This window comes from Citrobacter sp. Cf087 (assembly GCF_030334285.1).
Lineage (GTDB): Bacteria > Pseudomonadota > Gammaproteobacteria > Enterobacterales > Enterobacteriaceae > Citrobacter > Citrobacter freundii.
In genome coordinates, this window is record NZ_JAOWED010000031.1 from 663,872 (window position 1) to 718,865 (window position 54,994).

Below are 54,994 nucleotides of genomic sequence, written 5' to 3' on the forward strand. Positions count from 1 at the left end.
GACATCAATGGCGATATATCTTTCCGTCCAGCGTATTCATCGGGTGGCTGAGCGTCTGATTGAAGGCGGCTATCCGGCGACCACGCCCGTAGCGGTGATCTATAAAGCGACCTGGCCGGAAAGCCAGACCGTGCGCGGGACCCTGGCGGATATTGGCGACAAGGTTCGCGATGCTGGCATCCGTAAAACGGCCCTTATTCTGGTCGGTAATTTCCTGGGCTCGGAGTATCACTACTCCAAACTCTATGCGGCGGACTTTAGCCATGAATACCGTAAAGCCTGAGTCAATTGCGCTTTTTTGCCTGACTCCTGGCGGCGTTGTGCTGGCGAAACGTCTGGCAGCTATGCTGCCGGTTACCTGTTTTACCAGTGAAAAGCTGCTGGAGGAGGGGTTTATTCCCTTCGAAAACGGCTTTGCGAATACCGCTCGCGAAGCGTTTACGAATTATTCGGCGCTGATTTTTATCGGGGCGACTGGCATTGCGGTGCGCGTACTGGCCCCGCTGGTCAACGACAAGTTTTGCGATCCGGCGGTGGTGGTCATTGATGAACGTGCCCAGCATGTCATCAGCCTGCTCTCCGGTCACGCGGGCGGTGCTAATGCGTTGGCACGTTATCTGGCGGGCATGTTGGGTGCCGACCCGGTTATCACCACCGCGACGGATGTGAACGATATGGCGGCACTGGATACGCTGGCATTTCAACTGAATGCCCGAATGAGTGATTTCCGTTCGGCGGTGAAGATCGTCAATCAGATGTTGGTCAGCAATAAGCGGGTTGGGCTGTGGTGGGATGACGAACTGACGCAGGATGTCAGCCATTGCGACCGGCGCGGATTTATTACGGTCACCGATCTCAACCAGCTCCCTGAACTGGATGCTTTGGTGTGCATCACCTTACGCACCAATTTACCTGAGCTGCCTGTTCCGCACTGGAAGCTGGTGCCGCAGCGGGTTGTGGCCGGAATTGGTTGTCGCCGTGATACGCCGTTCCCGCTGCTGGCTGCGCTGCTTGCCCGCCAACTCGAAGCCCAACAGCTCGATCCGCTGGCGCTAAAAGCGATTGGCAGCATCACGCTGAAAAAAGATGAACAGGGACTTATCCAACTGGCTTCATGCTGCCGCGTTCCTTTCGAAACCTTTACTGCTGACGCGCTGCGTGAGCATGAGCACCGTTTTCCGGCCTCATCGTTTGTTCGCAAAACGGTGGGTACAGGAAGCGTTTCTGGTCCTGCAGCCTGGCTGTTGAGCCACGGACAACTGTTAGGCGAGACCCTGCGAGAACAGGGCGTCACTATCACTTTGGGAGTTTCACACTGATGTTAAGCGTAATTGGAATTGGCCCTGGCTCGCAGGCAATGATGACCATGGAAGCCGTTGAAGCACTGCAGGCAGCGGAAATCATCGTGGGCTATAAAACCTACACCCATCTGGTAAAAGCGTTCACTGGCGACAAGCAGGTGATCAAAACCGGGATGTGCAAAGAGATTGAACGCTGTCAGGCGGCGATCGAACTGGCGCAGGCGGGGCACAACGTGGCGCTGATCAGCAGCGGTGATGCGGGGATTTACGGTATGGCCGGGCTGGTGCTCGAGCTGGTCAGTAAGCAAAAGCTGGACGTTGAGGTCAGGCTAATCCCAGGGATGACCGCCAGCATTGCCGCCGCCTCTTTGCTGGGTGCGCCGTTGATGCACGATTTCTGCCACATCAGCTTAAGCGATCTGTTAACGCCGTGGCCGGTTATCGAAAAACGCATCGTTGCCGCCGGTGAGGCCGATTTTGTTATCTGTTTCTACAACCCACGCAGTCGGGGTCGCGAAGGACATCTGGCGCGCGCATTTGAGCTGTTATCTGCCAGCAAGAGCGCACAAACGCCGGTTGGTATTGTGAAGTCAGCCGGACGTAAAAAGCAGGAAAAATGGCTGACCACGCTGGGTGAAATGGACTTTGAGCCGGTTGATATGACCAGTCTTGTGATCGTGGGCAATAAAACAACCTATGTTCAGGACGGCCTGATGATCACGCCACGAGGTTATGTGCTGTGAATTATGGTGATGTGCTGGTCATGGGCGGCACCAGCGACGCGCGCATGCTGTGCCAGCAACTGGATGCGGCAAACGTGGCCTACACCCTGTCCGTTGCGACCCCGACGGGAAAGCAGCTGGCGGGAGACATCAAAGGCCAGGTGCGCTGCGGGCGTCTGGAACGTGAACAAATGATTGCCTGGCTACAGGAAAATCAGACGCGCTGGGTGATCGATGCCTCGCATCCGTACGCCGAGGTGGTGAGTCGCAACATCATGAATGCCTGCGAAGCGGCGGGCGTACTGCTGAGCCGCTACCAGCGCCCTGAGCAGTTGAGCGGATTAACTCACCCGCAGCTTTATACCGTACAAAGTATTCCGCAAGCCTGTGAGGTGGCGCGACGCTTCGGCGATCGCGTGCTGTTGACGACTGGCAGTAAAGATCTGTCCATCTGGCGCGAAGGGTTGCCTGAAAAAACGCTGCTGGCGCGCGTTCTGCCTGTACCTGAGGTCATTCAGCAATGCGCGGATCTGGGATTTGGCGTCGGTGAAATCTTCGCACTGTGTGGGCCGTTTAGCGCCGAGTTCAACGCCGCGTTTTATCGCCAGTGTCAGGCTGATGTGGTGATCACTAAGGCTTCAGGCGCTGAAGGTGGTTATCAGGAAAAAGTTCAACCCTGTCTGGATGCCGGTATCCCCTGCATCGTGATTACACGTCCGGCACCGTTGGTGACGGGAGACGAGTTACTGGAAAGTCAGGCCGCCTTTGCGGCGCGTTTAACGCGCTGGCTGGCCGCGGCTTAAGGAGTTAGAGATGAAAAAGGCGCTTCTGGTGGTCAGCTTTGGCACCAGCTATCACGACACCTGTGAGAAAAATATTGTGGCTTGTGAACGCGATCTTGCAGCCAGTTGCCCTGACCGCGACCTGTTCCGGGCGTTTACCTCCGGGATGATTATCCGCAAGCTCAAGCAGCGTGACGGCATTGAAATCGACACACCGCTGCAGGCGCTGCAAAAACTGGCGGAGCAGGGGTATCAGGATGTGGCTATTCAGTCGCTGCACATTATCAATGGCGACGAATACGAAAAAATTGTCCGCGAAGTGCAAAGTATGCGTCCGCTGTTTTCACGCCTGACGCTGGGTGTACCGCTACTGAGCAGCCATGAAGATTACGCCCAGCTGATGCTGGCGCTGCAACAGCAAATGCCGACGCTTAGAGAAAATGAAAAAGTGGTGTTTATGGGACACGGCGCCAGCCATCATGCCTTTGCCGCCTATGCCTGTCTCGACCATATGATGACGGCGCAGCGCTTTCCGGCGCGGGTTGGGGCGGTGGAAAGCTATCCGGAAGTGGATGTGCTGATTGAAAGTTTATCTCAGGAAGGGGTGGCGGCGGTGCATCTGATGCCGCTGATGTTAGTTGCTGGTGACCATGCCATCAATGATATGGCCTCTGACGAAGATGATTCGTGGAAAACATTGTTCAATGCGGCCGGGATAAAGGCTACGCCATGGCTCAGTGGACTGGGTGAGAATCCGGCGGTTCGCGCCATGTTCGTGGCACATTTACAGCAGGCGCTTAATGTGGCGCTGGAGGAAGCAGCATGAGCGGGAAACTGTACGCATTAAGCACCGGACCTGGCGCTTCCGATCTGATCACCGTACGTGCTGCACGTACGCTGGGCATGCTGGATATTCTCTATGCGCCTGCCGGGCGTAAAGGCGGCGATAGCCTGGCGCTGTCGATTGTACGGGAGTATATCGGCGAGCAGACCGAGGTCCGCTGCTGCCATTTTCCCATGAGTGCCGACAGCGCGGAAAAAGAGGCCGTCTGGGATGAGGTTGCAACCGCGCTGGTTCAGGAAGTCGAAGCTGGAAAAAAAGTAGGTTTTATTACGCTCGGCGACGCCATGCTGTTCAGTACCTGGGTCTTTTTACTGCAGCGCATTGGTTCGCCTGACTGGTTAGAAATCGTCCCGGGCGTGACTTCTTTCGCTGCGATTGCCGCGCGTTCGAAAACCCCGCTCGCCATGGAGCAACAATCGCTGGCAGTGGTCTCCTGTACCGCGCCGGAAGCTGAAATTCAGCAGGCGTTAAAGCAGCATGACAGTCTGGTGTTGATGAAAGTGTACGGTCGTTTTGCGCGTATCAAAGCGCTGCTGCAACAAGAAGGTTTGTTGGGCTGCGCATTAATGATGTCTGAAGCCACGCTGCCAGGTGAACAGCGCTGGCGTCATCTCGATGAGGTGAGCGACGATCAGCCGCTGCCTTATTTCTCGACCATTCTGGTCAACAAACAGTGGGAGTATGCACAATGAAGCTTGAACAACAGCTAAAACAGCTGTCTTTCAGCGGGTTGGCTGCGGCGCTATTACTGATGATTGTTCCTGAGCAAGCGTTCGCCATGCACATTATGGAAGGCTTCTTGCCGCCGATGTGGGCGCTGGCATGGTGGCTGCTGTTTTTACCCTGCCTGTGGTACGGGCTGGTGCGCTTGCGCCAAATCGTGCAGGAAGATAACCACCAGAAAGTTTTACTGGCACTGTGCGGCGCCTTTATTTTTGTGCTGTCGGCGCTGAAAATTCCTTCCGTTACCGGAAGTTGTTCACACCCTACCGGCGTAGGCCTGGCAGTTATCCTGTTTGGACCTGGCGTAGTGGCCATCCTCGGGGCGATCGTTCTGCTGTTCCAGGCACTGCTGCTGGCACACGGTGGTTTAACGACGCTTGGCGCGAACGGCATGTCGATGGCGGTAATTGGCCCGGTAGTGGGTTACATGGTGTGGAAAATGGCCTGCCGTGCAGGGCTGCGTCGTGATGTTTGCGTCTTCTTGTGCGCGATGCTGGCGGATCTCGTCACCTATTTCGTGACGTCGGTACAGCTGGGCGTGGCGTTCCCGGATCCCTCTGCTGGCGCTACCGGTTCAATCATTAAGTTCATGGGGATTTTCTGTCTGACGCAGATCCCAATCGCGATTGCGGAAGGGTTACTCACCGTGCTGATTTACGATCAGCTAACCAAACGCCAGTTAATAACCGCACAAGGACATTAACGATGAAAAAGACGCTGATTATATTGGGCATGGTAGTGGCGCTGGTGATCCTGCCGTTCTTTATCAACCACGGTGGAGAGTACGGCGGTTCAGACGGTGAGGCGGAGAGTCAGATTCAGGCTATTGCCCCGCATTATGAACCCTGGTTCCAGCCGCTGTATGAACCGGCAAGCGGTGAAATTGAAAGTCTGCTGTTTACACTTCAGGGATCGCTGGGCGCAGCCGTGATTTTCTATATTCTGGGTTATACCAAGGGCAGGCAACGCCGTGATGACCGGGCTTGACAGGCTTAGCTATCAAAGCCGTTGGGTTCATGTCTCGCCAGTGCGGAAATTTCTGCTCTGGCTGGTGATGATGATTCTGGCGTTTACTCTGCCCCCGTTGGGGCAGGGTATTGAGCTGTTATTGATTGCCGCGCTGAGCTGCTGGCTGCTGCGTATTTCCTTCTGGCGCTGGTGCCGTTGGATGGCATTACCGTTTGGTTTTCTGGCGGTTGGCGTAGTGACCATCCTGTTTAGCATCAGCCGCGATCCACAGACGCTGTTGGCCAGCATACCTGTGGGAAGTTACTGGTTGGGGATCAGCGCACCAGGTCTGGTGACAGCGAATGAAACATTCTGGCGCAGCCTTGCTGCGCTGGCGGCAACCTTCTGGCTGGTACTGAATCTGCCGTTTCCGCAATTAATTATCCTACTCAAACGCGCGCACGTTCCTCGCCTGCTAACTGAGCAGATCCTGCTGACCTGGCGGTTTATTTTTATTCTGTTAGACGAGGCGCTGGCTATTCACCGCGCACAAACGCTGCGTTTTGGTTATCGTAGCTTGCCGTTGGGCTACCGCTCTCTGGCAATGCTGGTGGGATTGCTGTTCACTCGCGTGTTGATCCGCTACCAGCAAATGACCACCACACTGGATATCAAACTTTATCAGGGTGATTTTCACCTGTAAGGAAAAGTATGCTTGCCACCTCAGCGCTTTGGTTTCGCTATCAGGATGACCCGATCCTCAAAGGGCTAACGCTGGATTTTTCTACGCATGCCGTCACCGGGTTGGTAGGCGCTAATGGTTGCGGGAAATCCACGCTGTTTATGAACCTGAGTGGCTTATTGCGCCCACAGCAAGGCGCGGTGATGTGGCAGGGCAAACCGCTGGATTACAGTAAACGCGGCCTGCTGGCGCTGCGTCAACAGGTGGCAACGGTATTTCAGGACCCCGATCAGCAAATTTTTTATACCGATATCGACAGCGATATCGCCTTTAGCCTGCGCAATCTCGGGGTGGATGAGGCTGAAATCGCCCGACGCGTGGAAGATGCGCTTACGCTGGTCGACGCCCAGCATTTTCGCCATCAGCCCATTCAGTGTTTAAGCCATGGGCAAAAAAAACGCGTAGCGATAGCCGGGGCGTTGGTGTTGCAGGCGCAGTATCTGCTGCTGGATGAACCTACTGCGGGCCTCGACCCGTCAGGCCGCACGCAGATGATTGAGATTATCAAACGCATCGTAGCGCAAGGAAACCATGTCGTAATTTCAAGCCATGATATCGATCTTATCTATGAAGTCAGCGATGCGGTGTACGTTTTACGCCGGGGCGAAGTACTCACGCACGGCACGCCAGGTGACGTTTTCGCCCGTACGGATCTTATTGAACAAGCGGGATTAACTCAGCCCTGGCTGGTGAAGCTGCATACCGAGTTGGGCTTCCCGCTGTGTAAAACAGAGGCTGAATTTTTTAGCTGTATGCGAGAGAACGCACTGAAGGAGGCGTCATGACGCAGGCAATAATGTTGCAGGGAACGGCATCTGATGTGGGTAAAAGCGTATTGGTCGCCGGGCTGTGTCGTATTTTTTATCAGGATGGACTGCATACCGCACCGTTCAAATCGCAGAACATGGCGCTGAACTCTGGCATTACGCCAGAGGGAAAAGAAATGGGCCGCGCGCAAATTTTTCAGGCTGAAGCCGCAGGTATTACGCCAGATGTGCGTATGAACCCGGTTCTGCTTAAACCGACCAGCGATCGCAAAGCGCAGGTAGTGCTGATGGGCAAAGTAGCGACTGATATGGACGCGGTGAGTTACCACGAGTACAAACCACGTCTGCGGGAACAGATCCTGTCAGTTTATAACAGCCTGGCGCAGGAGTTCGATGTGCTGGTGCTGGAAGGTGCGGGGAGCCCGGCAGAGATTAACCTGCGCGATCGCGATATCGTCAATATGGGCATGGCAGAAATGGCGCAGTGCCCTGTCGTTTTAGTGGCGGATATCGATCGTGGTGGGGTATTCGCCTCCATTTACGGCACGCTGGCGCTGTTGCACGATCACGAACGCGCACGCGTAAAAGGGGTGATCATCAATAAGTTTCGCGGCGATGTGACGCTGCTGCACTCCGGTATCGAGCAAATTGAAGCGCTGACCGGTGTTCCGGTGCTGGGCGTGATGCCATGGCTGGATGTTGATCTGGAAGATGAAGATGGCGTTGCGCTGCAAAAGGGCAAGTATTTGCGCACTGATAAACGCGACATCGACATCGCTGTTGTGCAAATACCGCACATTTCTAACTTTACGGATTTCAATGCGCTTGCTGCGCAGCCGGATGTGCGTGTGCGCTATGTTCGCCAGCCTGAAGAGCTGGCGGGGGCCGATCTGGTGATTTTGCCCGGCAGCAAAAATACCCTTGGCGATCTGGTGTGGCTGCGTGAAAGCGGCATGGCGCATGGCGTCGTGCAATTGCATCGTAATAACGTACCGGTGGTGGGGATTTGCGGCGGTTATCAAATGCTCGGCGATACCATCATTGATGAAGTGGAGTCAGGACTCGGTACGCTGCCGGGGCTGGGCTTGCTCAATACCGTAACCCATTTTGCCCAGCACAAAACCACGACCCTGGTTGAGGGGCAAATGTCCTCATCGCTGCCTGACTGGCTGGCGGGCACGGCGGGGTTATCCGTTCGCGGTTATGAAATTCATATGGGCGAAACAGCATTAACCGATGAATGTCAGTCGGTGATGACGTTGCACAAAGACGGCTGCAACGTTGTTGACGGCGCGGTCACTGCGGATGGTCTGGCGTTCGGCACCTATCTTCACGGTCTTTTCGACAGCGATGATTTCACCCGTGCGTTGGTCAATGGCCTGCGAGAACGTAAAGGGTTAGCTCCGCTGGATTCCACCTTCCATTACGCGCAATATAAATCGCAGCAGTTTGATCTGCTGGCGGATGCGATGCGGCAACACATCGATATTGAGAAAATTTATACCATCATGCAGCAACACCGGGAGCCAGTATGATGATTCTGGTTACTGGCGGCGCGCGAAGCGGTAAGAGTCGGCATGCGGAAGCGCTGATCGCTGATTCCCCAAACGTTTTGTATATTGCGACTTCGCAGATTTTTGATGAGGAGATGGCTGCGCGAATTCAGCATCATCGCGATGGACGTCCTGCGCACTGGCGTACAGCCGAACGTTGGCAACATCTTGATGAACTGATCACGGCAGCGAACGATCCTCAGGAAGCCATTCTGCTTGAATGCATCACTACGATGGTGACCAACCTGCTGTTTGCTCTGGGCGGTGACAGCGATCCGGACAGCTGGGATTACGCGGCGATGGAGCAGTCTATCGAAGGTGAAATCCGTTCGCTGATTGCAGCCTGTCAGCGCTGCCCGGCAAAGATCGTGTTGGTCACTAACGAAGTGGGAATGGGGATTGTGCCGGAGAACCGTCTGGCGCGGCATTTTCGTGATATTGCAGGACGCGTGAACCAGCGACTGGCGGCGGCGGCTGATGAGGTCTGGCTGGTGGTATCAGGAATTGGAGTCAAAATTAAATGAGTAAGTTGTTCTGGGCAATGCTCTCTTTTATCAGTCGCTTGCCCGTTCCTGCTCGCTGGTCGCAAGGACTGGATTTCGAGCACTATTCCCGCGGTATTGTGATGTTCCCCCTGATTGGCGTCGTGTTGGGTGGGTTGACGGGGCTGGTCTTCATGGCGCTCCAGACCTGGTGCGGTATACCGTTGGCCGCCCTTTTTGCGGTGCTGACGCTGGCGTTATTGACCGGGGGATTTCATCTGGATGGTCTGGCGGATACCTGTGACGGCATTTTTTCGGCGCGTCGACGCGAGCGGATGCTGGAAATCATGCGCGACAGTCGTCTGGGAACCCACGGTGGACTGGCGCTAATTTTCGTTTTACTGGCGAAGGTGCTGGTGGTGAGCGAACTGGCTTTGCGTGGCACGCCGATGCTGGCTGCGCTGGCGGCGGCATGTGTCGCCGGGCGAGGAACGGCGGTGTTGCTGATGTATCGGCATCGCTATGCCCGCGAAGAAGGGCTGGGTAACGTTTTTATTGGTAAAGTCACCGGGCGTCAAACCTGCGTTACGTTGGGATTGGCGGCGATCCTTGCTGCCGTGCTGCTTCCCGGCATGCGCGGCGTGGCAGCGCTGGTTGTCACAATGGTGGCGATTTTTATTCTTGGGCAGTTATTAAAACGCACGTTGGGTGGGCAAACCGGCGATACGCTGGGCGCTGCCATTGAACTTGGCGAGTTGATTTTCTTGCTGGCTCTGCTCTGAGCCAGCCCACATACTGGAACCCTTATGCAGACTTTAACCTCTTTACTCCGCGCGATCCCATTACCTGACAGTGCCGCGATGCTGCGCGCGCAGCAGCATATCGACGGCTTGCTTAAGCCGCCGGGAAGCTTGGGGCGACTCGAATCTCTCGCCGTGCAATTGGCCGGGATGCCTGGCCTGAAGGGTGTGCCGCATGTGAATGGCAAAGCGATGCTGGTGATGTGCGCCGATCACGGCGTGTGGGATGAAGGGGTTGCCGTTTCACCTAAAGTTGTCACGGCTATACAGGCTGCCAATATGACGCGTGGAACGACCGGCGTCTGCGTCCTCGCCGCTCAGGCGGGGGCGAAGGTCCATGTGATAGATGTGGGGATTGATGCTGAACCTATTCCCGGCGTGGTGAATATGCGCGTGGCACGCGGCTGCGGCAATATAGCCGAAGGCCCGGCAATGAGCCATTCGCAGGCCGAGGAGCTGTTGCTGGAAGTCATTCGCTATACCCATGAACTGGCCAAAGACGGCGTAACGCTGTTTGGTGTCGGTGAGCTTGGTATGGCAAATACTACACCTGCGGCGGCCATTGTTAGCGTGCTTACCGGCAGTGATGCTGAGGAAGTCGTGGGTATTGGCGCTAACCTTCCTCTTTCTCGGGTGGGGAATAAGGTAGAAGTTGTGCGTCGGGCAATTGCCGTCAATCAGCCAGATCGCCATGACGGTGTCGATGTGCTGGCTAAAGTTGGTGGGTTCGATCTTGTCGGCATGGCAGGGGTAATGTTGGGGGCGGCCTCCTGCGGCCTGCCGGTCGTGCTGGATGGTTTTCTTTCTTATTCCGCTGCGCTGGCGGCCTGCCAGATTGCACCACAAATTAAACCCTACCTAATCCCGTCACATTTCTCCGCTGAGAAGGGCGCCCGTACCGCGCTGGCGCATCTTGAATTGGATCCATATCTGAATATGGGGATGCGTTTGGGCGAAGGCAGTGGGGCCGCGTTGGCGATGCCTATTGTTGAGGCTGCTTGTGCGATGTACAACAATATGGGGCAGTTAGCCGCCAGTAACATCGAGCTTCCGGATGGTAAGGAAGCGTAGTTACCGCTCAACCTGAACCTCGCCTGTTGGCGAGGTTTTTTTATGCGCAAATATGTCGTAACCCACTAAAACAGATAATAAAAGCTATAATTAACGGATATCTGCTGCGACGAAGGAAAGGAAAAAGATGCGTCGTGTAAAACTGCTTTGTTCACTCATTATGCTGCTTGCGAGTCAGGGCGCGCAGGCGGTGAGTTATCCACTGCCGCCAGAGGGCAGTCGCCTGGTGGGTAGCCCTTTGACTATTACGATTCCACCAGGTAATACCAAGCCGCTGGAGGCATTTGCCGCTCAGTACGGGCAGGGGTTGAGCAATATGCTTGAAGCCAATCCGGGCGTCGATGTTTTTCTGCCTAAATCGGGTTCAACGCTGGTTGTGCCGCAGCAACTGATATTACCGGATACCGTACGCGAGGGGATTGTCATCAACGTCGCCGAGATGCGGCTTTACTATTATCCTGCTGGCAGCAATACGGTTGAGGTTTTACCCATTGGCATTGGTCAGGCGGGTAGAGAAACGCCGCGCAACTGGGTGACGGCGGTAGAGCGTAAGCAGGAAGCACCAAGCTGGACACCGACGCCAAATACCCGACGCGAATACGCCGCTCGCGGGGAAAGCTTGCCAGCATTTGTTCCTGCCGGGCCAGAAAATCCGATGGGCCTGTATGCAATTTATATCGGCAGGCTTTATGCCATTCACGGGACAAATGCCAATTTCGGTATTGGTCTGCGGGTAAGCCAGGGGTGTATCCGTTTGCGGAATGACGACATCAAGTACCTGTTTGATACGGTGCCTGTAGGGACCCGTGTACAATTAATTGACCGACCGGTGAAATACAGCGAAGAGCCGGACGGTAGTCGTTGGGTGGAAGTGCATGAGCCGCTGTCGCGAAATCGTTCGGAATACGAGTCTGACAGAAAGGTACCTTTGCCAGTCACTCCCGCTCTGCGTACCTTTATCAGCGGGAATGACGTGGATGTGAGCCGTGGGAACCAGGCACTGGAAAGACGTTCCGGTATGCCGGTGAACATCAGCCTGGTACAGAAACATTATTAATTTTCAGGGCGACTCTGGTGACCTTCAGGTCGGATGGGGCGCTTTTTTTATTTGATACTGCCCCATTTTTACCACGCCAATATGGTCTGCCATTAGTTGAGCTTCGTGTTCGCTGTGGGTAACCAACAGCGCCGTTTGCCCGGCGGCGCGCAAAATATCCCGTACCTCGTTGCCAAGACGTTCACGCGTGCGCTTATCAAGGCTGGAGAAGGGTTCATCGAGCAACAGGATTTCCGGATGTGGCGCCAACGCGCGCGCAAGGGCGATACGCTGTTGTTGCCCGCCGGAAAGCTCATGCGGATAGCGGTTGGCATGGCTGTGTAACTCCACCATTTTCAGCAGCTCAGTCACTCTGGCCTGTTGTTCCTCACACGGCATGCGACGCAATCCAAAGGCCACATTTTGCTGCGCGGTCAGATGGGGGAATAACGCATATTCCTGGAAGACCATGCCAACATGACGTTTTTCCGGTGGCAGATGAATGCCGGGACCGGCAACACGGCGCTGTGACACATAGATCTCTCCGTTTTGCAGGCGTTCAAATCCGGCAACTGCGCGTAGCACCGTGGTTTTCCCGCAGCCTGAAGCGCCCAGCAGACAGGCGATTTCACCTTTATGTACGGACATTGAAAATCCGCTCAGTACCGATTGCTGGCTGTTGCCATAAGTAACGTGTACATCCTGGAGTCGTAATGCAATTTCTGACATTGTTGCTCTCTTAACCACGGCGAGTCATTTGATGACGCACCAACAAAATAACCGGTAGCGTGCCAGCTAAAACAATCATTAGCGCGGCGATAGCACCTTCTTCATAGGTTCCACGGGCTGCTTCCGCATACAACAATGTTGCCAGCGTTTCGAAATTGACCGGGCGCAAAAGCAACGTTGTTGGCAGTTCTTTCATGGCATCGGCAAAAACCAGCAGGGCACTGCTGACTAACGCTGGGCGCAGCAGGGGAAAATGGACCCGTGCAAACGTCCCCGCGCCATTCTCACCCAACAGACGAGACGCCTGTTCCAGCGAGGGGGGGATACGGCCCAGACCAGAATCCAGTGCGCCAATGGCAATCGCCTGGAATCGCATGGCACAACAAATTACCAGCAGGATCCCGGCGGACATCAGCGGCAGACCACGAACATCCAGTAAATCGGCCAGCCAGCGGTCTACCGCCATGGCGGGGGTCAAAAAACCAATTGCCAGAATTGTGCCGGGAACCGCATAGCCTAAAGAAGCCAGACGCATCACGCCGCGACGAAATCCTGGCATGGCGTTGTCGGCGGCGCTATGACGCGCGCTCCAGGCCACTAACATACTGACGCAAACCACCACCAGCGTGGTTCCCGCCGCCAGCGATAGCGTATTTTGTAATGCTGATAGTAACGAAGAGGAAAGCGGATTCTCATCACCTATGCGTTTGGCGCTTTCCCACATTAAAAACAGAACCGGAGCCAGAAAACCCAGCAGGACAGGCAGTGAAATAACGCCACCAAGCAGCCAGCCACGCCAGCCCTGCACGCGCGTAGGTTGAATTTCCCGTAGGCTGCGACTGCTGAATCCTTGTTTTCTGCGACCATAAAATTCCAGCGTCAGAATAAGGAATATAAACATCAGCATCATGCAGGCAATTTGTGCCGCGGCAGATAAATCAGAACGCGAGATCCATGTGGTGTACACGGTAACGGTTAACGTCTGTACCCCGAGAAACTCCGATGCGCCAATATCGTTGAGCGTTTCCAGCAGTGCAAGGCTGATCCCAACGGCCAGTGCCGGACGGGCCATGGGCAATGCAACACGAAAGAAGGTTCCGGTTGCGCTGCATCCCAGCGTGCGTGCGGCTTCCAGTAAATGGGCCGGTTGGCTAATAAACATGGCACGGGTTGTCAGATACACGTATGGGTAAAGCACCAATCCGAGTAGGATGATTGCGCCGGAAAGTGAGCGTAAATCTGGCAGACGGAACTGTCTTGGGCTGTCAAAACCCAGTAAAAAACGGATAAAGGTTTGCAGGGGGCCAATCGGATGCAGCAGATCAAGCCACGCAAAGGCCACAATGTAGGTCGGCATCGCCAGCGGCAACAGTAACGCCCAGCTAAGTATTTTACGTCCGGGGAAATCCCATGCCGTTACCGCCCATGCGCTGCCTACGCCAATCACGCCGACCATCACCGCGACACCGGCTAATAACAGCACGGTATTTTTTAGTGCGGCAGGTAGTACATACGTCAGGAGATTATCCCAGTGAGATAAATCGGCCTGGGTAGCCTGCCAAATCAGCGCAATGATCGGTGTCAGAACGCCAAGCGCTACGCACAGTGCGCCAAGATGTAGCGGCGTTAATAATGACTGCGGCCCGGAAACCAGGCCGCGTAACGTCGGAAACTGCAGAGGTTTATTGATCGAATCCAACTTTATCTACCAGCAGACTAGCTTGTTTACGATATTTAACGATTTCGGTTAATGGTGTTTTATCGACGTCGATTTCGCCAATAGTTGCGTTGATAACCGGGTCAAGCGTCACGCCTTTCAGTACCGGGTATTCGAAGTTCGCTTTCGCATACTGCTGCTGGGCAGGTGCTGAAACCAGATATTCCATCAGCTTAACGGCATCGGCTTTATTTGGCGCATAGCGGGCTACAGCTGCACCACTGATGTTGACGTGTGTACCGCCATTTTCAAAGGTAGGTTTAACGACTTTAATCGCATCGCCCCATTGACGCGCATCGCTGCCTTCTTTGGCATTTTTCATATGGCCGACGTAATAGGAGTTGGCGAGACCAATATCGCAAATGCCGCCGAGGATATCGCGAGCAACATCGCGATCGCCACCAGTAGCTTTACGCGCCAGGTTAGCTTTCACACCGCGCAGCCATTCTTCGGTCTTTGCTTCGCCGTGATGAGCAATCATTGCGGCGATCAGCGCCGTGTTATACGGGTGCTGTCCGGAACGAATACAGACTTTACCTTTGTACTCAGGGCTGGCGAGTTTTTCGTAATGCCAGTTATCGATTGGCAGTGACTTCTCGGCATACAGCACGCGGGCACGCATCGATAGCGCAAACCACTGATTATCTGCACCGCGCAGATTAGCCGGAATAGCGGTTTTCAGTGCTTCTGACTCTACTGGCTGAGTTACACCCGCTTCCACTAAATCAATGAGATTACCGGCATCGACGGTCATCAGCAGGTCGGCAGGTGAATTTTTACCTTCAGCTTTAACGCGCTCAAGCATACCGTCCTTGATATAGACCGTACTGACTTTGATGCCGCTGGTTTTGGTCCAGCTATCAAGCAAAGGCTGGATCAGACCCGGTTCACGGGTTGTATAGAGCGTTAACGTTTCCTGAGCGAAAGCCGGTAGGCTAACTGAGAAGACCAGGGAAGAGGCAAGAGTGATACGGCGCAGTCCGGCGCGAGGCAGAGAATTCATCGTTTATATCCCAGAGTAATTGGAACGTACAGTGAACCGAGCGAGGGCTCGTTCCTTTGGCTCGCGTACAATAAATGATAATCACTAGCACTTACAATAATTGCAAAGTTTAAACGATTTACATTTACATAACTTTAATCAACGTTGTGATGCGGCATGTAACGGGGTGCGGAGCAGGCAGGGTGCTTATCAGAGGGGATTTTATAGCGACCGAAAAAGCAAAAAGCCTGCTTAGTTTCCTAAGCAGGCTTCTTAAATTTGGCTCCTCTGACTGGACTCGAACCAGTGACATACGGATTAACAGTCCGCCGTTCTACCGACTGAACTACAGAGGAATCGTGTGAACGAGGCGCATATTACTGACCTCGCCATGAGGTGTCAACAGTAAAATTAGCGCGTCATTTCAATTGCTTAATTAATCTTCAAATTCAGCGTTAATGCACATTTGGTGAGCGATAATGACCATCTTAGCGGGTATCGCGTAACCGCTCCATGGGGTTCTGGCGGTAAAACTGAATAAAACGCTGCCATAAGGCCGGAAAACGTGGCGCAAATAATTCAGGAGCACTGAAGAAATACTCCGAAAGAACGGCAAAGCATTCGGCCGGGTCGGTTGCTGCGTAAGCATCTATACTGCACGCGGTTTCACCGACCAGATCAATTTCATCCTGAATGTTATTCATTGCGGCATACAGGTCGTGCTCCCAACCGGCAATATCTCGCAGAGGGATCGCCGGAATACCGCTGGCGCGGTCGCCATTACGCATATCAAGCTTATGTGCCACTTCATGGATGATCAGATTAAAGCCGGAGGCATCAAAAGAATCCTGAATGTCGAGCCAGTTAAGGATTATCGGACCTTGCTGCCAGCTCTGCCCGGACTGTACAACCCGTTGATTATGCACCAGCCCAATATCGTCTTCCCATTCATCGTCAACGACAAACGGGGCAGGGTAGATGAGAACTTCATGAAACCCGTCGAGCCACTCGATCCCTAATTCCAGGACAGGCAAACAGAAAAGCAGCGCAATGCGCGCACTTTTCAGTGGGTCAAGTTCAAACCCCTGAAGCGCTACCAATCTTTTTTGCTGTAAAAAGCGCTCGGCCAGGGCGATAAGTCTGGCTTGTTCTTGCTCGGTGAGATTCACCAGAAGAGGAATAGCCTGGGCGTCGTCCCACGGCCAGTCGTCACTCCGGGTTGTTTCTTGCTCTTTCCAGGGCCACTTAATCATCGTTTTGCTCGCAAACTCGTCACTTGAACGAAATTGACGGAACGGGGTCTGTTAAAATGCCAAATTACCTGGCATCATGGCAACCGCCAAAACGGAGAGATGCCAGAGCGGCTGAATGGACCGGTCTCGAAAACCGGAGTAGGGGCAACTCTACCGGGGGTTCAAATCCCCCTCTCTCCGCCACTATTCAAACACTTAGCTCAATTCCTTTCAACGACTCATGTCACACTTGGTATAGTGTCGGTATATTCGCTTAGTATAAAGCTCGCCATCATCATGTTCTGATTTGCCCAATACTGGAAGATCCAGTGTGGGGGAAATTTTCACTTTTCTGTCATAAACCGCAACCTGGCGTTCAGTTTTGTGATCTGAGAATAGTTGTTTGTCCTTTCTCGTTTCTATCAAGTTTTTTTCCTGCGGCTCAAAGTTAAACCAGGGGCAGGGTAGCTAACGTTATTTTGGCTTTTATGCTAGAAGAAGATAGCCCCAGAAACCAGGCCGTTAGAGAAATTAGCAACAAGCCTCGAGAATAAATCTGACAGTTATCTTTGAGCGATGAGCGGGCGCACAAGACGGTGACAAGATTGCAATATTTGTTGGGGTTATGCCCACGACTTGTTTTGGATAAACTCACTTAACCCTTTGTGATACGATAATTATCTTAGATTGTCACATGGGGCCAGATTTTGAATTCATACATTTTCCTTGCCGGGGCCATTGTAGCTGAAGTAATAGGTACAACCCTGATGAAGTTCTCTGACGGGTTTACACGTCTATGGCCATCTGTCGCAACCATTGTGTGCTACTGCACTGCTTTTTATCTTCTCGCTCAGACGCTTTCGACGATTCCAACGGGTATTGCGTACGCAATTTGGTCAGGTGCTGGAATCGTATTAATCAGCCTTTTGGGCTGGTTGGTAAGTGGGCAAAAGCTGGATTTCCCGGCGATCGCAGGCATGTTCCTGATTTGCGCTGGGGTTCTGGTTATCAATATTTTTTCAAAATCTTCCCCGCATTAATTCTAAAAGAGTGTCGGATATCTGGCGCTGTTAGCAGAGCTTATCCCTGTGCGGTGAAAAAGCCCGCTTGGTATGAAGCGGGCTTGCGTATTTTTGTCGTAATTAGAACTGGTAGACTAAACCAACGGCAACGATGTCGTCAGTTGCGATACCATTGCTTTCATAGAAGCTGTCGTCTTCGTCCAGCAGGTTGATTTTATAGTCAACGTAGGTGGACATGTTTTTGTTGAAGTAGTAAGTCATACCCACTTCAACATATTTGACCAGATCTTTGTCGGTGTAGCGTGGGGTGCCATTGCTATGGTGATCCCAGCCACCTAAGTCGACACCTTTAGATTGCAGGAATGCAACGGACGGGCGCAAACCAAAGTCAAACTGGTATTGTGCAACAACTTCGAAGTTCTGCGTTTTGTTGGCGATACCGCCTTTGTCATCACCATAAGCGGTCATATTGCGGGTTTCGGCATACATTGCAGCCAGGTATACGTTGTTAGCGTCATATTTCGCGCCAACAGTCCATGCATCTGCTGTTTCACCACCAGCATATTTACTGGTGTAGCTACGATCATTGCGACCTTCAGCAACTTGATTGTTAGAACGGTCAGAACTGGAGTATGCAGCGCCAAGACTTAAACCGAAGTCGAAGTCATAAGAGGTGGACATACCGAAACCGTCGCCGTTCTCACGTGTCAGGTCCCGACCTTTACCATTACCGGTACCTTCGCCTGAACCACCATCTTCATTATTGCCTTGATACTGCAAAGCAAAGTTCAGGCCATCAACCTGACCAAAGAAACCATTATTACGGTAAGTGGCCACGCCATTGGTACGACCGGTCATATACACGTCGGTCTGGGTGTAGGTGTCACCGCCAAATTCCGGCAGCATATCTGTCCAGGCTTCTACATCGTAGACGACGCCGTAGTTACGACCGTAGTCGAAGGTACCGTTCTGGCCAAAACCTAAACCGGCAAAGGCCAGACGAGTTGCAGCATTTGCGCCTTCACCTTCAGCAGTATTGGCCTTAATGTTGTATTCCCACTGACCATAACCGGTCAGCATGTCGTTGATCTGTGTTTCGCCCTTAAAACCCAGACGGGCATAGGTCTGATCGCCATCGTCGCCAGGGTTATCAGAGAAATAACGCAGACCATCGACTTTTCCATACAGATCCAGTTTATTGCCGTTTTTATTATAGATTTCAGCCGCATTTGCTGCGCCTGCAGCTAATAAAGCAGGGAGAAGCAGTGCCAATACTTTTCTTTTCATTATGTATTCCCTTTGCATGATAATTAAAATGAATATGTAGTACTATCCAAGCAACTACATTTGGATACTATCTATGAAGTTCATTTAATTTAAAACATAACATGTAACAAATGTATTTAAAATATTTCTAAATGTTTCATTGATGTGTTTTTATAACTAAAAATATATGTTTGATAAATTGTTATTTGTCACATAAATCATTTTTAATCAATATTTTATGTATATCTAGTTATTTATTTGAAACTTGAATTTTATTTGTGCGGAGTATTTGTTTTTGTTATTCATATAATATGGTTGTTGATATTGATATTATGGTTTCTATAAATTCATGTGGATTTTGTTTTTGGTGCGATAATAAAAGTTAATTATGTAATGGGGCAGGCAGTGGTTTGCAATGAAAATTGTTGCTAAGGTGATTTTCTTTCTACAAAGGGAGATAGCATGAAACTGCACGACTGGCAGTCGCAATTTGAAGCTTGGTTAGCTGATAACCATTCCGGACAAGATGCTGCGCATGACATCTTTCACTTTCGTCGTGTGTGGATGACGGCGCAAAAGCTGAGTACAGATGCTACTGTAGACTGGCTAGTGGTGTTGACCGCGTGCTACTTCCATGATCTCGTCAGCCTGCCAAAGAACCATCCTGAGCGTCATCGTTCGTCGGTACTGGCAGCTCTGGAAACGCGTCGCATTTTGATACGCGATTTTCCGGATTTTCCACAACAAAGAATACCTGCCGTGTGCCATGCCATTGAGGCGCACAGTTTTAGCGCCAAAATTGCACCAGAAACCCTTGAAGCGAAAATCGTGCAGGATGCGGACCGGCTTGAGGCGCTGGGGGCTATCGGTCTAGCGCGCGTATTTGCTGTGTCTGGTGCGTTAGGCGTGGCGCTATTTGATGCGGAAGATCCGTTTGCCCGCCAGCGTGGCCTTGATGACAAACAGTACGCGCTCGATCACTTCCAGACCAAGTTATTGACGTTGCCGTCGACGATGCAAACTGAACAAGGACGACATTTAGCGCAGCATAATGCTGACTTCTTACTGACGTATATGGCGAAGCTGAGTGCGGAGTTAAAAGGAGAGTATGAAATGCTGGATCTTGACGCGATTCAACCCTTTAAAGCACGTTAGTCGCCAGTACAGCCGCAACGTCAACCACACTATTTTATGTTAATCTGTCGGTTATCCATTTCGGCCGGTTAAATGTATGCAGGATAATTTTTCAGTAGCAGGCTCCATGAACCCGATGACAGATGATAACAAGGCCGCCGCGCAGGTGATTTTGGCTAAGTTGCTTGAAATATATGACGTGAAAACCCTGGTTGCTTATCTGAACGGTGTTGGCGAGAACCGCTGGAGTCCGGCCATCTTTAAGCGAGTGGTGGCGAACGAAACATGGCATCGCCTCAGCGACAATGAGTTTACTTATCTGAATTCCTTGCTGCCGACGCCACCTGCGCATCATCCGCATTATGCCTTTCGATTTATCGATCTGTTTGCCGGCATTGGCGGGATTCGTCGCGGCTTTGAGGCAATTGGTGGGCAGTGCGTGTTTACCAGCGAGTGGAACAAGCATGCGGTGCGTACCTACAAAGCGAACAACTATTGCGATCCCTTCCAGCATCACTTTAATGAAGATATTCGTGATGTCACGCTGAGCCATCAGGATGGGGTGAGCGACCAGCAGGCGGCAGAACATATTCGCCAGCACATTCCAGAACATGATGTACTGCTGGCGGGATTTCCTTGTCAGCCCTTCTCCCTGGCCGGGGTGTCAAAGAAAAATGCGTTAGGGCGGGCCCACGGTTTTGCCTGTGATACACAAGGCACACTCTTTTTTGACGTGGTGCGCATTATCGACGCTCGTCGACCTGCAATATTTGTGCTCGAAAACGTCAAAAACCTGAAGAGTCACGATCAAGGCAAAACGTTTCGCATCATTATGCAGACGCTGGACGAGCTGGGGTATGACGTGGCAGATGCGGCAGATAACGGTCCGGACGATCCGAAAATTATCGATGGGCAACATTTTTTGCCTCAACATCGCGAACGTATCGTGCTTGTCGGCTTCCGACGCGATCTGAATTTGAAATCAGACTTCACGCTGCGGGATATTGTCACGCGTTATCCGCAGCGGCGTACTACGCTGGCGGAACTGCTTGAGCCGACCGTCGATGCGAAATATGTGCTGACGCCGGTGCTGTGGAAATACCTCTACCGCTATGCGAAAAAGCATCAGGCGCGGGGAAATGGATTTGGCTATGGCATGGTGTATCCCGGTAACCCTGATAGCGTAACGCGCACATTATCTGCGCGTTATTATAAGGATGGGGCGGAGATTCTGATTGACCGTGGCTGGGATATGGCGCTGGGTGAAAAAGATTTTGACGATCCTCAGAATCAGAGACACCGCCCTCGCAGACTTACGCCCAGAGAGTGCGCGCGCCTGATGGGGTTTGAATCTCCGCAAGGCTATCAGTTCAGGATCCCCGTGTCAGATACTCAGGCTTATCGCCAGTTTGGTAATTCGGTGGTCGTTCCGGCATTTGCGGCGGTGGCCAGGCTGCTGGAGCCAAAAATCAGGCAGGCAGTTGCTATTCGCGAGAAAGAGAACCTGCATGGCAGACGTTCACGATAAAGCAACACGCAGTAAAAATATGCGGGCGATAGCCACCCGCGATACCGCAATTGAAAAACGCCTTGCCAGCGTGCTGACAGAGCAGGGGGTAACGTTTCGCGTGCAGGATGCGACGTTACCCGGTCGCCCCGATTTTGTGGTGGATGATTATCATTGTGTGATTTTTACTCACGGTTGTTTCTGGCACCACCACAATTGCTATTTGTTTAAAGTCCCCGCGACACGAACGGAATTCTGGCTGGAAAAAATAGGCAAAAATGTCCAACGCGATGCGCGGGATTGTGAAAAATTGCAGGCTCTTGGCTGGCGCGTACTGATTGTCTGGGAGTGCGCCCTGCGTGGTCGCGAAAAGCTGGATGATGAAGCGTTATCTGAACGTGTCAGCGAGTGGATCTGCGGCGGTGGCGACACCGCGCAGATCGACACTCTCGGTATTCATTTACTGTAATGTTTTTTCCGACGAACTCGCGACGGCATCCGCTTTAACAGGGAACAGGTATTTCCCCAATGTTACCAGCACCACAGCAAACACGATCACGCCGAGCGCCAGCCATTCGATAGGGGCCAGTCTTTCTCCCCCCAGACCGGTACCTAACAGCACCGCAACAACCGGATTGACGTAGGCGTAGCTGGTGGCTAGCGCCGGGCTGACATTGCGGATCAAGAACATATACGCATTAATGGCAATAATGGAGCCAAACAGGGCCAGGTAAGCCACCGCCATAAAGCCGGAAAATGTTGGCATGGTGGTCAGTTTTTCCCCGGAGAGTAACGATGCGCACATCAGCACAATACCGGCTGCTAACATTTCAATGGCTCCGGCCATCATGCCAACGGGCAGCGTAATGCGTGAACCGTACACCGAGCCAAACGCCCAGCTTATCGAACCGATCAGGATTAAAATAGCGCCCCACGGATTGCCACTTAAATTGCCTCCGCTGTTCAGCATGATGATCCCTGCGAGCCCAATCGCTATTCCCAACCATTCCAGTTTGCGCGTTTTGATGCCAAAAAAGTGGCTAAAACACAGCGTAAATAGCGGGACGGTGGCGACCACCACGGCGGCAATACCGGAAGGGACATTTTGATGTTCTGCGACGGTGACCAGTCCATTACCCACAGCCAGCAGCAGGATACCAATTAACGCGGCGTTCAGGATTAAGCGTAAGGGGGGGAGCTTATGCCCGCGAATAAGTAAAAAACTTGTTAATAAAATTCCCGCAGAGAGAAAACGTACGGCTGCCATCATTAACGGCGGCCAGCTTTCAACACCAATGCGAATAACGAAGTACGTGGAACCCCAAATGATGTACAGCGCGAATAGCGCACTGAAAAGCGGTAACAATTGCCTGAAACGCATAATCCCTCACGGTAGAAATAAAAAGGTGCAACATAGTAAACGTCAAAACTATCTTACTGGCGAGATTTATAATTACGTGTCGATGTTAAAAACTTGTTGACCAGAAAGGTCAGTTTCAGCATGGCGTGTTTTACTTCATACTTATGACTGCAAAAAAATAATATTGAGGGTCAAAATTTTGGCAGGAAGTAGCTTACTAACCTTACTCGATGATATCGCCACGCTGCTGGATGATATATCAGTGATGGGAAAATTGGCCGCGAAAAAAACCGCGGGCGTGCTGGGAGATGACTTGTCGCTTAATGCGCAGCAGGTATCGGGCGTGCGGGCGAACCGTGAACTCCCGGTGGTCTGGAGCGTGGCGAAGGGGTCGTTTGTAAACAAAGTTATCCTTGTACCGTTGGCGCTATTGATAAGCGCATTTATTCCCTGGGCGATCACCCCATTATTAATGGTAGGTGGGGCGTTTCTCTGTTTTGAAGGGGTAGAAAAGGTTCTGCATACCCTGGAGGCGCGTAAGCACAAAGAAAGCCCGGAAGAGCGTCAGCAGCGTCTGGCTGCTCTGGCCGCACAGGATCCACTCACCTTTGAGAAAGATAAAATCAAAGGGGCAATACGTACTGACTTCATTTTGTCTGCCGAGATTGTTGCGATTACGCTGGGTATTGTAGCGGATGCACCTTTGCTGAATCAGGTGTTGGTGTTATCGGGTATCGCGTTAGTGGTGACTGTGGGCGTGTATGGCCTGGTCGGGATTATCGTTAAGCTTGACGACATCGGGTACTGGCTGGCAGAAAAACGTAGCCAACTTGCCCAGTCGCTGGGGAAAGGGTTGTTGGTGGTTGCTCCCTGGCTGATGAAAACACTTTCTGTGGTCGGTACATTGGCGATGTTTTTGGTGGGGGGCGGTATTGTGGTACACGGAATATCACCGCTGCATCATGCGATTGAACATTTTGCTCAACAGCAAAGTACATTGATTTCGCTAATGCTTCCGACCCTGCTTAACCTGGTGCTCGGCTTTATCATCGGTGGGATTGTCGTTCTGCTGGTGAAAGCTGTCGCCAGACTGCGCGGAGTTTCGCACTAATTGTTACAGGACTGATTATGCAAAACGCCTCTTTGTCATCTAAGGTGTAAAGGTTTCTCTTGATACAGGAGGCAGGTATGGTCTTTTCTGTCAGTGAGGAAGTCACCTCCAAAGAGGGTGGCCCACGTATGATCGTTACCGGGTATGCCAGCGGAATGGTGGAGTGTCGCTGGTACGACGGCTTTGGCGTTAAACGGGAAGCATTCCGTGAAGATGAACTGGTGGTGCCGGGCGAGCGAAGACAGCTCTGTCAGGATGCCTGAACATTTGACTCGACCGTAACCTGGTGATCTCTCACCCATTAGTTATATTTATCATTTTTGTGAGAATTATTTACTTGTCAGGCAAAAAAATTGCAGATAAGGTTTGGTTCACATCAGATTTTCTGGTGTAACGAATTTACAAGTGCTTCTTGCATAAGCAAGCTTGATCCCGACCCGATAAGGGCCGGGATTTTTTTCGCCCTCAGTCAGCGATTGATCTCCGATACGCTAAAGTCATGGATATCAAGCTCGAACGCGTCGGCCAGTTCATGCCATGTATGGTAATCTCGGCCGTCGACGCTAACGCGCTCCGGGTCATCCTGGCTGCGATGAATTTCACTCTCGCAGATTTCGTTGATTGCCTTTAGCAGCGCGTCGACATCGACGCTGACTTCACGTTTGGCCGTATCGCTGTACTCTTTCGCGGTTTTCATCCTCATACCTCTCAACCGTTAAGGATACCGGGGGAGCGTACCCAAACATCAGATACGCACAACTTAAGTATAGACCGTCGATAAAACCCGCAATCGCGCGTGCAGAGCGCTGCCAGAAAAAGGAATTTGTTCTACACTGGCACAAAGCCACAGGAGGAAAACTATGAAGGTGAATGATCGGGTCACAGTCAAAACGGACGGCGGTCCTCGTCGACCGGGCGTGGTACTGGCAATCGAAGAGTTTAGTGAAGGCACCATGTACCTGGTTTCGCTGGAAGACTACCCGCTCGGTATCTGGTTCTTTAATGAATCAGGTCATCAGGATGGTATCTTTGTGGAAAAAGTGGAGTGAGATGAGTTCCGCTGTTTGATTCTGACTGGTGGAGTCGCCACCAGTCAGAACGTCTTAGCGCATATTCACAAAGATACCATTGGTGACGTTATCCGTAAGCCTCACAACGTGATAGATAACTTGCTTATTATGCGTCTTAATCTTTCGTTTTATATTCCCCTTATGGGATGACACCGTCTTGGCTTTGATATTCATTTGATCCGATATCTGTATTGTTCCCTGACCCTCCATCCACATACGCAGCATGCTGGATTCGGTTCGACTTAATGATAATGTCGGCAGATTCACATCAATAGCAATATCTACTTCTTTTTTCAGAATATCGCCAAGTAGTTTATCCAGTGAGTCAGGTTTAATCGATTTAGAACTAATCAATAAGTTTTTTCTGACGAGTAGATATTCATCAAAATGCACGTTGGCAATTGCCATAAACACAATAAATAATGTGCTGGGATGCTGATTAATGATTTGCTTTATTTGCTGGCTATTAGCAGGATCGTGGATAAAGCAGTCCTCATTAATAAACACCACAGCGGGTTGTTGAGAGACACAGGCGAGACTGAGTTCATCAACGTTGGAAATGTTGTTGATTTCCCTTTTTTTCACTCCCCGACTTACCAGATACCCGGTTAACCCTAGTCGGGTGTAACTGCATAAATCCATAATAATCGTTGACATGGCATACCCTCACTCAATGCGTAACGATAATTCCCCTTACCTGATTATTTCATCACAACTAAACGGAATAATAACGACCCAAGATGACGCTTTCGCTGTTTTTCAGGCGAATTTACTATCCCGTAAAGTTGCGTATAATTTGCCAGGAAACATCTTAAAGTAAAGTGAATGTTGCGTTATGTGAGTGAGGCAAAAACAAATAAGCCGCGACAGAGATATCCTGGTGGATGTTGTCACTTTTTAAAATTAGGACAATCCTTAGTAAAACAGGATAAAAATTAAGGGTTATTATTTTCCAGGCATTTCGCTAACGATATCGGCCAGTAAATTAAAAATCTCACTGAATAATCGTTCGCAGAATGGCGCAATTAATGGCATTAGCGCCGCCATTAGTGAAATACCTACGGTCAGAGTGAGAGGAAAGCCGATGACGAAAACCGACAGCTGTGGCGCCATGCGATTTAACAAACCAAGTGCGAGGTTCAGCGTGAGTAGCAGCGTCATTACCGGCAGGGCCAGCATTAGCCCGTTGAGGAAAATCAGGCTGCCCGCCCGTGCCAGCGCGAGAAACGCATTGCTGTTCACCGGATTGCCACCGATGGGCAGAGTATGAAAAGTATCTACCAGCAGCGAAATCAGCCATAAATGACCGTTAAAGGTCAGGAACAGCAGCATGGCGAGCATGTCGATCAGTCGTGCCAGAACCGGCATATTCAGACGGCTACCGGGATCGAAGAACGTCGCGAAGGAAAGGCCCATTTGCAGGCCAATTAATTCCCCGGCGGTACGTACCGCGGCAAACGCAAACTGCATGGTGAAGCCTAAAGCGATACCGATCAGGATTTGTTGCATTGCCTGCCATAGTGCGCCGATCGAAAAGATGGGGACGTCAACGGCGGGAATTGACGGGGCGATAACGACGGTTATCATCAACCCCAGCCCCAGCTTTACCCGTTTGGGGATGGCTCGTTCACTGAGGATGGGGGCCGTTGAGATGAGCGCCAGTATGCGCAGCAAAGGCCAGAAGTATAAATTCAGCCAGTGGAGCCACTCAACGCTGGTCACCTGCAACATAACGTTGTCTACCCGATGATATAGGGGATATTGCTGAACAGCGTACGCACGTAGTCGAGCAGCAGGTTAAGCATCCACGGGCCAGCAACAATGATGGCAATAAACACCGCGACAATTTTGGGAATGAAGGACAGCGTCATTTCGTTAATCTGGGTCGCCGCCTGCAGAATACTGATGATAAGACCTGTGACGAGAGCGACCAACAGCAAAGGCGCAGCAAGGGCCAGGGCGACTTTCATCGCCTCTGTGCCCATCATCATGACCGATTCAGGAGTCATTTCGCGCCTCTAACTGTAAAAGCTTTGTGCCAGCGAGCCGACAAGTAGCTGCCAACCGTCTACCAACACAAACAGCATCAGCTTAAACGGCAACGCGATTGTGGCTGGCGGTACCATCATCATCCCGAGCGCCATCAGTACGCTGGCGATCACCAGGTCGATAATCAGAAACGGAATAAAAATGGTAAAACCTATCTGGAATGCTGTTTTCAACTCACTGGTGACATAAGCGGGTAGCAAAATTCGCATCGGCACGGCTTCTGGTCCCTGTAATGGACCGCTGTTTGCTAAGCGCGCGAAGAGGGCCAGATCGGCTTCACGGGTCTGGCGCAACATAAACTCACGCAGCGGCTGGGCGCCTTTCTCCATAGCTTCCTGCATGGAGATCTTCTCTTCGCTGAACGGTTGATATGCGTCGACGTAGATTTTATCGATCACTGGCGACATGATGAAAAAGGTCAAAAAGAGCGCCAGGCCCAGTAGCACCTGGTTAGGTGGTGCAGAGGGGGTACCCAGCGCATTTCGCAGGAGACCGAAAACAATGATGATGCGGGTGAAGCTGGTCATCATCAGCAAAATTGCAGGCAGGAACGTCAGCGAGGTGATGAACACCAGTGTCTGCACGGGCAAAGACCAGCTTTGTCCGCCGCCCGGCAACGGCTGACTAACCAGACCCGGGAGTTGGGCGAGGGCAACGGGACTGAAAAGCCACAAGCCTGCCAGCGTGAGGGATAACAAACGGCGCATCAGGATCTCCCAGGACGCTTAAGCAAACTCTTCATCATGGCCTGGAAATCCGCAGGGGAGGCCGTTTTTTCTTCTGCATCGGCAGGTGCCGGGGGCAGGGTGTGCAGGACGTTAATCTGCGAGGCTGTGACACCCAGTACCAGACGGGCATCTTCGACCTCGACAATCACCACGCGCTCACGTGGACCCAATGAGGTGCTGGCTGCGACTTTCAGCCCGCGAGTACCGGCACTTTTGGGGGCAAATCCCAGACGTTTAATGACCCAGGCCACCGCCAGGATCAAGACGATGATCCCGAGCAGCGCGCCGCTTACCTGCACCAGCGGTGAACCGGGAACGGCGGCGGGTTGAGAAACGGTAGCCTGGGTATTCATGATTAACGGCTCAGACGGCGCATACGTTCAGACGGGGTGATAATGTCAGTGATACGCACACCGTATTTATCCGCGACCACGACGACTTCGCCCTGGGCAATCAGATAACCGTTGATCAGGATATCCAGCGGTTCGCCTGCCAGACCATCCAGTGCGACAACCGACCCCTGCGTCAGGCGCAGCAGCTCTTTGATGGTCATGCGGGTACGGCCCAGTTCGACGGTCAGTTTGACCGGAATGTCCATGATCAGGTCGATGTCCTGCAAAGCACCGCTGACGTCGCCGCCACCTAACTGCTGGAATACCGCATCGGCCGCACTTTTGGTGGGCGTGGTTTTTTGCTCGTTTAACGCGTCAGCCCACAGATCGTCCAATGCGCCAGTGTTCTCATCGGACGGATTATTCATATCACTCATTTGGGCTGTTCCTCATTCAGCGAATTCAAAATCGGGTTTATCAGATGTTCTACGCGTAACGCATACTGACCGTTTACAGTGCCATACTGGCTGGTCAGCACAGGCACGCCGTCCACATGAGCAATAATGCGGTCGGGTTTTTCAATCGGCAGTACATCGCCGGGTTTCAGTTTTAAAATCTGGGATAGCCGCAGCGGAATGTCGGCAAAGTTTGCCACCAGCTCCAGCTCAGAATGCTGAACCTGACGCACCAGATTATTGCGCCAGTTCTGATCTTCATTACGCGAGTTTTCCAGCGGCGGATTCACCAGCAGCTCACGCAACGGCTCAATCATGCTGAATGGCAGACAGATGTTAAATTCACCGGTCAGGTTGCCAATTTCAACGTGGAACGGGGTGTTCACCACAATGTCGTTCGGGGAGGTGGTGATATTGGTAAATTTCACCTGCATCTCGGAACGGACGTATTCCACTTCCAGCGGGTTGATGGCCTTCCACGCGTCGCTGTAGCTTTCCAGCGCCAGCTTCAGCATGCGGTTGATAACGCGCTGTTCCGTGTGCGTAAATTCGCGGCCTTCCACTTTCGTCGGGAAACGACCGTCACCACCGAACAGGTTGTCTACGGCGATAAATACCAGACTTGGTGAGAACACCACCAGACCCGTACCGCGCAGCGGCTTCAGGTGGATTAAGTTCAGGTTGGTCGGAACCGGCAAGTTGCGCGCAAATTCGTGGTAAGGCTGGATACGGATCGCCCCCACGGTAATATCTGGGCTACGGCGCAACAGGTTAAATAACCCCATACGGAACTGGCGCGCGAAGCGTTCGTTAATGATCTCCAACGCCTGTAAACGCTCACGTACCACGCGACGCTGAGTGTTGGGATCATAAGGACGAATATCGCTTTCTTTTGCGATACCTGAAATGGGTTCGTCTTTGGTTTCGCTATCGCCGTTCAGCAATGCGTCGATTTCTGCCTGAGAAAGAATACTGTCGCCCATGTCTTTACCGCAGAATAAAAGCTGTATAAAGAACGTCGGTGACAACCTGTTTCGGTTGCCCAACAACAAGCGGAGTCGCCAGCGTCTCTTTGATGGCGGTAATCAGCTGTTGCTTACCTTCCTCGGTGGCGAGTGTGGCCGCATTCTGACGAGAAAATAGCAGCAGCAAGCGGCTGCGCACTTCCGGCAGATATTCGTTAAGACGTGAACGTGTCGCCTCATCTTTCATGCGCAGTGTGATACCGATATACAGCACACGGTCTGCATCACCCAGATTGACGGTAAAGGTATCCAGCGCAAAGAACACCGGGGCTGGCGGTGGAGCCGGTTCCGCTTTGACGCTGGCGGAAGGCTGCTGCTGCATGCGCCAGTAGCTATAACCTGCAGTTGCGCAGGCGGCGAGGGTAATTAATACCAGCAGAGGGATCCAAATAGCGCGTTTACTTTTTTTGTTAATCGCGGAGTCAGTCATCAGATACGGGCTTCCTGTTTCGGTACAGCTTATGGGCTGATTATCCCGTGTCCTGTCCACGACAAAGCGTGGAAAAGACGCGGATAATCATGCTACCTCTGGCGTTAGGCGAAGATGTCTACTGCGCCATCGCCGCGGGCAGCGGCTTGCAGCGAGGCTGGGGTTGCCAGTATTGCGTCATCTTCAGCGGCAAAAATGTCTTGTCCTTGAGCGCGACCAGACTGCTGTTGCTGTCCGGAAGACTGCTGATGGCCAGCGAAGCTTTCACTGCTGATGTTGCTTTGCCCCAGTTGGATCCCGCTTTCAGCCAACTGTGTACGCAGCATCGGTAATGCGGCTTCCAGTGCGGCGCGCACGTGACTGTGCGGTGAAACCATTTGTAACTGTGCGAGGTTATCGTCCAGCTTGAGCGAAATATGTACCTGACCCAGGTCCTGCGGATGCAGACGCAGCTCTGCGCTTTGCTGGCCCTGGCGCGTGAACAAGGTGACGTGCTGGCTCAGCGATTGCTGCCATTCATGGCTACCTAACGGAGCGCTTAACACCGGCGCGGCCGTCGGTAACGGTTGTGCGTGTGTTTGTGGACCACTTAGCGGGGCCGCAGTCATGCCAATGCTGGTCGGTGACGGGGTGCTGTCGATTTCAGCTCTGGCGTTCACTGCTGCCGTCAGCGGGGTTAATGTTGGATTGTTTGCCTGATTAGCACCACCGCCAGCAATCGTGACATCCGCTTTGCCTTTTTTGGCATCGCCCGGCAGTAATTCGTCTGCATTATCAGTCGCCGCGCCGTGTACCGCGCCTCGTGACAATGCGGAAAGCGCCGCATCAACAGGGGCTGGTGCGCTGTCGACGGCAGGCGTAGCCAGTGGTTGTCCTGGCAGCATGGCGAACAACGCGCTCAGGTTGGCGAGATCGTCATCACTCAGCGTAGTGTTTTTTTCGTCCTGCTGAGCGACTTTGCCCAGTGTCGTCAGGGCATTCGCTTTCAGTGAAGGCGTGAGAGCGGACAACAGTTGCTGAGCGTCAGTCATGTCGGCAAGAGAAGTCTCGGTTTGCAGCTCCTGTTGCGCCAGCAGATCGGTTAATTTGACCGACGGTGTGGCATCGCCATTTTTTTGCAGCAACCCTTTTTGCAGCTTGCTGCCAGCCGCTTTTAAATCGGCAAGCGACAGCGGGGCATCTTTACCTTGTGCGTCGCCCGCACCTAATGCGCCAGCCAGCAGCGCTAAAAAATCCTCGGGTGAATCTACCGCTTTGCCTGACTGAAGACCTGCGGCTACATCGGTGTCGGTGGTAATCAGTTGGGGTAAAGTAATCATTCGGGTTTCCTCATAGCTGCGCGCTGAGCAAATTCATCCATTTTTTTCTGATCCAGACGGTTTTCGGCCAGTAACGCCGCCGAGGTTTGTCTGTCCTGCAACGTCTGCCACGCCTGTAATCGTTGTTTTTTGTCGCGCCAACTGTTCAATGCCTGGTCTACTTTCTGTGTCCATTGATTGAGCTGTTGGCGATGTTGCTCAATCGCTTTTTCCAGCGTCTGAATAAATTGTTGGTAATTGATCCAGCGATTGCTGGTAATACCCTGGCCCATGTCGTTGTTCAGATTGTTGCGATACTCATGCTGATAATCGATCAGCATTTTCAACTGCTCTTCCGCCTGCTGACAGCCACGACGCATCTCTCCCAATAAGACAGCAGCGTCATCTACCTCTTTTTCAGCCAGGTCTTTCAATGTTGCTAATGCACCATGTTGTGCCATGACCTATGCTCTCCTGCTTAATCACACACCAGGGAAAATCAGTTCCAAAGCTTGTAGAGAATCTTCCCAGTCAGCCCGTTCAAAAATACCTTGCTGTAAGAATGCTTCCAGCTGCGGCCATAAGGCGATGGCTTTATCCAGCATCGGATCGCTGCCTTTGGCATACGCCCCCACGCTGACCAGATCACGGTTACGCTGGAAGCTGGACAGCAACTGTTTAAAGTTACGCACCCGTGCATAGTGTTTTTCACTAATGAGCGCGGTCATGGCGCGGCTGATCGAGGCTTCAATATCGATGGCCGGATAGTGACCCGCCTCGGCCAGATGACGAGACAGCACAATGTGACCGTCCAGAATCGCGCGCGCGGAATCGGCAATCGGGTCCTGTTGGTCGTCACCCTCGGTCAGTACCGTATAAAACGCGGTGACTGAACCGCCGCCGTGGATACCGTTACCGGCCCGTTCGACCAGCGCCGGTAACTTAGCGAATACTGAGGGTGGATAACCTTTGGTTGCCGGTGGCTCGCCGATCGCCAGGGCTATCTCACGTTGTGCCATCGCGTAGCGGGTGAGGGAGTCCATAATCAGCAATACATGCTGTCCGCGATCGCGAAAATCTTCGGCGATGCGCGTGGCGTAGGCCGCGCCTTGCATACGTAACAGCGGCGAGACGTCCGCCGGAGCGGCAATCACTACCGAGCGTGCGCGACCGTCAGCGCCGAGAATATTTTCAATAAAATCTTTAACTTCGCGACCACGCTCGCCAATCAGACCCACGACGATAACATCGGCCTGGGTATAGCGCGCCATCATGCCGAGCAGGACGCTTTTACCGACGCCGGAACCTGCGAAAAGCCCCATACGCTGGCCGCGGCCAACGGTTAACAATGCGTTGATGGGGCGTACGCCGGTATCCAGGACGTGTTCAATTGCGGTCCGTTGCAGCGGGTTAAACGGCGGTGTAATCAATGCGCCGGTTTCGGTGGTATCCGGGGCGGGCAGTCCGTCGAGCGGTTTGCCGCTACCGTCCAGCACACGACCCAGCAGAGCAGGGCCAAGCGGTAATTGCTTCCCGCTTTGCAGACCTTCTCCGGCAATGTTCTTCGCGTATACGCGCGCGCCGGGCAGAACGCCTTCGACCTCTTCGAGCGGCATCAGAAACAGACGTTGACCGTTAAAGCCCACGACTTCGCTTTCGACCTCCTGGGTTTCGTTGCCGTCCTGGCGTTCAATGACGCAGGTGGCACCGAGCGGCAGCTGTAACCCCGTGGCCTCCAGCACCAGCCCGGTTGCGCGGGTCAGGCGACCATAACGACGCACCGCAGGCAGCAGTGACATTTTCTCTTCGAAGTTGTCCAGGGTATTGAGCCAGCGAGTCAGGCGAGTGGTCATTACACGACTCCTGGCGCTGCCAGACGGCAGAGTTCTTGCCAGCGTGTGGCGACGCTGGCATCCAGATCGCCTTCGTCGGCGGAGACTTTACAGCCGCCGTGATGCAGAGTCGGGTCGCCGCGCAGCCTCCAGCCGTGCAGGCTGAGAGTGGCACCGAGCATCTCCTCTACACGCTGGAGATCGTCCGGATGTACGCGCAGCTGAGGCTTACCGCTAAACAGCGGTTCCTGTTGCAATAACTGTTGGATTTGCTTAATCAGCGCCGCGTTATCCACGATTGGCGTCTGACCAATCACCTGACGCGCAGCTTCCAGCGCCATTTGCATCAGTCGCGAGGCAATGACGCTATCCAGCGCGTCCAGCGTATTCTGAAACTCACTCACCAGCTGCTGCATGCGGGCATGGATCGGCGCATGCTGTGCTCGCGCCTGGTTCTGGCCTTGCTCCAGCCCCTGGCTCAGACCTTCCTGATAGCCTTGTTCGTGACCTTTCTGTCGACCTTCCGCCAGCCCCGCGTTATACCCTTGCTCATGGGCCTGCATTTGCAGCTGTGCGAGCTGCTGTTCAAGCTGTTGCTCTGCGGAAAGCTGTGGCTCTTCAGCTTCTTCTGACAGCGGCGTTTCGCTGTGGTCGGCCAGTACAAACTCCGCCATCGGTGGGGCGAGGTCGTCCGGAGTCCAGACTTTCCACGGCAGTTCGTTAGACATAGGTATCCTCGCCGCTGCCTATCACCATCTCGCCGGTTTCCGCCAGACGACGCACAATAAGCAGAATGGCTTTCTGTTCGTTTTCCACCTGCGACAAACGCACCGGGCCGCGGTTGGCAAGGTCGTCGCGCAGAATATCGGCAGCACGTTGCGACATGTTGCGCAGGAACTTCTCGCGTAGCGGCTGTTCGGCACCTTTCAGGGCAATCAGCAGTGATTCGGAATCCACTTCCTGCAACAGGCGCTGGATACTGCGATCGTCGACGTCCACCAGGTTTTCGAACAGGAACATCTCGTCGATAATTTTCTGTGCCAGCTCGCCGTCGAATTCGCGTACGGCGGTAATAACCGCTTCTTCCTGCTGAGTTTTCATCAGGTTGATAATTTCTGCTGCCGTTCTCACGCCGCCCATTTTGCTGCGCTTGAGGTTCTGACCATCGAGCAGACCGTTCAGTACCTCGGTCAGTTCTGCCAGCGCGGCAGGCTGCACGCCGCCGAAGGTGGCGATACGCAGCATCACGTCGTGACGTAAACGCTCGTCGAACAGCGCCAGAATATCGGCGGCCTGGCCCCGTTTGAGGTGCACCAGAATGGTGGCGATAATCTGTGGATGCTCGTCGCGGATAAGGTCGGCGGCGCTTTGTGGCTCCATAAAGTTGAGCGTTTCAATGCCGCTGGTGGTATCGCGGGTTTCCAGAATATCTTCCAGCAGGCTGGAGGCGCGTTCCTCGCCCAGCGCTTTCACCAGCACGGAGCGCAGATATTCGTTGGCGTTGATATTCAGCGCGGCAAATTGTTCTGCTTCTTGCTCAAACTCGGCCAGCACTTCCGTCAACTGTTTGTTGGAGATCTGGCGTACGTTCGCCATCGCTGTACTGAGCGCCTGAACTTCGCGCGTGGAAAGGTGTTTAAATACCTCAGCCGCGCGATCTTCGCCAATGGTCATCAGCAGGATGACGCTTTTATCGGTACCGGTAAGGGCATTACTCATGATCGTTACTCATCCACTGGCGAATGACCAGCGCCACGACGCGCGGATCGTTATCTGACATTTCACGAATACGCTGGCTCATCACTTCTGCACCCAGACGTTGATTCGTACGACGCTGCTGGGTTTGTTCGTCTTTGCTGAGGCGAACTTCTACCGCTTCTTCGGTTTCCTGACGGATACGCGTTTGTTCTTGTACCGCTTTGGCTTCTTCGCTGCGGCGAACCAACTGCGGGCGAACAGCCTTACGCCACAGGATCCAGGCAACAAGCAGCACCAGCAACCAACGGCCAGCGGTCATCAACTGTTCAATAAAGACCTGCTGTTTCCAGAACGGCAGTTCGCCAATGGAATCGTCGGTCGCCGTGAAGGGTGAATTCACCACGTTCAGGGTATCGCCACGCTTGTCGGAGAAGCCCATCGCTTCGCGGGTCAGGTCCTCAATCTGTTTCATCTGATCGGCGGTTAACGGCAGCGGTTTACCGTCCGGCAACGTTTTATAGTTGACCACCACTGCAACCGAGAGACGCTGTACATCGCCGACGTTCATTTTGGTGTGGCGAATGGTACGGTCGACTTCATAGTTGCTGGTTTCATTACGCTGCGTACTGCGTGGACCAGCATTATTGTTGTTATTTGCCGTTTGCGTGGTTTGCGCATTTTGCTGATTAGCCGGAGGGGTGGCGATTGGCGCGGTATTAGCCGGTGCTGGTTGATTAGACAATGCGCCCGGTACGCCGCCTGGCGCTCCGCTCCCGATCTGCTCGCTGACGTTTAACTGGCGTGAACGCAGCACGGCCTGGGAATCATCACTGTTTGGACGGTACTGTTCTTCGGTTTGCTCTTTATTAGCAAAATCCAGTTGCGCGGTGACCTGCGCATGTACGTTACCGTTGCCGACAATCGGCGACAGGATCGATTCGATACGACGTTGAACGCGCCCTTCGACATCGCTCGCGTATTTCAACTGCGCATCGTTAAGATCGCGGCTGCTGGTGTTCGACTGAGTTAACAGATGACCCGCCTGGTCGACCAGCGTAACGTTGCCCGGCGGCAAGCCTGCAACAGCGCTGGAAACCAGATGCGTGACCGCACTGATTTGACCTTCATCCAGTGCGCGGCCAGGTTCAAGGTTAACGGTCACGGAGGCTGAAGGTGCTTTTTGCTCACGCACAAACAGCGACGGTTTTGGCATTGCCAGATGCACGCGGGCACGTTTTACCGGTCCCAGCGTTTCAATGGTACGGGCTAATTCACCTTCCAGCGCCCGCTGGTAGTTGACCTGCTCGCTAAACTGGCTAATACCAAACTTTTCCTGATCCAGCAGCTCAAAGCCAACGGCGCCGCCCTTCGGCAGACCTTGTTGTGCCAGACGTAACCGCAATTCGTGAACTTTATCGGCAGGAACTTCTATAGCACCGCTTCCCTCAGTAAAACGATAGGGAACGTTCATCTGCGTCAGTTGGGTGACAATCGCGCCACCATCCTGATCGGATAGGTTGCTGAACAGTGTGCGGTAGTCAGGTGTTTTGGCCCACAGGACCATCGCCACGATGATAGCGACGGCAGCGGCTCCCGCCACAATCAGAGGAATTCTGGGATTCGCGCGCAGGCGGTTTAACCACTCGAGAGGTTTAAGCTGGGTTGCAGTCGATGCTGTCGCACTCATCTCGCACCTCGTGGCTTATCGTGGACGGCGTTTTTTGCAAAGTGGAACAAGACTCACTCCCGGGTCAGCAAACTCGAAAAATTGACGGTCTCATTATTTGCGGTTTCGAATTTTTCTATGCGTTAAAAACCGTGGTTTTTTATCGTTATTTAACGCCTTTATCTTATTGACTAACTGGTAATCTCAGCTAAGTAAAAAATCATCCAGGGGATCAGAATGTCGGCAATACAGGGGATTGAAGGGGTCATCAGCCAGTTACAGGCCACGGCGATGTCAGCAAAAATGCAGGATATGCAGCCACAACCGACCGTGAGTTTTGCCGGACAATTGCATGCGGCGTTAGACCGAATCAGCGATGTGCAAACCGCGTCCCGTACCCAGGCTGAGAAATTTACCTTGGGTGAGCCGGGTATTGCGTTAAATGATGTGATGACCGATATGCAAAAAGCGTCGGTATCAATGCAGATGGGGATTCAGGTGCGTAACAAACTGGTGTCGGCCTACCAGGAAGTGATGTCCATGCAGGTGTAGGTTTAACGTGCAGAGATTGTTTGCCGGATAAGCGCAGCGGCCATCCGGCAACCAGTTACTTCTGAATCAAATAGCGGATCGTTGGACCATCCTGCTGAATATCCAGCACCGTATAGCCGTGATTACGCGCATCCAGTGGAATATTGTTGATTGACTGCGGGCAATCGCTCACCACTTCCAGAATTTCACCTTTCTTCAATTGCGGCATCGCTTCCAGCGTGGCGACAGCCGGGTATGGACACGGTTCGCCGACCATATCGAGGCGATAATCAGGCACGATATTTTTCATACAGACTCCTTGGCAGGCGTCAGTCCTGCGCGACGGAAGAAGCGTTTTTCCCAGCCGATAATGAGCATCAGCGCGGCAAACAACAGCAGATAGGTTACCAGCAGACCACCGAGCGGACCGAAGGTGTTGAGCAAATTCACTTTGTCCCAGTTGGTGGCAAGCGCGGGAGCAAAATCATCCCAGTAGTAGGCCAGAATGGTCGAGCCAATAACGTTGCCCAGACCAACCCACCAGTAATGCACCTGGCCTTCAACGGCGCGATACATCCAGCCGGTTTCGCATCCGCCCGCTAAAACGATGCCAAAGCCGAACAGCAAGCCGCCGATCACCGCATTTGGACCCGCCCACATGATTTTAGGCTCGACGCCCAGTTGCACGTAGCTAAAGATACCGATGGCGCTGACCGCCATCCCGAAGATGATTGCTTTTGCCATATGGGTGCGACCAGAAATCCACAGGTCGCGGAAGGCGGAGGTGAAGCAGATTTGCGCCCGTTCAATCAGCAGACCGAACCCAACGCCAAACAGCATCGCCAGACCGAGCTTGGGTTTATCCATCGCGGTGAGCAGCGCCCAGCCGATCATGCCGATAAACACCAGCATGCCAAGGCGGAAACGGCGACGGGCCTGATCTGGCTTTTGCGTCAACGGCGAAGCGGCGGAGACTTTCTGCATTTTGACCGGAATACGAAACATCGGCAGCAGGGTAAAGCGTGCGCCAAACCATGAGCCGATTGCCGTTGCCAGCGCGAAAAACCAGGCATGTAGCGAGAACTGTGGAATGCCTGTGAAGAATGCGGCCAGGTTGCAGCCCATCGCGAGCCGGGCGCCGAATCCGGCGATCATCCCGCCGACTATCGCCTGCATAATACGCACCCGACTGCGCGGCATGCGTAACTTGACGTTGTTAGCCCACAGCGCGGCAGCAAAACAGCCACCGAACATACCGAGGATCATCATGCCGTCAATGCGGGTCAGGGGCGAGCCTTCGAGATGGATCAGTTTGTAGTATCCCCACTCTTCGGCGTGCACGCCAAACAGTTGCAGGATTTGCCCACCCCAACGGGTGAATTCACCGGTAACGGCCCAGAAGGTTCCCGTAATGCCGAAATAATAAGTGGAGAGAATACCCGCTGCGATGACCGCAGGGGCGGGGGCCCAAAATTTAATTAACCAGGCCTGTTTGAAGTGTTGCCATGACATGCGTTGCGCCTCTGAACTCAGAAGGTATGTAACAAGAAGTGTGGATACTACACCGTTCAGAATTTTTGACTATGAGTAATAAGAGGTAATACCGTCTGGATCAATCTTTCTCAATGCCGCTGAAAGGCTGGCGACATCAGGCCTTTAATGCCACAATCCCATTTTCTTCGCATGCAGGATGAATGATGAAAAAATTAGCAATCGTTGGTGTATTTCTGGCGCTTACCGGATGCGCCGAAGTAGAAAATTATAACGACGTGGTGAAAACGCCAGCGCCAGCCGGTCTGGAAGGATACTGGCAGTCAAAAGGTCCGCAACGCAGTCTGGTAAGCCCGGAAGCGATTGCCAGCCTGGTGATAACGAAAGAGGGCGATACGCTGGATTGTCGCCAGTGGCAGCGGGTGATCGCGCTGCCGGGGAAACTGACGATGCTCTCTGGCGATCTCACCAACGTGACGGTGAAACGCGAGCTGTATGAGATCGAGCGCGAAGGCAATACGCTGGAATATGACGGTATGACGCTGCAGCGGGTGGATCGCCCGACGCAGGAGTGCGCTGACGCGTTAAAGAAAACGCCGCTGGCCACACCGCTGCCATAAACCGTACGCCCCGGTAGCCCATGGCCACCGGGGTTGAATTTTATATCACTTCTTCAATGACCCACACGCTGACGCTCCCGCCGTTACAGTAAAACGTTGCTTCACCGTTTTCATCGGTGACCACGCTTTCCTCGCGATTTCCCAGATAGTCACGCCAGGTTTTATTGCCGTAATTCGCGCCGAGATTGATGGTCTTTTCCCCGTCATCGCCGTTTGACAGTACCACCACACAGCCGGGATCGTCGTCCGTTCCGCTGCGGCTAAAAGCGATACAGTTAGGATGATCGAAAAAGAGTGTCTGTACCCCGTGTGCGAAGCGCTGGCGCGCGAGGATCAGTTCATCAAGCTGTTCAATGATCGGCATGTCGATAGGATAGGTTTCGCCATCGCCGCCGGTGTCTTCGTAATGCGCTCCGTAGAGGTCAGGGTAAAACACCGACGGTACGCCATTTTCACGCAGCAAGATCAGCGCATAGGCCAGCGGCTTAAACCACGGCTCGACGGGGGCTTCGAGTGCCTGTAAAGGTTGGGTGTCGTGATTGGCCACCAGCGTGACGGCATGAAACGGATCTGCTTCTACCAGGGTATCGGTGAAAATCTGGCTCATGTCATAATCGCGGCCCTGACGGGACGCTTCGTGGAATTTCATCTGCAAAGGGGCGTCGAACAGCATGGTTTTCCCCTCTACCTGGTTGATGTAGGTTTGTAGCTTATCGACTTCGTGGGACCAGTATTCCGCGACGATAAACAGCGGTTTTGGCGCGACTTCCTGCACGTGCTCAATCCACTCTTTATAAAACCAGGCCGGAATGTGCTTGACGGCATCCAGGCGAAAGCCGTCGCAATGGGTTTGATCCATCACCCAGCGCGCCCAGTATTTGATTTCCTCGGTGACGGCGTGATTACGAAAATCGATATTTTCTCCCATCAGATAATCAAAATTACCCAACTCATCATCAACCTGATCGTTCCAGCCTTCGCCGGTGTAATCGTTAACGATTTTGAAAATGCCGTCTTCGGTGGGATTCTCTATATGGTCAATGCCGCTGAAGCATTTGAAATCCCAAATGAATTGCGAGTACTGGCCTGCGCGGGCAGGGAAGGTGTAGCGCGTCCAGCCTTCGCATTCGATAATCTCATCGTCTATTTGCGTGCGATCCTCGGCGTTAACCCGTTGGACGCGGATCTTTTCTTTCTCATCCGCGCCCATTTTGTGGTTAACCACCACGTCCAGCAGTACGGCAATATCATTGTGTTTCAGCGCGTCAATCGCCGCCAGCAGCTGGTTTTTATCGCCGTATTTGGTGGCGACGGTTCCCTTTTGGTCGAATTCGCCCAGATCAAACAGATCGTAGGAGTCGTAGCCAACGGAATAGCCGCCGGACGCGCCTTTATAGGCGGGAGGCAGCCATACCATATTGATGCCGATATCATTGAGTCCGCCTGCGCGTTCGGCAAGTTCGGGCCAGAGTTGACCGCCATCAGGGTAATACCAGTGGAAGTACTGCAATAACGTGGGATTTTTCATCTTCCGTGCTCCAGAAGTCGTTTGGCCGACCTCTGGAGTATGGAAGATAATTCAGACGAGACGGGAAATTATTGTGGGGCAGTGGGGGCGTCGGGTACCAGCAGCATGCCGGAAAGACGGCCATAGGCGTTATTCAACGTCTTTTGGCGCGTCGACTGACCGATAAGATTGCTGAGTTCATCGAGGCGTTGCTGCAATAATGTTTTGAGCAGTTGCTCGTTATCCAGCGTCTGTTTAATGTACCCGGCGACTAAGTCCTGAATACTTCGCGTAATGCCCGGTGGAGTTTGCTCTTCCATGACCACTTCAATACTTTGCAGATAGGTAACTTCCTGTTCCAGTAAAAGGTCCCATTCACCGCGCTGCGCCAGTTCCAGCAACGAGTGACTGAGTAGCGCGATGCGCTGCCAACGGTTGATAAACTCCACGGCTGAGGTCATTAACGAGACTCCTGGGACGACGCGTTCGGTGAGATCTGTTTCCAGGCATCCGCAATGTTGCCGAGTAACCCTTCGACTTCTTCAATGGCTTGACAATCATTATTCAGATTAGCGTGCAGTAAACGGCGAACCATATAGTCATACAATGAAGAGAGATTGGTGGCGAGTTCTCCCCCTTTTTCGTGGTCCAGGCCGGCTTTCAGGCCATTATCAATAATATTGATGGCTTTACTTAACGCTTCACCTTTGGCGACGATATCACCCTGCTGCATAAACAGGCGAGCGCGCACCAGGGCGCTGTTCGCGCCATCAAACAACATTTCGATCAACTGATGTGGGTTGGCGCTCATTACGGCGCTTTCCACACTGATCTGTGCATAGGCTTTGGTACCGCTCGCGGTGTACATGCTTACCTCGTGTTATCAGGAATTACTCATCGCAGCAAATTGTTGACCCAAATACGTACTGGTGCTGTTCAGCTTACTCATCATGGAATCCAGTTGGGTAAACTGGGCTTTATAACGTGCCACGACTTCATCAATACTGTTGCTTACGGTCAGATACTGCTTAGTCAGCAGTTTCAGGTTGGCGTTAATATTGTCTTGCGCATTATCGATAATGCCGTCATCGGCCAGATAGCTTTTTACTTCGGTGGCAATCTTAGTGGTAATACCGGTCTCTTTGCCGTCGCCAACCAACAGTTCGCGAGTGGCAGCGGTATTATCTTTCAGAGCTTTAGCCAGCTTTTCTTCATCGATTTTTAGCTTGCCGGTACCACCGTCCTGCGTAATGCCGATCTCAGACATGGTTTTAAACGGGGATTCGCTGCCGCTGTTAGCAAATGGCGCGCGAATACCGTTTTGAATGGTACGGAGAACGCTATCACCCAGTAACGCGCCGTTATCTGCGCTGGCCGCTTCACCCGGTTCTACTTCTTTATATTTAGTCAGCGTGCCAAAGGTATCCACCAGCGAGTTATAGGCTTCTACCCAGGCCTTAATTGCTGTTGTGGCCTTTTCATCACTTTTTGTTACAGTGATCGACGCATCTTTTACTTCTTTGGTCAGTTGGAGCGTGATGCCCTGCGGTGCGTCAGTTACGGTATTGCTTTGACGTTCAATATCAATGCCGTTGACGGTCAATTGCGCATTTTGCGCCCCGACCAGTTGCTTCATTTTCCCACTGCCCGCTTTGCTGTCATAGGACAGTAAATCGCTCAGTTTCGAATCATTTGATACTGAGATGGTCATTTCGCTTTCAGTGCCGCTTTCTGCGGTTAACACCAATTGGTAGTCGCCTTCTTTAACCTTCACCAGGCTGGCGGAAATACCGCTGTCCGCATCATTTATGGCATCACGAATATCCTCCAGAGAGGTTTCGCCTTTGCCTAATTTGATTTCCAGTGGTTCTTTACGGCCGGGCTGCGAAATCGTAATCGTACGTTCATCAACGCTGGTATCGCCCAACTGCTCTTTAGTCGAGGTAATTTTCGCCGTAGTCGATAATGACTGTGCCTGCGCCAGTTGAGTGACGCTGACGGTGTATTTGCCCGGAGCTGCGCCTGCGGTGGTACTGACTTTTAAATCTTCTGTGCTGCTGGTGGCTGTGGTGCTTTTAAACAGATCGGCACTGTTCAGTGCGGTGTTCGCCGTCTGAAATTTTTCTAATGCACTTTTCAGCGTGCCATACGCGGTCAGACGCGAGGTGTTAGCGCTCTGCTGCTGGGTAATCGGCGTTAAACGCTTTTTCTCAGCAGTGGTTAAGTTTGTCAGCAATGTATCCAGCGGTAAGTTCGAACCAACGCCCAGTGATGTAAATGAAGGCATGCCTAATTCCTTGTGATTGCAAACAGTAGTTAACCGCTTTATCGGCAATCTGCGCGCAAAGTTTAATAATAGTTTTGCAAAAATAATGCGCGGAATAGTGGTGCATATAGAGGGTATTTCAGCGGCTAAGAAAAAAAACGACGGAAAGTAAAAATTTTCTAAAGTTCGAAATTAAGGTGCCGATACAAGGGTTACGGTGAGAAACCGTGGGCAACAGCCCAATAACATCAAGTTGTAATTGATAAGGAAAAGATCATGGCACAAGTCATCAATACAAACAGCCTGTCGCTGTTGACCCAGAATAACCTGAACAAATCTCAGTCTTCTCTGAGCTCCGCTATCGAGCGTCTGTCCTCTGGTCTGCGTATCAACAGCGCGAAAGATGATGCTGCTGGTCAGGCGATTGCTAACCGCTTCACCTCTAACATCAAAGGTCTGACTCAGGCGTCCCGTAACGCCAACGATGGTATCTCCATCGCGCAGACCACTGAAGGTTCTCTGTCTGAAATCAACAACAACCTGCAGCGTGTTCGTGAGCTGGCGGTTCAGTCCTCTACTGGTACCAACTCCCAGTCTGACCTCGACTCTATCCAGGCTGAAATCACTCAGCGTCTGAACGAAATCGACCGCGTATCCGGTCAGACCCAGTTCAACGGCGTGAAAGTGCTGGCAAAAGACAACACCCTGACCATCCAGGTCGGTGCCAACGATGGCGAAACCATCGATATCAACCTGCAGGAAATCAACTCCAAAACCCTGGGTCTGGATTCACTGAACGTGCAGAAAAAATATGATGTTTCTGACGTTACACCAGATTTTGGGTACAAAGATTCAACTACACCAGCAACGTCTGCATTCAAGAACACTAATTTCCAGACTAGCGTAACAACCAAGCTTGGTGCAGGGGCAACAGGTGCGACCTTTAGCAATGTCAAATTTGATGCAACTGACGGTAAATACTATGCAGATGTAAAATCCACCGGTGATAGCTCTAAAGATGGTACTTATGAAATAACAGTTGGAGCTTCTGATGGTGAAGTTACATTAGCCGGCACTGCGCCTGTTTCTGTTCCGGCTGGGGCCAAGGCAGTAGCGAAGCCACAAGAGAAAGTAACGCCTGACCTCACTGATGCAAAAGCGGCATTGATTAAAGGTGGGGTTAATAGCACTGATGCAGGTACCGCTAAACTGGTCAAAGTATCCTTTACTGATAAAAATGATAAAGCAATTGATGGTGGGTACGCGCTGAAAACTGACAGTGGAAAATATTATGCTGCCACTGTCGATGAATCCACTAAAGAAGTATCAATTAAAGAAGTAGCATATACCGATGCAAGTGGTAAGCCCGCAACTGCTGCAGTTCAGCTCGGTGGTGTCAATGGTAAAACCGAAATTGCTAACGTCGGTGGTAAGGACTATCTTGCAGAGAAAGTAAAAAATCACAATTTCAAAACTGAACCTAAAGTGAATGAAATTGCGACTGCAACTACCGACAGCCCGCTGGCTAAAATCGACGCGGCGCTGGCGAAAGTTGCTGACCTGCGTTCCGACCTGGGTGCGGTACAGAACCGTTTCAACTCTACCATCACCAACCTGGGTAACACCGTAAACAACCTGTCTGAAGCCCGTAGCCGTATCGAAGATGCTGACTACGCGACCGAAGTGTCCAACATGTCTCGTGCAAACATTCTGCAACAGGCAGGTACTTCTGTACTGGCACAGGCTAACCAGACCACGCAGAACGTTCTGTCTCTGCTGCGTTAATTTACGCTTACTGCGCAAACCCCGCTCCGGCGGGGTTTTTTACATTTAGCTTTACCCGTAACCCCTAAATAACCCCCCATTTCACCCACTATTCACCCGATTAAAACCCCTGCAGAAACGGATAATCATGCCGATAACTCATTTAACGCAGGGCTGTTTATCGTGAATTCACTGTATACCGCTGAAGGTGTAATGGATAAACACTCGCTGTGGCAGCGTTATGTACCGTTGGTGCGTCACGAAGCATTGCGCCTTCAGGTGCGTTTGCCGGCGAGCGTAGAACTGGATGACCTGCTACAAGCGGGCGGCATCGGGTTATTGAATGCCGTTGACCGATATGACGCTTTGCAAGGAACGGCATTTACCACTTACGCAGTGCAGCGTATTCGTGGAGCAATGCTGGACGAACTACGTAGCCGGGATTGGGTGCCGCGTAGCGTTCGGCGCAATGCTCGCGAAGTGGCACAGGCGATGGGACAACTGGAGCAGGAATTAGGACGCAACGCAACGGAAACCGAAGTGGCGGCGCGTCTGGCTATTCCTGTGCAAGAGTATCGTCAGATGTTGCTCGATACCAATAACAGCCAACTCTTCTCTTATGACGAGTGGCGGGAAGAGCATGGCGATAGTATTGAGCTGGTGACGGAAGAACATCAGCAGGAAAACCCGTTACAACAGCTTCTTGAGGGTAACCTCCGCCAGCGCGTGATGGACGCGATCGAGGCGTTGCCTGAGCGCGAAAAGCTGGTGTTAACGCTGTACTACCAGGAAGAGCTGAATCTGAAAGAGATTGGCGCGGTACTGGAAGTCGGGGAATCACGGGTCAGCCAGTTGCACAGTCAGGCCATCAAACGTCTACGCACCAAGCTGGGTAAGCTATAGGGGTACATTATTACCCCTGAACAATGCCGCATTACGAATTGACTACCAGGAGTTCTCATGACGGTGCAGCAATCAAAAAGACGGCCTCTAAGCCGCTACCTCAAAGATTTCAAACACAGCCAGACGCATTGCGCCCATTGCTTTAAGTTGCTCGACAGGATCACGCTGGTTCGTCGCGGGCAAATTGTGAATAAAATCGCCATCGCCCGCCTGGACACTTTGTTGGATGAAGCCGAGTGGGAGCAGGAGAAAAAAGAGTGGGTGGCACTGTGTCGTTTTTGCGGTGATTTGCATTGCAAAGAGCAGAGCGACTTTTTCGATATTATCGGTTTTAAACAGTTTTTATTTGAGCAGACCGAAATGAGTCACGGCACGGTACGTGAATACGTTGTCCGCCTGCGTCGCCTCGGGAATCACCTGACCGAACAAAATATCTCTCACGATCTGCTGCAGGAAGGGTTCCTCGACGAAAACCTTGCCCCGTGGCTGCCGGAAACCAGCACCAACAATTACCGCATCGCCTTACGTAAGTATGAGCAGTTTAAAGCCCATACGCATATAGGGCATATGCAGAAATCCTCCTGGACAGCCAGTTCTGATATATATTAAAAACGAATAAGGTGTAACAGAGTCGTGTTTGTGGATCGCGACAAACGCTCTACACTATGCTCATAAATAGCAGTCACTAATGACAATATTCGGGGTAACTATGAAATTAGCACTTCTGGGACGTCAGGCTCTGATGGGTGTAATGGCTGTTGCACTTGTCGCCGGAATGAGCGTAAAGACTTATGCAGATGAAGGTCTGTTAAATAAAGTTAAAGAGCGCGGCACGCTGCTGGTGGGCCTGGAAGGGACCTATCCCCCGTTTAGTTTTCAGGGCGATGACGGCAAGCTGACCGGTTTCGAAGTGGAGTTTGCCGAAGAACTGGCCAAGCACCTTGGGGTGAAAGCTAACCTGAAGCCGACCAAGTGGGACGGTATGCTGGCCTCTCTTGATTCCAAGCGCATTGATGTGGTCATCAACCAGGTGACCATCTCTGACGAACGTAAGAAAAAATACGATTTCTCTATCCCGTATACGGTCTCTGGTATTCAGGCGCTGGTGAAAAAAGGCAATGAAGGTGTTATTAAGACCGCTGCCGATCTGAAAGGTAAAAAAGTCGGCGTTGGTCTGGGCACCAACTATGAAGAGTGGCTGCGCCAGAACGTGCAGGGCGTGGATATTCGTACCTATGATGACGACCCGACTAAATACCAGGATCTGCGTGTAGGCCGTATCGACGCCATTCTGGTTGACCGTCTGGCGGCGCTGGATCTGGTGAAGAAAACCAAAGACACGCTGGCTGTGACAGGTGAAGCGTTCTCCCGCCAGGAGTCTGGCGTGGCGCTGCGTAAAGGCAATGAAGATCTGCTGAAAGCGGTTGATGCGGCCATTGCTGAAATGCAAAAAGACGGTACGCTGAAAGCCCTGTCTGAAAAATGGTTTGGAGCGGATGTGACGAAATAATCGTCATCCGCTGAAAAAAAGGCGCCTTTAACAGCGCCTTTTTTTATTTCATTGCGCCTGAACGTGCATAATAAAAAGAACATCACAACAACGAATACCGGAGGCTGTATGCCGCTGCATAACTTAACGCGCTTTCCACGTCTGGAATTTATTGGCGCGCCAACGCCGCTCGAATATCTTCCACGTTTCTCCGACTACCTCGGGCGCGATATTTTCATTAAACGCGATGACGTCACGCCGATGGCCATGGGCGGCAATAAGCTGCGTAAGCTGGAGTTTCTGGCCGCAGACGCGCTGCGTGAAGGCGCTGATACGCTGATAACCGCGGGTGCCATCCAATCTAACCACGTTCGTCAGACTGCGGCGGTAGCGGCTAAGCTTGGCCTGCACTGCGTGGCGCTGTTGGAAAATCCGATTGGCACCACGGCGGAAAACTATCTCACCAATGGCAACCGTCTGCTGTTGGATCTGTTTAATACGCAGATCGAAATGTGTGACGCGCTAACCGATCCGAATGCGCAGTTGCAGGAGCTGGCGACGCGCATTGAAGCGCAAGGGTTCCGCCCGTATGTGATCCCTGTTGGGGGCTCTAATGCTCTGGGGGCGATGGGTTATGTGGAAAGCGCGCTGGAAATTGCCCAGCAGTGTGAAGGGGCCGTTTCGCTCTCTTCCGTGGTGGTCGCGTCGGGCAGTGCGGGAACGCATGCCGGGCTGGCGGTGGGGCTGGAGCAACTGATGCCAGACGTCGAGCTTATCGGCGTGACCGTTTCGCGCAGCGTCGCCGATCAAAAACCAAAAGTTGTCACGTTGCAGCAGGATATTGCCCGTGAACTGGAGCTGACGGCCTCAGCGGATATCCTGTTATGGGATGATTATTATGCGCCGGGCTACGGTACGCCAAACGAAGAGGGCATGGAGGCGGTAAAACTGCTGGCGCGCCTGGAAGGCATTTTGTTGGATCCGGTGTATACCGGTAAGGCGATGGCGGGTTTGATTGACGGCATCAGCCAGAAGCGCTTCAAAGATGAAGGGCCAATCCTCTTTATTCATACCGGTGGGGCGCCTGCACTGTTTGCCTACCATCCTCACGTGTAACAACCAGGTCGAAAAACGCTAATGCATGAAAGTATCCAACTGGTAATTGATTCCCTGCCGTATCTGCTCAAAGGCGCGGTTTTTACGCTGCAACTGAGTATCGGCGGGATGTTTTTTGGCCTCGTGCTGGGGTTTATCCTGGCGTTGATGCGTCTGTCGTCACTGTTGCCTGTGCGCTGGCTGGCGCGTTTTTATATCTCTATCTTTCGCGGAACGCCGTTGATTGCCCAGCTGTTTATGATTTATTACGGTCTGCCGCAGTTTGGAATTGAGCTTGATCCCATCCCGGCGGCGATGATTGGCTTGTCGCTTAATACAGCCGCCTACGCTGCGGAAACCCTGCGTGCGGCAATCTCTTCCATCGACAAAGGACAGTGGGAGGCGGGTGCCAGTATTGGTATGACGCGCTGGCAGACCATGCGCCGGGCAATCCTGCCACAGGCTGCGCGCGTTGCGCTGCCGCCGCTGAGCAACAGCTTTATCAGTCTGGTGAAAGATACCTCTTTGGCCGCCACTATTCAGGTACCGGAACTGTTCCGTCAGGCGCAGCTGATTACCTCGCGTACGCTGGAAGTCTTTACGATGTATCTGGCGGCCTCGTTGATTTACTGGGTGATGGCGACGGTGCTTTCTGCGCTGCAAAACTATTTTGAAGAACAACTGAACCGCCAGGAGAGAGAGCCGAAATGAGTGCTATCGAAGTCAGAAACCTGGTCAAAAAATTTCATGGGCAAACGGTGCTGCATGGGATCGATCTTGACGTCAAACCTGGTGAAGTAGTAGCGATTATCGGGCCGAGCGGATCGGGCAAAACCACGCTGCTGCGTAGCATTAATTTGCTGGAGCAACCGGAGGCGGGCACCATTAAAGTAGGTGAGATTACCATTGATACCGCGCGTTCGTTGACCCAGCAGAAAGGGCTGATTCGTCAGTTACGCCAGCACGTCGGTTTTGTGTTCCAGAACTTTAATTTGTTTCCCCATCGGACAGTGCTGGAAAACATTATTGAAGGGCCGGTGATAGTCAAAGGTGAACCAAAAGCTGAAGCGACAGCTCGTGCGCGTGAATTGCTGGCGAAAGTCGGGCTGGCAGGTAAAGAAACCAGCTATCCGCGGCGTTTATCGGGTGGACAGCAGCAGCGCGTAGCGATTGCCCGAGCGCTGGCGATGCGACCTGAGGTTATCCTTTTTGATGAACCGACCTCCGCGCTTGATCCTGAATTGGTTGGCGAGGTACTTAATACCATCCGCCAACTGGCGCAGGAAAAACGCACCATGGTAATTGTGACGCATGAAATGAGCTTTGCTCGCGATGTCGCCGATAGAGCGATATTTATGGATCAAGGACGGATAGTAGAGCAGGGACCAGCAAAATCCTTATTCACACATCCGCAGCAGCCGCGTACCCGTCAGTTTCTTGAAAAGTTTTTGATGCAATAAATAGTGTATATGGCACTCGCCGGGATTGTTTCTGGCGAGTGCTCTTCGCATAACTATTTATAATTATTGCTTTATTATTAACATTTGATTCTGTTACTTACTTCCGCTGTTGAGTAATACTCAAGTAATTGTTCATTTGTCCGATAATTTGCATATATAAAATACATTTATGTGTTAGCTTGTTTCATATGTTTGGATGATTATCAATCTCAGGGGCATTACCACTTAGTATGCAGGATCTTGATTTCTTCACCTGGCGACGGAGCATGCTGTTACGCTTTCAGGAAATGGCGACGGCAGAGGATGTCTATACGGAATTGCAACAACAGACGCAGCACTTAGAGTTTGATTTCTACGCGCTCTGTGTTCGTCATCCGGTACCTTTTACCCGACCTAAAACGTCACTTCATACGACCTATCCCAAAGCATGGGTGGCGCATTATCAGTCCGAAAATTATTTTGCTATTGATCCGGTGCTGAAACCTGAAAACTTCAGTCAGGGGCATTTACCCTGGAACGATACTCTGTTTCGCGATGCGCAACCTTTGTGGGACGCCGCGCGCAATCACGGTTTACGCAAAGGGATGACGCAATGCTTAATGTTGCCTAACCGGGCGTTGGGTTTTTTATCTGTATCGCGTGCAAGTATCCGTAACAGTCGCCTTGCGAGCGATGAAGTAGAGCTCAGGATGCAGCTTCTGGTACGGGAAAGTCTGTCTGTACTGACGAGGCTGGAAGATGACATGGTTATGGCGCCAGAGATGCGTTTTAGCAAGCGGGAAAAGGAAATATTGAAATGGACGGCAGAGGGGAAGACCTCTTCAGAGATAGCCATCATTCTGTCGATTTCTGAAAATACCGTGAACTTCCACCAGAAGAATATGCAAAAGAAATTCAATGCGCCAAACAAAACGCAGATAGCCTGTTATGCCGCGGCAACCGGGCTTATCTGAGTAAATTATCGTTCTGAGTGTCAGACGCAAAACCGGCTGAGAGCATTGCTATCAGCCGGTTTCTTATTACTGGCGGTAAGCTTGTTTAATTTGCTTAACCGTGTTGGAAAATACCGCAGCCTGTGATTGATCTTCAATCAGCGCGAGCTGTTTTTCCATTTTAAGAATCACGCGGCCTGCATCGGCTTGACCCATTGCCTGCAGCATCAGCGTTAACATGGCTTTCAGGCAGGTGACTTCATTGGCCAGTTCCTGGTTATTCTCAGCAGTGGAAAAGTCAGGCGTACTCATTTATTTTCCTCGTTATGTTTCAATGAAAAAGTGCGATGTCAAATCTTAAGGCGGCGGAGTATACCATAAGCGAGGCTAAAAATATCTGTGGTTGTTTTTTGCGCGGACCAATGTTGTGGACATTAAAATAAACAACATGTTGCAGTGCATATATTTTCTCCACATGTTGTTTATTTCGAGTATTTTCCTCGTTAATTATTGTTACAACTTTGACTGCCTGGTTTGCATTCAGCGAAGGAATATGATCTTTTTGTCACCATTATGAAACAGCTACACAGATATAACCGTGGCAAAAGGTTACCAGTACTGAAAGTTTCCACTCGTCGTACAATCTAATTTCCAAAAACGAGAGCAAAATCGAAAGTCGGGCGTTTTTTACATTTCAAAGTTGAGATAAAACCCGTTAACATAGGACCGATTAACTATCGGTAGCGTTATCCCTATTCTGGAGATATTCCTTTGATCAACGTTTTTCTTGTTGATGACCACGAACTGGTGCGCGCAGGGATACGACGCATTCTGGAAGATATAAAAGGCATAAAAGTTGTCGGCGAAGCGTGCTGCGGTGAAGATGCGGTAAAATGGTGCCGCTCAAATTCCGTTGACGTTGTGCTGATGGATATGAATATGCCCGGTATTGGCGGTCTGGAAGCAACCCGCAAAATTGCGCGTTCCACGGCAGACATTAAAGTGATCATGCTGACGGTACACACCGAAAACCCATTACCTGCAAAAGTTATGCAGGCAGGGGCTGCAGGGTATCTCAGCAAAGGCGCTGCCCCCCAGGAAGTAGTGAGTGCGATTCGTTCGGTTTTTTCCGGGCAACGGTATATTGCCTCCGATATCGCTCAGCAAATGGCGCTCAGCCAGATTGAGCCTGAGAAAACGGAAACCCCGTTTGCCAGTTTGTCTGAACGCGAGTTGCAGATTATGCTGATGATCACCAAAGGTCAGAAGGTTAATGAGATCTCAGAGCAACTGAATCTTAGTCCTAAAACGGTGAACAGCTATCGCTATCGAATGTTCAGTAAATTAAACATTCATGGCGATGTAGAGCTGACTCACCTGGCAATTCGCCATGGCCTGTGTAATGCGGAGACATTAGCAAGCCAGTGACAGATCAGTTTGATGCCAAAGCGTTCCTGAAAACCGTGACCAATCAGCCCGGCGTCTATCGTATGTATGATACCGCCGGAACGGTTATCTATGTCGGGAAAGCGAAAGACCTGAAAAAAAGGCTTTCCAGCTACTTCCGTAGTAATCTTGCGTCACGCAAGACCGAAGCGCTGGTCGCGCAAATCCAGCAGATTGATGTCACGGTAACGCACACTGAAACCGAAGCGTTATTGCTTGAGCACAACTACATCAAGCTATATCAGCCGCGTTATAACGTATTGCTGCGTGATGATAAATCCTACCCCTTTATATTCCTTAGCGGCGATACCCACCCGCGTCTGGCGATGCATCGTGGGGCAAAGCATGCCAAAGGCGAGTACTTTGGACCGTTCCCTAACGGTTATGCGGTGCGTGAAACGCTGGCGCTGTTGCAGAAAATATTCCCTATCCGCCAGTGCGAAAACAGCGTTTATCGCAACCGTTCTCGACCTTGTCTGCAATATCAGATTGGCCGCTGTCTCGGCCCGTGTGTCGCGGGTCTGGTGAGCGAGGAAGAGTATGCTCAGCAGGTCGAGTATGTTCGTCTGTTCCTGTCCGGAAAAGACGATCAGGTGTTAACACAGCTGATTACCCGCATGGAAAAGGCCAGCCAAAATCTCGAATTTGAAGAGGCTGCGCGAATTCGTGACCAAATCCAGGCCGTACGCCGTGTGACCGAAAAACAGTTTGTCTCTAACACCGGAGACGATCTGGATGTCATTGGCGTGGCGTTTGACGCCGGCATGGCCTGTGTGCACGTTCTGTTTATTCGCCAGGGTAAAGTGCTGGGCAGCCGCAGCTATTTCCCTAAAGTACCAGGTGGTACGGAACTGGGCGAGGTCGTCGAAACCTTTGTCGGGCAGTTTTATCTGCAGGGGAGCCAGATGCGTACCTTACCCGGGGAGATCCTGCTCGATTTCAATCTTAGCGATAAAACCCTGCTGGCAGACTCTCTGTCTGAACTGGCCGGACGGAAGATTAACGTGCAGACGAAACCGCGAGGGGATCGCGCGCGTTATCTGAAGCTGGCGCGGACCAACGCGGCAGTGGCGCTCACTACGAAACTTTCTCAGCAGTCGACGATTACGCAACGTCTGACGGCGCTGGCCTCCGTATTGAAGTTACCTGCGGTGAAGCGTATGGAGTGCTTCGACATTAGCCATACGATGGGGGAGCAGACAGTAGCCTCCTGTGTGGTTTTTGATGCCAATGGCCCGCTGCGTGCAGAATATCGGCGTTACAATATTACCGGCATTACGCCGGGTGATGATTATGCAGCGATGAATCAGGTCTTACGTCGGCGTTATGGTAAGGCGATTGAAGAAAGTAAGATTCCGGACGTCATATTGATCGATGGCGGTAAAGGTCAGTTAGGGCAGGCGAAAGCCGTTTTTGCTGAACTGGACGTTCCCTGGGACAAACAGCACCCACTTTTGCTGGGGGTGGCAAAAGGGGCCGATCGTAAAGCTGGTCTGGAAACACTGTTCTTTGAGCCGGAAGGTGAGGGCTTTAGTCTGCCGCCGGATTCGCCTGCATTGCACGTTATCCAGCATATCCGCGATGAATCTCACGATCATGCGATTAGCGGGCATCGTAAAAAGCGGGCAAAAGTGAAAAGTACCAGCACGCTTGAGACCATCGAAGGTGTCGGGCCAAAGCGTCGCCAGATGTTGTTGAAATATATGGGAGGTTTGCAAGGTCTTCGTAATGCAAGTATCGAAGAAATTGCAAAAGTGCCGGGTATTTCGCAAGCTCTGGCAGAAAAGATCTTCTACTCGTTGAAACATTAGGCCCTCTGTAGCAACATAGGGGTAATTTCACTGACAACAGATAGTTATCCGTCATATGCAATTTAATATCCCTACGTTGCTCACGCTGTTTCGCGTCATCCTGATCCCATTCTTTGTATTGGCTTTTTACCTGCCATTCACCTGGGCTCCTTTTGTTTGTGCGCTGATCTTCTGTATCGCAGCGGTCACAGACTGGTTTGACGGTTTTCTGGCTCGCCGCTGGAACCAAAGCACGCGTTTTGGCGCGTTCCTCGATCCGGTCGCTGATAAAGTGCTGGTAGCTATTGCGATGGTACTGGTGACAGAGCATTACCACAGCTGGTGGGTGACGCTCCCCGCTGCAACAATGATTGCGCGTGAAATCATCATCTCTGCACTACGTGAATGGATGGCCGAACTGGGTAAACGCAGCAGCGTAGCCGTATCCTGGATTGGTAAAGTGAAAACCACTTCGCAAATGGCTGCACTGGCCTGGCTGCTGTGGCGTCCAAATATCTGGGTTGAGTATGCTGGGATCGCACTTTTCTTCGTCGCCGCGATACTGACTTTGTGGTCAATGTTCCAGTATTTGAGCGCTGCACGTGGAGATTTGCTTGATCAGTGATCGTTTCGACGCAAATTTCAGCAAACGATCGTTAGTGGTGAAAAATATCGTTGACTCATTGCGTCAGGTAAGTAGAATGCAACGCATCGAACGGCAGCACTGATTGCCAGACGATAACAAAATCAAGTGATTAACAAAGTTACTTGGTGATGCGGGAATAGCTCAGTTGGTAGAGCACGACCTTGCCAAGGTCGGGGTCGCGAGTTCGAGTCTCGTTTCCCGCTCCAAATTAGAGACATCGGCAATAGCGGATGTCGGCTGAAAAGCCAGAAGATTTCGGCGCGTTAGCAAAGCGGTTATGTAGCGGATTGCAAATCCGTCTAGTCCGGTTCGACTCCGGAACGCGCCTCCAATTTTTTCCCGAGCCCGGATGGTGGAATCGGTAGACACAAGGGATTTAAAATCCCTCGGCGTTCGCGCTGTGTGGGTTCAAGTCCCACTCCGGGTACCATGGGAAAGAACAGAATAATCAAAGCAATAAGCAGTGTCGTGAAACCACCTACGGGTGGTTTTTTTGTGCCTGTTTTTTACAAGCATAGAACTCACTATTGCACATCAATCTATCGCCGAATCGGCGCGTTAAACAAAAAGCCCCCTCGGGCAGGGTTGTTGATAAAACCATCGCGGGCGGGATTATAGTTGTGGTCCTGGAAACCATTCA

General features: G+C 52.1%; 64 protein-coding genes, 5 tRNA genes and 2 pseudogenes (2 of these 71 cut by a window edge). 39 read left to right on the forward strand and 32 right to left on the reverse strand.

Going from position 1 to position 54,994, the window contains the following annotated elements:
• From OGV57_RS19730 to ldtA, 15 genes are all read left to right on the forward strand, one after another.
• Positions 1–283, forward strand: the 3' end of a protein-coding gene (locus tag OGV57_RS19730; protein ID WP_003030275.1) for a cobalt-precorrin-4 methyltransferase. The gene continues 491 nt to the left of window position 1, outside the view; the window shows 283 of its 774 coding nt (coding positions 492–774); the start codon falls outside the window, past its left edge; its stop codon occupies positions 281–283.
• A complete protein-coding gene (gene cbiG / locus OGV57_RS19735; protein WP_003030276.1) occupies positions 264–1,319 on the forward strand; it encodes a cobalt-precorrin 5A hydrolase in 1,056 nt (351 codons plus the stop codon). Before OGV57_RS19730 ends, cbiG begins: the two co-directional genes overlap by 20 nt.
• Positions 1,319–2,044 (forward strand): precorrin-3B C(17)-methyltransferase, encoded by a 726-nt coding sequence (locus tag OGV57_RS19740; RefSeq protein WP_003030278.1) that lies wholly within the window; start codon positions 1,319–1,321, stop codon positions 2,042–2,044. Before cbiG ends, OGV57_RS19740 begins: the two co-directional genes overlap by 1 nt.
• Positions 2,041–2,826, forward strand: coding sequence for a cobalt-precorrin-6A reductase (locus OGV57_RS19745; protein WP_046670006.1), 786 nt, complete (start codon positions 2,041–2,043; stop codon positions 2,824–2,826). The genes OGV57_RS19740 and OGV57_RS19745 overlap by 4 nt, the downstream gene beginning before the upstream one ends.
• 10 nt (positions 2,827–2,836) lie before the next feature.
• Complete coding sequence (cbiK, locus tag OGV57_RS19750) at positions 2,837–3,631, forward strand: sirohydrochlorin cobaltochelatase (protein WP_003844231.1); 795 nt, start codon at positions 2,837–2,839, stop codon at positions 3,629–3,631.
• The gene (locus OGV57_RS19755) at positions 3,628–4,341 is read left to right on the forward strand and encodes a cobalt-factor II C(20)-methyltransferase (RefSeq protein ID WP_286531597.1); all 714 of its coding nucleotides are present in this window, start codon (positions 3,628–3,630) and stop codon (positions 4,339–4,341) included. Before cbiK ends, OGV57_RS19755 begins: the two co-directional genes overlap by 4 nt.
• Positions 4,338–5,075 carry a cobalt ECF transporter S component CbiM gene (cbiM, locus tag OGV57_RS19760; protein WP_003834098.1) on the forward strand — a complete coding sequence of 246 codons (738 nt, stop codon included), beginning with the start codon at positions 4,338–4,340 and terminating at the stop codon, positions 5,073–5,075. The genes OGV57_RS19755 and cbiM overlap by 4 nt, the downstream gene beginning before the upstream one ends.
• 2 nt (positions 5,076–5,077) lie before the next feature.
• Complete coding sequence (locus tag OGV57_RS19765) at positions 5,078–5,359, forward strand: energy-coupling factor ABC transporter substrate-binding protein (protein WP_003030289.1); 282 nt, start codon at positions 5,078–5,080, stop codon at positions 5,357–5,359.
• Positions 5,346–6,023, forward strand: coding sequence for an energy-coupling factor ABC transporter transmembrane protein (locus tag OGV57_RS19770; RefSeq protein ID WP_003030290.1), 678 nt, complete (start codon positions 5,346–5,348; stop codon positions 6,021–6,023). The genes OGV57_RS19765 and OGV57_RS19770 overlap by 14 nt, the downstream gene beginning before the upstream one ends.
• A gap of 8 nt (positions 6,024–6,031) precedes the next feature.
• On the forward strand, positions 6,032–6,847 hold the full coding sequence (locus OGV57_RS19775) for an energy-coupling factor ABC transporter ATP-binding protein (RefSeq protein ID WP_003839037.1): 816 nt from the start codon (positions 6,032–6,034) through the stop codon (positions 6,845–6,847).
• Positions 6,844–8,364 (forward strand): cobyric acid synthase, encoded by a 1,521-nt coding sequence (locus tag OGV57_RS19780; protein ID WP_016150564.1) that lies wholly within the window; start codon positions 6,844–6,846, stop codon positions 8,362–8,364. Before OGV57_RS19775 ends, OGV57_RS19780 begins: the two co-directional genes overlap by 4 nt.
• On the forward strand, positions 8,361–8,906 hold the full coding sequence (gene cobU / locus OGV57_RS19785; protein WP_003030294.1) for a bifunctional adenosylcobinamide kinase/adenosylcobinamide-phosphate guanylyltransferase: 546 nt from the start codon (positions 8,361–8,363) through the stop codon (positions 8,904–8,906). The genes OGV57_RS19780 and cobU overlap by 4 nt, the downstream gene beginning before the upstream one ends.
• Positions 8,903–9,646: an adenosylcobinamide-GDP ribazoletransferase gene (cobS, locus tag OGV57_RS19790; protein WP_003844226.1), complete on the forward strand. Its 744-nt coding sequence runs from the start codon at positions 8,903–8,905 to the stop codon at positions 9,644–9,646. The genes cobU and cobS overlap by 4 nt, the downstream gene beginning before the upstream one ends.
• Before the next feature lie 24 nt (positions 9,647–9,670).
• On the forward strand, positions 9,671–10,735 hold the full coding sequence (gene cobT / locus OGV57_RS19795) for a nicotinate-nucleotide--dimethylbenzimidazole phosphoribosyltransferase (protein ID WP_054528528.1): 1,065 nt from the start codon (positions 9,671–9,673) through the stop codon (positions 10,733–10,735).
• A 127-nt stretch (positions 10,736–10,862) separates the two neighbouring features.
• Positions 10,863–11,792 carry a L,D-transpeptidase gene (gene ldtA, locus OGV57_RS19800; protein ID WP_032936776.1) on the forward strand — a complete coding sequence of 310 codons (930 nt, stop codon included), beginning with the start codon at positions 10,863–10,865 and terminating at the stop codon, positions 11,790–11,792.
• Between the two features lie 24 nt (positions 11,793–11,816).
• On the opposite strand, the gene OGV57_RS19805 is transcribed toward ldtA, so the two are convergent.
• The 5 genes from OGV57_RS19805 to mtfA all read right to left on the reverse strand — a co-directional run bounded on the left by OGV57_RS19805 (position 11,817) and on the right by mtfA (position 16,452).
• Positions 11,817–12,500 (reverse strand): ABC transporter ATP-binding protein, encoded by a 684-nt coding sequence (locus OGV57_RS19805; RefSeq protein ID WP_054528527.1) that lies wholly within the window; start codon positions 12,498–12,500, stop codon positions 11,817–11,819.
• Between the two features lie 10 nt (positions 12,501–12,510).
• Entirely contained in the window at positions 12,511–14,199 is a 1,689-nt protein-coding gene (locus OGV57_RS19810; RefSeq protein WP_003844223.1) for an ABC transporter permease, read from the reverse strand.
• Complete coding sequence (locus tag OGV57_RS19815) at positions 14,183–15,220, reverse strand: extracellular solute-binding protein (protein WP_046670003.1); 1,038 nt, start codon at positions 15,218–15,220, stop codon at positions 14,183–14,185. The genes OGV57_RS19810 and OGV57_RS19815 overlap by 17 nt, the downstream gene beginning before the upstream one ends.
• Positions 15,221–15,479: 259 nt before the next feature.
• Positions 15,480–15,555 (reverse strand) — tRNA-Asn (locus tag OGV57_RS19820).
• A gap of 132 nt (positions 15,556–15,687) precedes the next feature.
• The gene (gene mtfA, locus OGV57_RS19825) at positions 15,688–16,452 is read right to left on the reverse strand and encodes a DgsA anti-repressor MtfA (RefSeq protein WP_003839056.1); all 765 of its coding nucleotides are present in this window, start codon (positions 16,450–16,452) and stop codon (positions 15,688–15,690) included.
• A gap of 93 nt (positions 16,453–16,545) precedes the next feature.
• On the opposite strand from mtfA, the gene OGV57_RS19830 reads away from it, so the two are divergent.
• Positions 16,546–16,635 (forward strand) — tRNA-Ser (locus OGV57_RS19830).
• A 27-nt stretch (positions 16,636–16,662) separates the two neighbouring features.
• Here OGV57_RS19830 and OGV57_RS19835 read toward each other — a convergent pair.
• Positions 16,663–16,842: pseudogene (locus OGV57_RS19835) on the reverse strand (hypothetical protein); the annotation flags it as partial.
• A 296-nt stretch (positions 16,843–17,138) separates the two neighbouring features.
• Between OGV57_RS19835 and OGV57_RS19840 the strand changes: the two are divergent.
• Complete coding sequence (locus OGV57_RS19840; protein ID WP_003839058.1) at positions 17,139–17,471, forward strand: EmrE family multidrug efflux SMR transporter; 333 nt, start codon at positions 17,139–17,141, stop codon at positions 17,469–17,471.
• A gap of 102 nt (positions 17,472–17,573) precedes the next feature.
• On the opposite strand, the gene OGV57_RS19845 is transcribed toward OGV57_RS19840, so the two are convergent.
• A complete protein-coding gene (locus tag OGV57_RS19845) occupies positions 17,574–18,740 on the reverse strand; it encodes a porin (protein ID WP_032936822.1) in 1,167 nt (388 codons plus the stop codon).
• 441 nt (positions 18,741–19,181) lie between these two features.
• Between OGV57_RS19845 and OGV57_RS19850 the strand changes: the two genes are divergently transcribed.
• The 3 genes from OGV57_RS19850 (at position 19,182) to OGV57_RS19860 (ending at position 21,829) form a co-directional block, all read left to right on the forward strand.
• Positions 19,182–19,874, forward strand: coding sequence for a phosphohydrolase (locus OGV57_RS19850; protein ID WP_054528526.1), 693 nt, complete (start codon positions 19,182–19,184; stop codon positions 19,872–19,874).
• Between the two features lie 76 nt (positions 19,875–19,950).
• Complete coding sequence (locus OGV57_RS19855; protein ID WP_054528525.1) at positions 19,951–21,381, forward strand: DNA cytosine methyltransferase; 1,431 nt, start codon at positions 19,951–19,953, stop codon at positions 21,379–21,381.
• Complete coding sequence (locus OGV57_RS19860; RefSeq protein WP_048232273.1) at positions 21,362–21,829, forward strand: very short patch repair endonuclease; 468 nt, start codon at positions 21,362–21,364, stop codon at positions 21,827–21,829. The genes OGV57_RS19855 and OGV57_RS19860 overlap by 20 nt, the downstream gene beginning before the upstream one ends.
• Here OGV57_RS19860 and yedA read toward each other — a convergent pair.
• The gene (gene yedA / locus OGV57_RS19865; RefSeq protein WP_003839069.1) at positions 21,821–22,741 is read right to left on the reverse strand and encodes a drug/metabolite exporter YedA; all 921 of its coding nucleotides are present in this window, start codon (positions 22,739–22,741) and stop codon (positions 21,821–21,823) included. The two genes, OGV57_RS19860 and yedA, sit on opposite strands and share 9 nt — an antisense overlap.
• A gap of 175 nt (positions 22,742–22,916) precedes the next feature.
• On the opposite strand from yedA, the gene OGV57_RS19870 reads away from it, so the two are divergent.
• Together OGV57_RS19870 and OGV57_RS19875 are read left to right on the forward strand one after the other, a co-directional pair.
• A complete protein-coding gene (locus OGV57_RS19870) occupies positions 22,917–23,831 on the forward strand; it encodes a DUF808 domain-containing protein (RefSeq protein ID WP_169316136.1) in 915 nt (304 codons plus the stop codon).
• Positions 23,832–23,908: 77 nt separating this feature from the next.
• On the forward strand, positions 23,909–24,094 hold the full coding sequence (locus OGV57_RS19875) for a YodC family protein (protein WP_003030415.1): 186 nt from the start codon (positions 23,909–23,911) through the stop codon (positions 24,092–24,094).
• 206 nt (positions 24,095–24,300) lie between these two features.
• On the opposite strand, the gene yodD is transcribed toward OGV57_RS19875, so the two are convergent.
• Complete coding sequence (gene yodD, locus OGV57_RS19880; protein WP_003030417.1) at positions 24,301–24,528, reverse strand: YodD family peroxide/acid resistance protein; 228 nt, start codon at positions 24,526–24,528, stop codon at positions 24,301–24,303.
• 163 nt (positions 24,529–24,691) lie between these two features.
• Here yodD and dsrB point away from each other — a divergent pair, with 163 nt between their 5' ends.
• A complete protein-coding gene (dsrB, locus tag OGV57_RS19885) occupies positions 24,692–24,880 on the forward strand; it encodes a protein DsrB (RefSeq protein WP_003030419.1) in 189 nt (62 codons plus the stop codon).
• Positions 24,881–24,934: 54 nt separating this feature from the next.
• On the opposite strand, the gene rcsA is transcribed toward dsrB, so the two are convergent.
• From rcsA to fliF, 14 genes and pseudogenes are all read right to left on the reverse strand, one after another.
• Entirely contained in the window at positions 24,935–25,558 is a 624-nt protein-coding gene (rcsA, locus tag OGV57_RS19890; RefSeq protein ID WP_003030421.1) for a transcriptional regulator RcsA, read from the reverse strand.
• A 278-nt stretch (positions 25,559–25,836) separates the two neighbouring features.
• Positions 25,837–26,632 (reverse strand): annotated as a pseudogene (gene fliR, locus OGV57_RS19895) (flagellar biosynthetic protein FliR).
• A gap of 8 nt (positions 26,633–26,640) precedes the next feature.
• Positions 26,641–26,910: a flagellar biosynthesis protein FliQ gene (fliQ, locus tag OGV57_RS19900; protein ID WP_003030425.1), complete on the reverse strand. Its 270-nt coding sequence runs from the start codon at positions 26,908–26,910 to the stop codon at positions 26,641–26,643.
• A gap of 9 nt (positions 26,911–26,919) precedes the next feature.
• Positions 26,920–27,657 (reverse strand): flagellar type III secretion system pore protein FliP, encoded by a 738-nt coding sequence (fliP, locus tag OGV57_RS19905; RefSeq protein WP_003030427.1) that lies wholly within the window; start codon positions 27,655–27,657, stop codon positions 26,920–26,922.
• Positions 27,657–28,034, reverse strand: coding sequence for a flagellar biosynthetic protein FliO (fliO, locus tag OGV57_RS19910; protein WP_085951576.1), 378 nt, complete (start codon positions 28,032–28,034; stop codon positions 27,657–27,659). The genes fliP and fliO overlap by 1 nt, the downstream gene beginning before the upstream one ends.
• Positions 28,034–28,447 (reverse strand): flagellar motor switch protein FliN, encoded by a 414-nt coding sequence (gene fliN / locus OGV57_RS19915; protein WP_003030433.1) that lies wholly within the window; start codon positions 28,445–28,447, stop codon positions 28,034–28,036. Before fliN ends, fliO begins: the two co-directional genes overlap by 1 nt.
• Positions 28,444–29,448, reverse strand: a complete 1,005-nt coding sequence (gene fliM / locus OGV57_RS19920; protein ID WP_003030434.1) for a flagellar motor switch protein FliM — start codon at positions 29,446–29,448, stop codon at positions 28,444–28,446. The genes fliN and fliM overlap by 4 nt, the downstream gene beginning before the upstream one ends.
• A 4-nt stretch (positions 29,449–29,452) precedes the next feature.
• Positions 29,453–29,920, reverse strand: coding sequence for a flagellar basal body-associated protein FliL (gene fliL / locus OGV57_RS19925; RefSeq protein WP_003030435.1), 468 nt, complete (start codon positions 29,918–29,920; stop codon positions 29,453–29,455).
• A gap of 104 nt (positions 29,921–30,024) precedes the next feature.
• The gene (gene fliK / locus OGV57_RS19930; protein ID WP_032936829.1) at positions 30,025–31,239 is read right to left on the reverse strand and encodes a flagellar hook length control protein FliK; all 1,215 of its coding nucleotides are present in this window, start codon (positions 31,237–31,239) and stop codon (positions 30,025–30,027) included.
• Positions 31,236–31,679, reverse strand: a complete 444-nt coding sequence (gene fliJ / locus OGV57_RS19935; RefSeq protein WP_003030438.1) for a flagellar export protein FliJ — start codon at positions 31,677–31,679, stop codon at positions 31,236–31,238. The genes fliK and fliJ overlap by 4 nt, the downstream gene beginning before the upstream one ends.
• A 21-nt stretch (positions 31,680–31,700) precedes the next feature.
• A complete protein-coding gene (gene fliI, locus OGV57_RS19940) occupies positions 31,701–33,071 on the reverse strand; it encodes a flagellar protein export ATPase FliI (protein WP_003030440.1) in 1,371 nt (456 codons plus the stop codon).
• A complete protein-coding gene (gene fliH, locus OGV57_RS19945; RefSeq protein ID WP_003030441.1) occupies positions 33,071–33,778 on the reverse strand; it encodes a flagellar assembly protein FliH in 708 nt (235 codons plus the stop codon). The genes fliI and fliH overlap by 1 nt, the downstream gene beginning before the upstream one ends.
• Positions 33,771–34,769 (reverse strand): flagellar motor switch protein FliG, encoded by a 999-nt coding sequence (fliG, locus tag OGV57_RS19950; protein WP_003030443.1) that lies wholly within the window; start codon positions 34,767–34,769, stop codon positions 33,771–33,773. The genes fliH and fliG overlap by 8 nt, the downstream gene beginning before the upstream one ends.
• Positions 34,762–36,435: a flagellar basal-body MS-ring/collar protein FliF gene (gene fliF, locus OGV57_RS19955; protein ID WP_054528524.1), complete on the reverse strand. Its 1,674-nt coding sequence runs from the start codon at positions 36,433–36,435 to the stop codon at positions 34,762–34,764. The genes fliG and fliF overlap by 8 nt, the downstream gene beginning before the upstream one ends.
• Positions 36,436–36,651: 216 nt before the next feature.
• Here fliF and fliE point away from each other — a divergent pair, with 216 nt between their 5' ends.
• A complete protein-coding gene (gene fliE / locus OGV57_RS19960; protein ID WP_003030448.1) occupies positions 36,652–36,966 on the forward strand; it encodes a flagellar hook-basal body complex protein FliE in 315 nt (104 codons plus the stop codon).
• A 55-nt stretch (positions 36,967–37,021) separates the two neighbouring features.
• Here fliE and yedF read toward each other — a convergent pair whose 3' ends face one another.
• The gene (gene yedF / locus OGV57_RS19965; protein WP_000790504.1) at positions 37,022–37,255 is read right to left on the reverse strand and encodes a sulfurtransferase-like selenium metabolism protein YedF; all 234 of its coding nucleotides are present in this window, start codon (positions 37,253–37,255) and stop codon (positions 37,022–37,024) included.
• A complete protein-coding gene (gene yedE, locus OGV57_RS19970) occupies positions 37,252–38,457 on the reverse strand; it encodes a selenium metabolism membrane protein YedE/FdhT (protein WP_003839093.1) in 1,206 nt (401 codons plus the stop codon). The genes yedF and yedE overlap by 4 nt, the downstream gene beginning before the upstream one ends.
• A gap of 185 nt (positions 38,458–38,642) precedes the next feature.
• On the opposite strand from yedE, the gene yedD reads away from it, so the two are divergent.
• Positions 38,643–39,056 carry a lipoprotein YedD gene (gene yedD, locus OGV57_RS19975; protein WP_003030454.1) on the forward strand — a complete coding sequence of 138 codons (414 nt, stop codon included), beginning with the start codon at positions 38,643–38,645 and terminating at the stop codon, positions 39,054–39,056.
• A gap of 40 nt (positions 39,057–39,096) precedes the next feature.
• On the opposite strand, the gene amyA is transcribed toward yedD, so the two are convergent.
• The 4 genes from amyA to fliD form a co-directional block, all read right to left on the reverse strand.
• A complete protein-coding gene (gene amyA / locus OGV57_RS19980; RefSeq protein ID WP_003834042.1) occupies positions 39,097–40,584 on the reverse strand; it encodes an alpha-amylase in 1,488 nt (495 codons plus the stop codon).
• 68 nt (positions 40,585–40,652) lie between these two features.
• Positions 40,653–41,024, reverse strand: a complete 372-nt coding sequence (fliT, locus tag OGV57_RS19985; RefSeq protein WP_003030458.1) for a flagella biosynthesis regulatory protein FliT — start codon at positions 41,022–41,024, stop codon at positions 40,653–40,655.
• Positions 41,024–41,431, reverse strand: coding sequence for a flagellar export chaperone FliS (gene fliS, locus OGV57_RS19990; protein WP_003834041.1), 408 nt, complete (start codon positions 41,429–41,431; stop codon positions 41,024–41,026). Before fliS ends, fliT begins: the two co-directional genes overlap by 1 nt.
• A gap of 15 nt (positions 41,432–41,446) precedes the next feature.
• A complete protein-coding gene (gene fliD / locus OGV57_RS19995) occupies positions 41,447–42,850 on the reverse strand; it encodes a flagellar filament capping protein FliD (RefSeq protein ID WP_044711120.1) in 1,404 nt (467 codons plus the stop codon).
• A gap of 255 nt (positions 42,851–43,105) precedes the next feature.
• Between fliD and OGV57_RS20000 the strand changes: the two genes are divergently transcribed.
• The 8 genes from OGV57_RS20000 to sdiA all read left to right on the forward strand — a co-directional run bounded on the left by OGV57_RS20000 (position 43,106) and on the right by sdiA (position 50,493).
• A complete protein-coding gene (locus OGV57_RS20000) occupies positions 43,106–44,614 on the forward strand; it encodes a FliC/FljB family flagellin (RefSeq protein ID WP_054528523.1) in 1,509 nt (502 codons plus the stop codon).
• 162 nt (positions 44,615–44,776) lie between these two features.
• The gene (locus OGV57_RS20005; RefSeq protein WP_003030465.1) at positions 44,777–45,496 is read left to right on the forward strand and encodes an RNA polymerase sigma factor FliA; all 720 of its coding nucleotides are present in this window, start codon (positions 44,777–44,779) and stop codon (positions 45,494–45,496) included.
• Positions 45,497–45,553: 57 nt separating this feature from the next.
• Positions 45,554–46,105, forward strand: coding sequence for a flagella biosynthesis regulatory protein FliZ (gene fliZ, locus OGV57_RS20010; RefSeq protein WP_016150547.1), 552 nt, complete (start codon positions 45,554–45,556; stop codon positions 46,103–46,105).
• Positions 46,106–46,205: 100 nt separating this feature from the next.
• Entirely contained in the window at positions 46,206–47,006 is an 801-nt protein-coding gene (gene tcyJ / locus OGV57_RS20015; RefSeq protein ID WP_054528522.1) for a cystine ABC transporter substrate-binding protein, read from the forward strand.
• 108 nt (positions 47,007–47,114) lie between these two features.
• A complete protein-coding gene (gene dcyD, locus OGV57_RS20020; protein ID WP_003030471.1) occupies positions 47,115–48,101 on the forward strand; it encodes a D-cysteine desulfhydrase in 987 nt (328 codons plus the stop codon).
• A gap of 21 nt (positions 48,102–48,122) precedes the next feature.
• A complete protein-coding gene (gene tcyL / locus OGV57_RS20025) occupies positions 48,123–48,791 on the forward strand; it encodes a cystine ABC transporter permease (RefSeq protein ID WP_054528521.1) in 669 nt (222 codons plus the stop codon).
• Positions 48,788–49,540: an L-cystine ABC transporter ATP-binding protein TcyN gene (gene tcyN, locus OGV57_RS20030; protein ID WP_003030477.1), complete on the forward strand. Its 753-nt coding sequence runs from the start codon at positions 48,788–48,790 to the stop codon at positions 49,538–49,540. Before tcyL ends, tcyN begins: the two co-directional genes overlap by 4 nt.
• Before the next feature lie 230 nt (positions 49,541–49,770).
• The gene (sdiA, locus tag OGV57_RS20035) at positions 49,771–50,493 is read left to right on the forward strand and encodes a quorum-sensing transcriptional regulator SdiA (RefSeq protein WP_003030480.1); all 723 of its coding nucleotides are present in this window, start codon (positions 49,771–49,773) and stop codon (positions 50,491–50,493) included.
• A 66-nt stretch (positions 50,494–50,559) separates the two neighbouring features.
• On the opposite strand, the gene OGV57_RS20040 is transcribed toward sdiA, so the two are convergent.
• Both OGV57_RS20040 and OGV57_RS23845 read right to left on the reverse strand, forming a co-directional pair.
• Positions 50,560–50,784, reverse strand: coding sequence for a DUF2594 family protein (locus OGV57_RS20040; protein ID WP_003030482.1), 225 nt, complete (start codon positions 50,782–50,784; stop codon positions 50,560–50,562).
• 19 nt (positions 50,785–50,803) lie between these two features.
• Positions 50,804–50,947, reverse strand: a complete 144-nt coding sequence (locus tag OGV57_RS23845; protein ID WP_418219448.1) for a hypothetical protein — start codon at positions 50,945–50,947, stop codon at positions 50,804–50,806.
• A gap of 296 nt (positions 50,948–51,243) precedes the next feature.
• Between OGV57_RS23845 and uvrY the strand changes: the two genes are divergently transcribed.
• The 6 genes from uvrY to OGV57_RS20070 all read left to right on the forward strand — a co-directional run bounded on the left by uvrY (position 51,244) and on the right by OGV57_RS20070 (position 54,784).
• Entirely contained in the window at positions 51,244–51,900 is a 657-nt protein-coding gene (uvrY, locus tag OGV57_RS20045) for a UvrY/SirA/GacA family response regulator transcription factor (RefSeq protein WP_003030486.1), read from the forward strand.
• Positions 51,897–53,729 (forward strand): excinuclease ABC subunit UvrC, encoded by a 1,833-nt coding sequence (gene uvrC, locus OGV57_RS20050; RefSeq protein ID WP_054528520.1) that lies wholly within the window; start codon positions 51,897–51,899, stop codon positions 53,727–53,729. Before uvrY ends, uvrC begins: the two co-directional genes overlap by 4 nt.
• A gap of 55 nt (positions 53,730–53,784) precedes the next feature.
• Complete coding sequence (gene pgsA, locus OGV57_RS20055) at positions 53,785–54,333, forward strand: CDP-diacylglycerol--glycerol-3-phosphate 3-phosphatidyltransferase (protein WP_003030490.1); 549 nt, start codon at positions 53,785–53,787, stop codon at positions 54,331–54,333.
• A gap of 151 nt (positions 54,334–54,484) precedes the next feature.
• Positions 54,485–54,560: transfer RNA gene (locus OGV57_RS20060), tRNA-Gly, on the forward strand.
• Positions 54,561–54,611: 51 nt separating this feature from the next.
• Positions 54,612–54,685, forward strand: a tRNA-Cys gene (locus tag OGV57_RS20065).
• A 12-nt stretch (positions 54,686–54,697) separates the two neighbouring features.
• Positions 54,698–54,784 (forward strand) — tRNA-Leu (locus OGV57_RS20070).
• Positions 54,785–54,893: 109 nt separating this feature from the next.
• On the opposite strand, the gene OGV57_RS20075 is transcribed toward OGV57_RS20070, so the two are convergent.
• On the reverse strand, positions 54,894–54,994 hold the end of the coding sequence (locus OGV57_RS20075; RefSeq protein WP_071684365.1) for a hypothetical protein. The gene runs 244 nt beyond the window's last position; only the last 101 of its 345 coding nucleotides appear in the window; its start codon lies beyond the right edge, outside the window — the gene reads right to left on this strand; it ends in the stop codon at positions 54,894–54,896.

Coding starts and splice junctions, on each gene's coding strand:
- cbiG (WP_003030276.1), top strand. CDS start 264: ATGAATACCGTAAAGCCTGAGTCAATTGCGCTTTTTTGCCTGACTCCT.
- OGV57_RS19740 (WP_003030278.1), top strand. CDS start 1,319: ATGTTAAGCGTAATTGGAATTGGCCCTGGCTCGCAGGCAATGATGACC.
- cbiK (WP_003844231.1), top strand. CDS start 2,837: ATGAAAAAGGCGCTTCTGGTGGTCAGCTTTGGCACCAGCTATCACGAC.
- OGV57_RS19755 (WP_286531597.1), top strand. CDS start 3,628: ATGAGCGGGAAACTGTACGCATTAAGCACCGGACCTGGCGCTTCCGAT.
- cbiM (WP_003834098.1), top strand. CDS start 4,338: ATGAAGCTTGAACAACAGCTAAAACAGCTGTCTTTCAGCGGGTTGGCT.
- OGV57_RS19765 (WP_003030289.1), top strand. CDS start 5,078: ATGAAAAAGACGCTGATTATATTGGGCATGGTAGTGGCGCTGGTGATC.
- OGV57_RS19770 (WP_003030290.1), top strand. CDS start 5,346: ATGACCGGGCTTGACAGGCTTAGCTATCAAAGCCGTTGGGTTCATGTC.
- OGV57_RS19775 (WP_003839037.1), top strand. CDS start 6,032: ATGCTTGCCACCTCAGCGCTTTGGTTTCGCTATCAGGATGACCCGATC.
- OGV57_RS19780 (WP_016150564.1), top strand. CDS start 6,844: ATGACGCAGGCAATAATGTTGCAGGGAACGGCATCTGATGTGGGTAAA.
- cobU (WP_003030294.1), top strand. CDS start 8,361: ATGATGATTCTGGTTACTGGCGGCGCGCGAAGCGGTAAGAGTCGGCAT.
- cobS (WP_003844226.1), top strand. CDS start 8,903: ATGAGTAAGTTGTTCTGGGCAATGCTCTCTTTTATCAGTCGCTTGCCC.
- cobT (WP_054528528.1), top strand. CDS start 9,671: ATGCAGACTTTAACCTCTTTACTCCGCGCGATCCCATTACCTGACAGT.
- ldtA (WP_032936776.1), top strand. CDS start 10,863: ATGCGTCGTGTAAAACTGCTTTGTTCACTCATTATGCTGCTTGCGAGT.
- OGV57_RS19805 (WP_054528527.1), bottom strand. CDS start 12,500: ATGTCAGAAATTGCATTACGACTCCAGGATGTACACGTTACTTATGGC.
- OGV57_RS19815 (WP_046670003.1), bottom strand. CDS start 15,220: ATGAATTCTCTGCCTCGCGCCGGACTGCGCCGTATCACTCTTGCCTCT.
- mtfA (WP_003839056.1), bottom strand. CDS start 16,452: ATGATTAAGTGGCCCTGGAAAGAGCAAGAAACAACCCGGAGTGACGAC.
- OGV57_RS19845 (WP_032936822.1), bottom strand. CDS start 18,740: ATGAAAAGAAAAGTATTGGCACTGCTTCTCCCTGCTTTATTAGCTGCA.
- OGV57_RS19850 (WP_054528526.1), top strand. CDS start 19,182: ATGAAACTGCACGACTGGCAGTCGCAATTTGAAGCTTGGTTAGCTGAT.
- OGV57_RS19855 (WP_054528525.1), top strand. CDS start 19,951: ATGCAGGATAATTTTTCAGTAGCAGGCTCCATGAACCCGATGACAGAT.
- OGV57_RS19860 (WP_048232273.1), top strand. CDS start 21,362: ATGGCAGACGTTCACGATAAAGCAACACGCAGTAAAAATATGCGGGCG.
- yedA (WP_003839069.1), bottom strand. CDS start 22,741: ATGCGTTTCAGGCAATTGTTACCGCTTTTCAGTGCGCTATTCGCGCTG.
- OGV57_RS19875 (WP_003030415.1), top strand. CDS start 23,909: ATGGTCTTTTCTGTCAGTGAGGAAGTCACCTCCAAAGAGGGTGGCCCA.
- yodD (WP_003030417.1), bottom strand. CDS start 24,528: ATGAAAACCGCGAAAGAGTACAGCGATACGGCCAAACGTGAAGTCAGC.
- dsrB (WP_003030419.1), top strand. CDS start 24,692: ATGAAGGTGAATGATCGGGTCACAGTCAAAACGGACGGCGGTCCTCGT.
- rcsA (WP_003030421.1), bottom strand. CDS start 25,558: ATGTCAACGATTATTATGGATTTATGCAGTTACACCCGACTAGGGTTA.
- fliQ (WP_003030425.1), bottom strand. CDS start 26,910: ATGACTCCTGAATCGGTCATGATGATGGGCACAGAGGCGATGAAAGTC.
- fliP (WP_003030427.1), bottom strand. CDS start 27,657: ATGCGCCGTTTGTTATCCCTCACGCTGGCAGGCTTGTGGCTTTTCAGT.
- fliN (WP_003030433.1), bottom strand. CDS start 28,447: ATGAGTGATATGAATAATCCGTCCGATGAGAACACTGGCGCATTGGAC.
- fliM (WP_003030434.1), bottom strand. CDS start 29,448: ATGGGCGACAGTATTCTTTCTCAGGCAGAAATCGACGCATTGCTGAAC.
- fliL (WP_003030435.1), bottom strand. CDS start 29,920: ATGACTGACTCCGCGATTAACAAAAAAAGTAAACGCGCTATTTGGATC.
- fliK (WP_032936829.1), bottom strand. CDS start 31,239: ATGATTACTTTACCCCAACTGATTACCACCGACACCGATGTAGCCGCA.
- fliJ (WP_003030438.1), bottom strand. CDS start 31,679: ATGGCACAACATGGTGCATTAGCAACATTGAAAGACCTGGCTGAAAAA.
- fliI (WP_003030440.1), bottom strand. CDS start 33,071: ATGACCACTCGCCTGACTCGCTGGCTCAATACCCTGGACAACTTCGAA.
- fliH (WP_003030441.1), bottom strand. CDS start 33,778: ATGTCTAACGAACTGCCGTGGAAAGTCTGGACTCCGGACGACCTCGCC.
- fliG (WP_003030443.1), bottom strand. CDS start 34,769: ATGAGTAATGCCCTTACCGGTACCGATAAAAGCGTCATCCTGCTGATG.
- fliF (WP_054528524.1), bottom strand. CDS start 36,435: ATGAGTGCGACAGCATCGACTGCAACCCAGCTTAAACCTCTCGAGTGG.
- fliE (WP_003030448.1), top strand. CDS start 36,652: ATGTCGGCAATACAGGGGATTGAAGGGGTCATCAGCCAGTTACAGGCC.
- yedF (WP_000790504.1), bottom strand. CDS start 37,255: ATGAAAAATATCGTGCCTGATTATCGCCTCGATATGGTCGGCGAACCG.
- yedE (WP_003839093.1), bottom strand. CDS start 38,457: ATGTCATGGCAACACTTCAAACAGGCCTGGTTAATTAAATTTTGGGCC.
- yedD (WP_003030454.1), top strand. CDS start 38,643: ATGAAAAAATTAGCAATCGTTGGTGTATTTCTGGCGCTTACCGGATGC.
- amyA (WP_003834042.1), bottom strand. CDS start 40,584: ATGAAAAATCCCACGTTATTGCAGTACTTCCACTGGTATTACCCTGAT.
- fliT (WP_003030458.1), bottom strand. CDS start 41,024: ATGACCTCAGCCGTGGAGTTTATCAACCGTTGGCAGCGCATCGCGCTA.
- fliS (WP_003834041.1), bottom strand. CDS start 41,431: ATGTACACCGCGAGCGGTACCAAAGCCTATGCACAGATCAGTGTGGAA.
- fliD (WP_044711120.1), bottom strand. CDS start 42,850: ATGCCTTCATTTACATCACTGGGCGTTGGTTCGAACTTACCGCTGGAT.
- OGV57_RS20000 (WP_054528523.1), top strand. CDS start 43,106: ATGGCACAAGTCATCAATACAAACAGCCTGTCGCTGTTGACCCAGAAT.
- fliZ (WP_016150547.1), top strand. CDS start 45,554: ATGACGGTGCAGCAATCAAAAAGACGGCCTCTAAGCCGCTACCTCAAA.
- tcyJ (WP_054528522.1), top strand. CDS start 46,206: ATGAAATTAGCACTTCTGGGACGTCAGGCTCTGATGGGTGTAATGGCT.
- dcyD (WP_003030471.1), top strand. CDS start 47,115: ATGCCGCTGCATAACTTAACGCGCTTTCCACGTCTGGAATTTATTGGC.
- tcyL (WP_054528521.1), top strand. CDS start 48,123: ATGCATGAAAGTATCCAACTGGTAATTGATTCCCTGCCGTATCTGCTC.
- tcyN (WP_003030477.1), top strand. CDS start 48,788: ATGAGTGCTATCGAAGTCAGAAACCTGGTCAAAAAATTTCATGGGCAA.
- sdiA (WP_003030480.1), top strand. CDS start 49,771: ATGCAGGATCTTGATTTCTTCACCTGGCGACGGAGCATGCTGTTACGC.
- OGV57_RS20040 (WP_003030482.1), bottom strand. CDS start 50,784: ATGAGTACGCCTGACTTTTCCACTGCTGAGAATAACCAGGAACTGGCC.
- pgsA (WP_003030490.1), top strand. CDS start 53,785: ATGCAATTTAATATCCCTACGTTGCTCACGCTGTTTCGCGTCATCCTG.